General features: G+C 58.3%; 66 protein-coding genes (2 of these 66 running past the window's edge). 15 read left to right on the top strand and 51 right to left on the bottom strand.

The genetic code is table 11. The features are described from left to right. The 4 genes from NR126_RS23725 to NR126_RS23710 all read right to left on the bottom strand — a co-directional run. A protein-coding gene (locus tag NR126_RS23725) for a thioredoxin domain-containing protein (protein WP_256831770.1) crosses the window boundary here: on the bottom strand, positions 1 to 68 show its 5' portion. It extends 577 nt beyond the left edge of the window; only the first 68 of its 645 coding nucleotides appear in the window; its start codon is at positions 66 to 68; the stop codon falls past the left edge of the window. Continuing rightward, a complete protein-coding gene (locus NR126_RS23720) occupies positions 65 to 502 on the bottom strand; it encodes a disulfide bond formation protein B (protein ID WP_256831769.1) in 438 nt (145 codons plus the stop codon). The genes NR126_RS23725 and NR126_RS23720 overlap by 4 nt, the downstream gene beginning before the upstream one ends. A 63-nt stretch (positions 503 to 565) precedes the next feature. Then, positions 566 to 1,492, bottom strand: a complete 927-nt coding sequence (locus tag NR126_RS23715) for a pyridoxal-phosphate dependent enzyme (protein ID WP_256831762.1) — start codon at positions 1,490 to 1,492, stop codon at positions 566 to 568. Positions 1,493 to 1,523: 31 nt separating this feature from the next. Continuing rightward, entirely contained in the window at positions 1,524 to 2,213 is a 690-nt protein-coding gene (locus NR126_RS23710) for a transcriptional regulator (protein ID WP_105756132.1), read from the bottom strand. Positions 2,214 to 2,678: 465 nt separating this feature from the next. Here NR126_RS23710 and NR126_RS23705 point away from each other — a divergent pair, with 465 nt between their 5' ends. Together NR126_RS23705 and NR126_RS23700 are read left to right on the top strand one after the other, a co-directional pair. Next, positions 2,679 to 6,077, top strand: coding sequence for an Ig-like domain-containing protein (locus NR126_RS23705; protein ID WP_256831776.1), 3,399 nt, complete (start codon positions 2,679 to 2,681; stop codon positions 6,075 to 6,077). A gap of 77 nt (positions 6,078 to 6,154) precedes the next feature. Then, positions 6,155 to 7,198: an SCO family protein gene (locus NR126_RS23700; RefSeq protein WP_081786326.1), complete on the top strand. Its 1,044-nt coding sequence runs from the start codon at positions 6,155 to 6,157 to the stop codon at positions 7,196 to 7,198. An 86-nt stretch (positions 7,199 to 7,284) separates the two neighbouring features. Here the strand turns inward: NR126_RS23700 and NR126_RS23695 are convergent, their stop codons facing one another. The 4 genes from NR126_RS23695 to NR126_RS23680 form a co-directional block, all read right to left on the bottom strand. Beyond that, positions 7,285 to 7,614 (bottom strand): hypothetical protein, encoded by a 330-nt coding sequence (locus NR126_RS23695; RefSeq protein ID WP_027618202.1) that lies wholly within the window; start codon positions 7,612 to 7,614, stop codon positions 7,285 to 7,287. A 75-nt stretch (positions 7,615 to 7,689) separates the two neighbouring features. Then, a complete protein-coding gene (locus tag NR126_RS23690) occupies positions 7,690 to 8,535 on the bottom strand; it encodes a phytanoyl-CoA dioxygenase family protein (protein ID WP_105755521.1) in 846 nt (281 codons plus the stop codon). A gap of 1 nt (position 8,536) precedes the next feature. Then, the gene (locus tag NR126_RS23685) at positions 8,537 to 9,316 is read right to left on the bottom strand and encodes an ABC transporter substrate-binding protein (RefSeq protein WP_105755520.1); all 780 of its coding nucleotides are present in this window, start codon (positions 9,314 to 9,316) and stop codon (positions 8,537 to 8,539) included. Positions 9,317 to 9,361: 45 nt separating this feature from the next. Beyond that, complete coding sequence (locus NR126_RS23680) at positions 9,362 to 10,537, bottom strand: M20 aminoacylase family protein (protein WP_105755519.1); 1,176 nt, start codon at positions 10,535 to 10,537, stop codon at positions 9,362 to 9,364. 193 nt (positions 10,538 to 10,730) lie between these two features. Here NR126_RS23680 and NR126_RS23675 point away from each other — a divergent pair, with 193 nt between their 5' ends. From NR126_RS23675 to NR126_RS23665, 3 genes are all read left to right on the top strand, one after another. After that, positions 10,731 to 11,645: a LysR family transcriptional regulator gene (locus NR126_RS23675; protein WP_027618198.1), complete on the top strand. Its 915-nt coding sequence runs from the start codon at positions 10,731 to 10,733 to the stop codon at positions 11,643 to 11,645. A 277-nt stretch (positions 11,646 to 11,922) separates the two neighbouring features. Next, on the top strand, positions 11,923 to 12,363 hold the full coding sequence (locus NR126_RS23670; protein ID WP_027618197.1) for a hypothetical protein: 441 nt from the start codon (positions 11,923 to 11,925) through the stop codon (positions 12,361 to 12,363). Between the two features lie 60 nt (positions 12,364 to 12,423). After that, the gene (locus NR126_RS23665; RefSeq protein WP_027618196.1) at positions 12,424 to 13,065 is read left to right on the top strand and encodes a LysE family translocator; all 642 of its coding nucleotides are present in this window, start codon (positions 12,424 to 12,426) and stop codon (positions 13,063 to 13,065) included. Positions 13,066 to 13,071: 6 nt separating this feature from the next. On the opposite strand, the gene NR126_RS23660 is transcribed toward NR126_RS23665, so the two are convergent. Further along, on the bottom strand, positions 13,072 to 14,604 hold the full coding sequence (locus NR126_RS23660; RefSeq protein WP_105755518.1) for a diguanylate cyclase: 1,533 nt from the start codon (positions 14,602 to 14,604) through the stop codon (positions 13,072 to 13,074). A gap of 351 nt (positions 14,605 to 14,955) precedes the next feature. Here NR126_RS23660 and NR126_RS23655 point away from each other — a divergent pair, with 351 nt between their 5' ends. The 10 genes from NR126_RS23655 (at position 14,956) to NR126_RS23615 (ending at position 23,689) form a co-directional block, all read left to right on the top strand. Further along, positions 14,956 to 17,010 carry an acyltransferase family protein gene (locus NR126_RS23655; protein WP_027618195.1) on the top strand — a complete coding sequence of 685 codons (2,055 nt, stop codon included), beginning with the start codon at positions 14,956 to 14,958 and terminating at the stop codon, positions 17,008 to 17,010. 409 nt (positions 17,011 to 17,419) lie between these two features. Further along, entirely contained in the window at positions 17,420 to 17,629 is a 210-nt protein-coding gene (locus tag NR126_RS23650) for a hypothetical protein (RefSeq protein WP_256831759.1), read from the top strand. A 147-nt stretch (positions 17,630 to 17,776) separates the two neighbouring features. Further along, the gene (locus tag NR126_RS29075) at positions 17,777 to 18,550 is read left to right on the top strand and encodes a S1C family serine protease (protein WP_372827248.1); all 774 of its coding nucleotides are present in this window, start codon (positions 17,777 to 17,779) and stop codon (positions 18,548 to 18,550) included. Positions 18,551 to 18,744: 194 nt separating this feature from the next. Next, positions 18,745 to 18,972 carry a hypothetical protein gene (locus tag NR126_RS29070; RefSeq protein ID WP_372827246.1) on the top strand — a complete coding sequence of 76 codons (228 nt, stop codon included), beginning with the start codon at positions 18,745 to 18,747 and terminating at the stop codon, positions 18,970 to 18,972. A 348-nt stretch (positions 18,973 to 19,320) separates the two neighbouring features. Beyond that, on the top strand, positions 19,321 to 19,659 hold the full coding sequence (locus NR126_RS23640; RefSeq protein WP_256831757.1) for a hypothetical protein: 339 nt from the start codon (positions 19,321 to 19,323) through the stop codon (positions 19,657 to 19,659). 20 nt (positions 19,660 to 19,679) lie between these two features. Next, entirely contained in the window at positions 19,680 to 20,432 is a 753-nt protein-coding gene (locus NR126_RS23635) for a TonB-dependent siderophore receptor (RefSeq protein ID WP_256831756.1), read from the top strand. A 96-nt stretch (positions 20,433 to 20,528) separates the two neighbouring features. Next, positions 20,529 to 21,350 (top strand): hypothetical protein, encoded by an 822-nt coding sequence (locus NR126_RS23630; protein ID WP_256831755.1) that lies wholly within the window; start codon positions 20,529 to 20,531, stop codon positions 21,348 to 21,350. 62 nt (positions 21,351 to 21,412) lie between these two features. Continuing rightward, a complete protein-coding gene (locus NR126_RS23625) occupies positions 21,413 to 21,844 on the top strand; it encodes a DUF1036 domain-containing protein (protein WP_256831753.1) in 432 nt (143 codons plus the stop codon). A 387-nt stretch (positions 21,845 to 22,231) separates the two neighbouring features. Then, complete coding sequence (locus NR126_RS23620) at positions 22,232 to 22,438, top strand: hypothetical protein (protein WP_256831752.1); 207 nt, start codon at positions 22,232 to 22,234, stop codon at positions 22,436 to 22,438. A gap of 225 nt (positions 22,439 to 22,663) precedes the next feature. Next, on the top strand, positions 22,664 to 23,689 hold the full coding sequence (locus tag NR126_RS23615; protein WP_256831750.1) for a DUF2806 domain-containing protein: 1,026 nt from the start codon (positions 22,664 to 22,666) through the stop codon (positions 23,687 to 23,689). Between the two features lie 110 nt (positions 23,690 to 23,799). Here NR126_RS23615 and NR126_RS23610 read toward each other — a convergent pair whose 3' ends face one another. The 42 genes from NR126_RS23610 to NR126_RS23405 all read right to left on the bottom strand — a co-directional run. Continuing rightward, positions 23,800 to 24,861, bottom strand: a complete 1,062-nt coding sequence (locus NR126_RS23610; protein ID WP_256831749.1) for an MBL fold metallo-hydrolase — start codon at positions 24,859 to 24,861, stop codon at positions 23,800 to 23,802. After that, positions 24,851 to 25,417 (bottom strand): hypothetical protein, encoded by a 567-nt coding sequence (locus tag NR126_RS23605; protein ID WP_256831747.1) that lies wholly within the window; start codon positions 25,415 to 25,417, stop codon positions 24,851 to 24,853. The genes NR126_RS23610 and NR126_RS23605 overlap by 11 nt, the downstream gene beginning before the upstream one ends. Positions 25,418 to 25,438: 21 nt before the next feature. After that, positions 25,439 to 26,146 (bottom strand): hypothetical protein, encoded by a 708-nt coding sequence (locus NR126_RS23600; RefSeq protein ID WP_256831746.1) that lies wholly within the window; start codon positions 26,144 to 26,146, stop codon positions 25,439 to 25,441. A gap of 522 nt (positions 26,147 to 26,668) precedes the next feature. Then, complete coding sequence (locus tag NR126_RS23595; protein WP_256831745.1) at positions 26,669 to 26,827, bottom strand: hypothetical protein; 159 nt, start codon at positions 26,825 to 26,827, stop codon at positions 26,669 to 26,671. A gap of 84 nt (positions 26,828 to 26,911) precedes the next feature. Continuing rightward, positions 26,912 to 27,337: a cell wall hydrolase gene (locus NR126_RS23590; protein ID WP_256831743.1), complete on the bottom strand. Its 426-nt coding sequence runs from the start codon at positions 27,335 to 27,337 to the stop codon at positions 26,912 to 26,914. 80 nt (positions 27,338 to 27,417) lie between these two features. Continuing rightward, complete coding sequence (locus NR126_RS23585; RefSeq protein ID WP_256831741.1) at positions 27,418 to 28,650, bottom strand: hypothetical protein; 1,233 nt, start codon at positions 28,648 to 28,650, stop codon at positions 27,418 to 27,420. After that, complete coding sequence (locus NR126_RS23580; protein ID WP_256831740.1) at positions 28,651 to 28,899, bottom strand: hypothetical protein; 249 nt, start codon at positions 28,897 to 28,899, stop codon at positions 28,651 to 28,653. Between the two features lie 12 nt (positions 28,900 to 28,911). Beyond that, complete coding sequence (locus NR126_RS23575; RefSeq protein ID WP_256831739.1) at positions 28,912 to 29,610, bottom strand: hypothetical protein; 699 nt, start codon at positions 29,608 to 29,610, stop codon at positions 28,912 to 28,914. 64 nt (positions 29,611 to 29,674) lie between these two features. After that, the gene (locus NR126_RS23570) at positions 29,675 to 30,424 is read right to left on the bottom strand and encodes a phage tail protein (RefSeq protein WP_256831738.1); all 750 of its coding nucleotides are present in this window, start codon (positions 30,422 to 30,424) and stop codon (positions 29,675 to 29,677) included. A 2-nt stretch (positions 30,425 to 30,426) separates the two neighbouring features. After that, on the bottom strand, positions 30,427 to 31,077 hold the full coding sequence (locus tag NR126_RS23565; RefSeq protein WP_256831737.1) for a putative phage tail protein: 651 nt from the start codon (positions 31,075 to 31,077) through the stop codon (positions 30,427 to 30,429). After that, positions 31,068 to 32,111 (bottom strand): baseplate J/gp47 family protein, encoded by a 1,044-nt coding sequence (locus NR126_RS23560; protein WP_256831736.1) that lies wholly within the window; start codon positions 32,109 to 32,111, stop codon positions 31,068 to 31,070. Before NR126_RS23560 ends, NR126_RS23565 begins: the two co-directional genes overlap by 10 nt. Further along, positions 32,101 to 32,487: a phage GP46 family protein gene (locus NR126_RS23555; protein ID WP_256831732.1), complete on the bottom strand. Its 387-nt coding sequence runs from the start codon at positions 32,485 to 32,487 to the stop codon at positions 32,101 to 32,103. The genes NR126_RS23560 and NR126_RS23555 overlap by 11 nt, the downstream gene beginning before the upstream one ends. Next, positions 32,484 to 32,999 (bottom strand): phage baseplate assembly protein V, encoded by a 516-nt coding sequence (locus NR126_RS23550; RefSeq protein WP_256831731.1) that lies wholly within the window; start codon positions 32,997 to 32,999, stop codon positions 32,484 to 32,486. The genes NR126_RS23555 and NR126_RS23550 overlap by 4 nt, the downstream gene beginning before the upstream one ends. Then, positions 32,996 to 34,105 (bottom strand): phage baseplate assembly protein, encoded by a 1,110-nt coding sequence (locus NR126_RS23545; RefSeq protein WP_256831730.1) that lies wholly within the window; start codon positions 34,103 to 34,105, stop codon positions 32,996 to 32,998. The genes NR126_RS23550 and NR126_RS23545 overlap by 4 nt, the downstream gene beginning before the upstream one ends. A gap of 2 nt (positions 34,106 to 34,107) precedes the next feature. Continuing rightward, positions 34,108 to 35,367 carry a DNA circularization protein gene (locus NR126_RS23540; protein ID WP_256831729.1) on the bottom strand — a complete coding sequence of 420 codons (1,260 nt, stop codon included), beginning with the start codon at positions 35,365 to 35,367 and terminating at the stop codon, positions 34,108 to 34,110. Continuing rightward, positions 35,364 to 37,214 carry a phage tail tape measure protein gene (locus NR126_RS23535; RefSeq protein WP_256831728.1) on the bottom strand — a complete coding sequence of 617 codons (1,851 nt, stop codon included), beginning with the start codon at positions 37,212 to 37,214 and terminating at the stop codon, positions 35,364 to 35,366. Before NR126_RS23535 ends, NR126_RS23540 begins: the two co-directional genes overlap by 4 nt. A gap of 142 nt (positions 37,215 to 37,356) precedes the next feature. Beyond that, positions 37,357 to 37,662, bottom strand: coding sequence for a phage tail assembly protein (locus NR126_RS23530; RefSeq protein WP_256831726.1), 306 nt, complete (start codon positions 37,660 to 37,662; stop codon positions 37,357 to 37,359). Then, entirely contained in the window at positions 37,655 to 38,005 is a 351-nt protein-coding gene (locus NR126_RS23525; RefSeq protein WP_256831725.1) for a phage tail tube protein, read from the bottom strand. Before NR126_RS23525 ends, NR126_RS23530 begins: the two co-directional genes overlap by 8 nt. A gap of 53 nt (positions 38,006 to 38,058) precedes the next feature. Next, positions 38,059 to 39,537, bottom strand: coding sequence for a phage tail sheath subtilisin-like domain-containing protein (locus NR126_RS23520; RefSeq protein ID WP_256831724.1), 1,479 nt, complete (start codon positions 39,535 to 39,537; stop codon positions 38,059 to 38,061). Then, positions 39,534 to 39,782 (bottom strand): DUF2635 domain-containing protein, encoded by a 249-nt coding sequence (locus NR126_RS23515; RefSeq protein ID WP_256831723.1) that lies wholly within the window; start codon positions 39,780 to 39,782, stop codon positions 39,534 to 39,536. The genes NR126_RS23520 and NR126_RS23515 overlap by 4 nt, the downstream gene beginning before the upstream one ends. Continuing rightward, positions 39,779 to 40,351: a hypothetical protein gene (locus NR126_RS23510; protein WP_256831722.1), complete on the bottom strand. Its 573-nt coding sequence runs from the start codon at positions 40,349 to 40,351 to the stop codon at positions 39,779 to 39,781. The genes NR126_RS23515 and NR126_RS23510 overlap by 4 nt, the downstream gene beginning before the upstream one ends. Positions 40,352 to 40,375: 24 nt before the next feature. Further along, positions 40,376 to 40,897 carry a hypothetical protein gene (locus NR126_RS23505; protein WP_256831720.1) on the bottom strand — a complete coding sequence of 174 codons (522 nt, stop codon included), beginning with the start codon at positions 40,895 to 40,897 and terminating at the stop codon, positions 40,376 to 40,378. Beyond that, the gene (locus NR126_RS23500) at positions 40,890 to 41,267 is read right to left on the bottom strand and encodes a phage head closure protein (protein ID WP_256831719.1); all 378 of its coding nucleotides are present in this window, start codon (positions 41,265 to 41,267) and stop codon (positions 40,890 to 40,892) included. The genes NR126_RS23505 and NR126_RS23500 overlap by 8 nt, the downstream gene beginning before the upstream one ends. Then, positions 41,267 to 41,608, bottom strand: coding sequence for a head-tail connector protein (locus NR126_RS23495; protein ID WP_256831718.1), 342 nt, complete (start codon positions 41,606 to 41,608; stop codon positions 41,267 to 41,269). The genes NR126_RS23500 and NR126_RS23495 overlap by 1 nt, the downstream gene beginning before the upstream one ends. Before the next feature lies 1 nt (position 41,609). Next, entirely contained in the window at positions 41,610 to 41,981 is a 372-nt protein-coding gene (locus tag NR126_RS23490; protein WP_256831717.1) for a hypothetical protein, read from the bottom strand. Between the two features lie 58 nt (positions 41,982 to 42,039). Next, complete coding sequence (locus tag NR126_RS23485) at positions 42,040 to 43,233, bottom strand: phage major capsid protein (RefSeq protein WP_256831716.1); 1,194 nt, start codon at positions 43,231 to 43,233, stop codon at positions 42,040 to 42,042. A 68-nt stretch (positions 43,234 to 43,301) separates the two neighbouring features. Further along, positions 43,302 to 44,165, bottom strand: a complete 864-nt coding sequence (locus tag NR126_RS23480; RefSeq protein WP_256831715.1) for a head maturation protease, ClpP-related — start codon at positions 44,163 to 44,165, stop codon at positions 43,302 to 43,304. A gap of 2 nt (positions 44,166 to 44,167) precedes the next feature. After that, the gene (locus NR126_RS23475) at positions 44,168 to 45,469 is read right to left on the bottom strand and encodes a phage portal protein (RefSeq protein ID WP_256831714.1); all 1,302 of its coding nucleotides are present in this window, start codon (positions 45,467 to 45,469) and stop codon (positions 44,168 to 44,170) included. Positions 45,470 to 45,619: 150 nt separating this feature from the next. Continuing rightward, positions 45,620 to 47,296, bottom strand: a complete 1,677-nt coding sequence (locus NR126_RS23470; RefSeq protein WP_256831712.1) for a terminase large subunit — start codon at positions 47,294 to 47,296, stop codon at positions 45,620 to 45,622. Positions 47,297 to 47,298: 2 nt separating this feature from the next. Then, on the bottom strand, positions 47,299 to 47,706 hold the full coding sequence (locus NR126_RS23465; RefSeq protein ID WP_256831710.1) for a hypothetical protein: 408 nt from the start codon (positions 47,704 to 47,706) through the stop codon (positions 47,299 to 47,301). A 221-nt stretch (positions 47,707 to 47,927) separates the two neighbouring features. Next, complete coding sequence (locus NR126_RS23460; protein WP_256831708.1) at positions 47,928 to 48,197, bottom strand: HNH endonuclease; 270 nt, start codon at positions 48,195 to 48,197, stop codon at positions 47,928 to 47,930. A gap of 128 nt (positions 48,198 to 48,325) precedes the next feature. Continuing rightward, positions 48,326 to 48,658, bottom strand: coding sequence for a phage holin, lambda family (locus NR126_RS23455; RefSeq protein ID WP_256831707.1), 333 nt, complete (start codon positions 48,656 to 48,658; stop codon positions 48,326 to 48,328). A gap of 74 nt (positions 48,659 to 48,732) precedes the next feature. Beyond that, entirely contained in the window at positions 48,733 to 49,359 is a 627-nt protein-coding gene (locus tag NR126_RS23450) for a hypothetical protein (RefSeq protein ID WP_256831706.1), read from the bottom strand. Positions 49,360 to 49,473: 114 nt separating this feature from the next. Continuing rightward, positions 49,474 to 50,037, bottom strand: a complete 564-nt coding sequence (locus NR126_RS23445; protein ID WP_256831705.1) for a hypothetical protein — start codon at positions 50,035 to 50,037, stop codon at positions 49,474 to 49,476. Positions 50,038 to 50,040: 3 nt separating this feature from the next. Next, complete coding sequence (locus NR126_RS23440; protein ID WP_256831704.1) at positions 50,041 to 50,358, bottom strand: hypothetical protein; 318 nt, start codon at positions 50,356 to 50,358, stop codon at positions 50,041 to 50,043. Between the two features lie 217 nt (positions 50,359 to 50,575). Then, on the bottom strand, positions 50,576 to 51,868 hold the full coding sequence (locus NR126_RS23435; protein WP_256831703.1) for a site-specific integrase: 1,293 nt from the start codon (positions 51,866 to 51,868) through the stop codon (positions 50,576 to 50,578). Then, entirely contained in the window at positions 51,865 to 52,296 is a 432-nt protein-coding gene (locus NR126_RS23430) for a VRR-NUC domain-containing protein (protein WP_256831701.1), read from the bottom strand. Before NR126_RS23430 ends, NR126_RS23435 begins: the two co-directional genes overlap by 4 nt. Positions 52,297 to 52,402: 106 nt before the next feature. Further along, complete coding sequence (locus tag NR126_RS23425; protein WP_256831700.1) at positions 52,403 to 52,705, bottom strand: nuclease domain-containing protein; 303 nt, start codon at positions 52,703 to 52,705, stop codon at positions 52,403 to 52,405. After that, positions 52,696 to 52,905 (bottom strand): hypothetical protein, encoded by a 210-nt coding sequence (locus NR126_RS23420; RefSeq protein WP_256831699.1) that lies wholly within the window; start codon positions 52,903 to 52,905, stop codon positions 52,696 to 52,698. Before NR126_RS23420 ends, NR126_RS23425 begins: the two co-directional genes overlap by 10 nt. Next, the gene (locus NR126_RS23415) at positions 52,898 to 53,581 is read right to left on the bottom strand and encodes a replication protein P (RefSeq protein WP_256831694.1); all 684 of its coding nucleotides are present in this window, start codon (positions 53,579 to 53,581) and stop codon (positions 52,898 to 52,900) included. Before NR126_RS23415 ends, NR126_RS23420 begins: the two co-directional genes overlap by 8 nt. Beyond that, positions 53,578 to 54,330 (bottom strand): DnaT-like ssDNA-binding domain-containing protein, encoded by a 753-nt coding sequence (locus tag NR126_RS23410; RefSeq protein ID WP_256831692.1) that lies wholly within the window; start codon positions 54,328 to 54,330, stop codon positions 53,578 to 53,580. Before NR126_RS23410 ends, NR126_RS23415 begins: the two co-directional genes overlap by 4 nt. Beyond that, positions 54,330 to 54,627, bottom strand: the end of a protein-coding gene (locus NR126_RS23405) for a phage antirepressor KilAC domain-containing protein (protein WP_372827227.1). It continues 407 nt past the right edge of the window; 298 of the gene's 705 nt are visible here — the last part of the coding sequence; its start codon lies beyond the right edge, outside the window — the gene reads right to left on this strand; its stop codon occupies positions 54,330 to 54,332. The genes NR126_RS23410 and NR126_RS23405 overlap by 1 nt, the downstream gene beginning before the upstream one ends.

The raw sequence follows: 54,627 nt of genomic DNA, 5'->3' as shown, positions 1-54,627 counted from the left end.
AACGCGGCGGCGCTGAAGCCGATCACCGCGACGGCGGTGATGGCGATGACGAGGGTGCGACGACTCATGGGGTGACTCTCCGGCGGAGGATTTCGAGAAGGATGAGCAACAGGCTGAAGACGCCCAGTGACAGCAACGGCAATGGCAGGCCGCTGATGGTCATGTCGGCGCCCGAACAGGACGGACCGGCGCCGCAGGGTTGCAGGCTTTCGGTGACAAAGCCGAAATACAGCAGGTTGTGAAACAAGGCGAGCAACCAGCCGGCGGCGGCCAGGGGCAGGCCGTAGCGCCAGACGCTGGTGTCGGAGACCCAGCAGGCGACGCCCAGCACCACCACCAGCGGGAACATGAATGCCCGCTGGAACCAGCACAATACGCAGGGCGCCTGGCCCATGACTTCGCCAACGAACAACACGACCAGGCTGGACACCAGGGCCAGCAGCCAGGCAATCAGCAGCAGCGACCAGCCCTTGGGGAGAGGCTGTGAAGGGGACGGGGGCATCCGGTGAAATCCTTTTTCAAGAGGTAGGCGGACGCCATTCAACAGCCTGAAGCCACTACAGGGTCAAGGGTTGTTGGCGGTTTTTTGCGCCCACAAGCGGATCTGCTCCAGCGACGCCGTCGCCCCGCCGCAGACCACCACCAACACATTGCTGAAGGACTTGAGCGCCGCCCCCTTGTAGACCACCGCCAATGCCGCGCCGCAAGCAGGTTCCACCAGGATCCGGTGATCGAACAGGAAGCGCTCGCAAGCGTCCAGCGCCTGCTGATCGCTGACCAATTCGCTGTGGATGCTATGGCTGGCGAGGTAGTTCACCGCCTGATCGCACACGCGTTTGGCGCCCAGTGAGGTGGCGATCGAAGTGATCTGATCCAACTGCACCGGCTTGCCCACCAGGGTCGCCGCGTGGAACGAGGCCGCACCTTGGGTTTCGACGGCGATCACCGGCACGTCGTGCCAGCCATTACGCTGCAAGCCCTCGACGACACCGCAGAGCAAACCACCGCCGCCGACCGAGAGCACCACCGCATCGGGTTTTTGTCCGCTGGCGGCGACTTCATCGATCAGGCTGGCGTGGCCGGTCCACAGCAGCGGGTCGTCGAACGGATGGATAAAGGCGTCGTTGCCCTTGATCAGCCCTTGCGCCAGTTGGTTGGCTTCCTGCCAGGAGCTGCCGTGGACGATCACTTCGGCGCCTTCCAGCGCCAGCAGTTCCTTGGCCCGTTCGGTGGTGGTTTCCGGGACGACCACCACCACCGGCACGCCCATTTTGCGCCCGGCGTAGGCCACCGCCAGCCCGGCGTTGCCGCCCGACGACGAGATAAACCGCTGAGCACCGTTGGCCCGATGGATTTCGCAGGCGTGGCCGACACCGCGCAGTTTGAATGAGCCGCAGGGTTGCAGCGCGTCGAGCTTGAGGTTGACCGTGCAATGGGCGGCGATGCTTAAGGGGCGAGATTCGATCAGCGGGGTGTTGATGTGCAGGGGCATGAGGGTCGGGTCCAAAATAATGAAAAAGGATTCAGCGCTGCGCTGCGTTATCGCCGCGCAACTGATCGAGGTAGTTGTAAATGGTGAAGCGGGTCACCCCGAGGGCGGTGGCAGCTTTTTCCACGCCGCCCTTGACGATGAACAGGCCGCGCTCCTGCATCACTCGCACGGCTTCGACCTTGGCTTTTTTGTTCATCTTGCCCAGGCCGAGGGTGGCCAGTGAGTCCTGGATGATCTGCGCCATCAGCACTTCCATATCCCCCGGTTCCGCAGCCGGTTCACCGGTGGGTTGGAGCATCGGTTGCAGCTGTTCGAGGAAGGCTTGGGCGACGCTCAGGCCGGTGAGGTCGGCGTTGATGCAGAGGCTGGCGAAGGGGGTTGCGTTGCGGTCGCGAAAAACCACGGTGGCGCTGCGCAGATGGCGGCCGTTGACCAGGGTCGGGTAGTCGGGAATGACCACCGGGTCGCAGCCGTCGCTGGCGGCAGTGGCTGCGGTGACGGCGGCAAAGCCCTTGTCCTGCTCCGGCCCGCCGAGGATCGGGCTGCCGACCTTGCGCCCGGAAATATGCCCGTTGGCAATCGCCAGCACGGACTGCTGCGGGCGCTCAAGGTCGTGCAGGAGGATTTCGGTGTTGCGCCCGATCACACTGGACAAGGCGCTGATGGCGGCGCGCAACACTTGCAGGGTGGTGTGGCGTTCTTGGGTGGTATCAAGCAGCATGTGAAGGCGACCAATAATTCAACAGTATGTTGAAATATAGTCGCGCCGTTGATTTTCCGCAACCCTGGCCAGCCCCCAATTCCCCCCCATATCCCCCCCAATACCCGGCTTATGGCCAGTATTGATTGGATCCACTTTAGGGGGCTGCAACCCACGGACGTAAGGGCTCCGCAGTGCCGCAGAACAGGCCGAAAACCACGCTGGCACGGACTTTGCCCCATGCCCATTTAAAGGGCAAAGTGCCATCGACCCGGTAATGCCCTGTAGGAGCGAGCCTGCTCGCGAAGAACGTCAACGATTACGCGGACATTCAGAATGAACGCGGTGTCCGGAAGTTTTTCGCGAGCAGGCTCGCTCCTACAGGAAGTCATGCATTGCCATCGACACGAAGTATGCCCGGTACACACCCACGCAGGCAGTGAGGCGAACCGGATGAAAAGCAAACCCACCCCAACGTCCCCGTTCATGGAGCGTTCGCGCATTGCGTCAGCCATGTTCTATGCGCTGTACCTGATGGACGCCGGCGCATCGCCGATGGACGACGAGAGCCAGCCCTCTCCCACCGATCCGTCCTACTATCGGCCGCAGCCCGCCGACCCGGCCGCCGCGCTGCTGGAAATCAGGACCATGCCCGAGGCCAACCACGGCTCGCTGTCCCTACCCAATGGCGGCCAGGGCGACCGCAACACGCCGCGCACCGACAACGTCTTGCCGCCGGCGCTGCAGACTTCGTTCAACTTCCCCACCAACGGCAAGCCCAGCCCGTTGTTCGGCGCCGAGCCGTTCACCCAGCAGATTCTGTTGTTCGAGGAATTCGGTCCGGAAAAACTCGACCCGCAAACCCCGCCGGCAACTATGACCTTCCCGGTGCCAACCCTGGGGCCAATGCCGGGCCAAGACCCCAACAGCATCGCCCGCAGCGGGCCGGCGGGCACTGCGCTGGAAGCCTTCCTGCGGCAACCGGGGCTGACCCCCTACCCCACCCAGTATTCCAACGTGCTGGATCGCAACCCGTGGAAGGCGCAGATCGAAGCCTTCCTCAACCGCGCCCCGGTCGGCTCGCCTGCCGAAGGCCGGCCCGGCGGCAAGGGCTGGTCGCACCAGCGCTGGAACGAGTTCTACCCGCAGGCCGCGTTCAAGACTGTGCAAGCCGGTGCGCGGCAGAACCTCGGCCTGCGCGACAACAAACAGATGCATGGCTATGCCAAGGGTGAGTTCGGCCCGGGCGGGCTCTACTACCAGACCTCGGACATCCCCACCACCAAGGGCACGACCAAGGGCATCGACATTCGTATCCATCCGAAGATGCCGATCCAGAACCACAACTCGGTGTGGACCTTCGACGGCACCCTGCCGCCGAAACTGTTGATGGTGCGCTACGGCCAGCCGCTGCTGATGCGGCACTACAATGCCCTGCCGATCGACCCAGCCGCCAACAACGGCTTCGGCCTGCACACCATCAGCACCCACGAACACAACGGCCATAACCCGGCGGAAAGCGACGGCTATGCCAACGCCTTCTTCTTCCCCGGCCAGTACTACGACTACCGCTGGCCGGTGCAGCTGGCCGGCTACGACACCATCAACACCAAGGCCGAAGACCCGCGCGCGGCGTTCCCCTGCTCGCCCGGCGAGACCCTGTGGGTCAACGACATGGCGCCGTCGAAGAAGACCTGCGAGAACGGCAGCATCAAGATCCGCGGCGACTGGCGCGAAACCATGAGCACCCACTGGTTCCACGACCACATGCTCGATTTCACCGCGCAGAACGTCTACAAGGGCAATGCGGTAATGATGAACTACTACAGCGCCATCGATCGCGGCAACGAGACCTTCGAAGACGGCGTCAACCTGCGCTTTCCCAGCGGCAGCGCCATGCCCTGGGGCAACCGCGACTACGACGTCAACCTGGTTCTCGGCGACAAGGCCTGGGATGCCAACGGCCAGTTGTGGTTCAACCCGTTCAACACCGATGGCTTCCTCGGCGACCAGATGCTGGTCAACTGGCAGTACCAGCCATTTCTCAACGTGCGCGCGCGCAGCTACCGCTTCCGGATTCTCAACGGCTCGGTGTCGCGCTACTTCAAGCTGGCGGTGGTCCGCGAAATCAAGGGCACCAGCGGTGAATTCCAGGGGCCGTCCGGCTCGGGCGTGTCCTATGCGCGGGTGCCGTTCCACATGATCGGCAACGACGGCAACATCATGGAGCACGCGGTGCCGTTCGACGGCACCCTGGACCTCGATGGCGACGGCGACCTGAAGAACAACAACGCGATCCTGCCGACCCAGGCCATCGCCGAGCGCTATGACATCATCATCAATTTCGCCAAACACGGGATCAAGACTGGCGACAAGCTGTACTTCGTCAACGTGATGGAGCACAAGACCGGCAAGGGTCCGGAGAAAGACGCGGTGCCCTTGGGCGACGTGCTGTCCGGCAAGTACAAAGCCGAACTCAAGGACAGCAGCAAGGGCCCGAAATGGGACAAGGGTGACCCGGTGGTGGGCAAGTTCCTGCAACTGATCGTTAACGCCTACTCCGGCCAGGACCAGAGTATGGACCCGGTCGCCTACGAGCCCGCCAAACCCGGCAAGCCCGAAGGCAAGAAAATGATCCCGCTGACCATCAACCGCGACGATGCGGCCGACAAGGCCAAGCTCGAACTGGCGCGCCATCGCAGCTTCACCTTCGGCCGCTCCGACGGCACCGACCTGGCGCCCTGGACCATCAAGACCGATGACGGTTTCGGCTACAGCATGGACCCACGCCAACTCACCGCAGCACCGGCGCTGTCCACCGGGCCGACCGACGCCGGCTTCAGCGGCGACGGCACCTTGGAGGTGTGGAAGATCAAGAACGGTGGCAACGGCTGGAGCCATCCGGTGCACGTGCACTTCGAGGAAGGGGTGATTCTCGACCGTGACGGCAAGGCGCCGCCGGACTGGGAAAAATGGGCGCGCAAGGACGTGTTCCGCATCGGCCCGGAAGTCGACAGCTCGGTGGAAGTGACCATGGCCATTCGTTTCCGCGAGTTTGCCGGGACCTACATGGAGCACTGCCATAACACCCAGCACGAGGATTCGTCGATGTTGCTGCGCTGGGACATCGAGCACCCTGGCCAGTTCGAGCTGATGCCGACTCCGCTGCCCAGTTGGGACGGTGTCGAGTACGTCGCCACCGCTGCGCTGCCGACTTTCCGCACCGGCGGCAAGGGCAGCGGCAACCCTGACGATGAAGAAGAAGGCGAAGGGGGCGATGACGGCAGCGAGAACAAAAAACCGATTGCCGGCGCCGACAGTGCCAGCACTGCAGCGGGCGCACCGGTGACCCTCAACGTCCTGGCCAACGACAGCGATCCGGACAACAACCTGCCGCTGTCGGTGGTCGGTTTGAGTCAGCCGGACTCCGGCAAGGGCGTCGTCACCACCAATGGCACGACCATCACCTACACCCCACCGGCCACAGTGACCGAGGGCTTCACGGCAGTGTTCACCTATGACCTGCGCGATGCCAAGGGCGGTATTTCGGCAACGCCGGGCACGGTCACCGTCAACGTGCCGGCCACCGTCACCAGCAACGAGGACCTGCAGGTGACCAGCGCCAGCGTCACGGCGCGCAGCAACAGCCGCTACACCTGGGACCTGGCCGGTACGACGTCGAAGACCGACTCGGTGTTGACGGTGACTGCCGCGACCACCGGTGGGCCGGTCAGCCTCGGCACCGCGACCCTGTCGTCAGCCCCGACCGGCGCGCGCTGGCGGGTTTCGATCACCACCACCGGCAATGCCCCGGCGGCAGGTGCGAGCGTGACGATCAAGTCGTCTTCCGGCAAGACCATCACCGCCCCGGTCTCGGTGCGCTGAACGCGACGCTCTTGCACCCCGGCCCGGACGGTCGGGGTGCAAGGTTTTTTATCCGTAACCTGCACAGGACGCCCATCATGAGCACGTTATCCTGGACTGCACCGAACCCACTGATCCGCCTGCTGCTGTTGTTCCTGCTCGGCCTTGCGCGCTGGGTCAGCGCCGCCGAGGACGGCGACCCGGGCACGCCCTGGGGCAAGGATTATTTCCCCAACACCGCGCTGATCAACCAGGACGGCCAGACCCTGCACTTCTTCGATGACATGATCAAAGACAAGGTGGTCGCGATCAATTTCATCTTTACCTCCTGCACCGACTCCTGTCCGCTGGAAACCGCGCGCCTGCTGCAGGTGCAGAAGATCCTCGGTGACCGGGTCGGCAAAGACGTGTTCCTCTACTCCATCAGCATCGACCCGGAAACCGACACCCCGGAAGTATTGAAAAAATACGCCGAGAAATTCCGCATCGGCCCGGGCTGGCAGTTCCTTACTGGCAACAAGGACGACATCACCGCCCTGCGCAAAAACCTCGGGCTGTTCATCGACGGCATCGACAACGGCCGCAACAAGGACCACAACCTGAGCCTGATCATCGGCAACCAGAGCACCGGCCGCTGGATGAAATCCTCACCGATGGAGAACCCCTACATCCTCGCCGACCGCTTGAGCAAGACCCTGCAGAACTGGAAGCAACCGAGCACCAATACCCAGGATTACGCCAGCGCGCCGACCCTGCGTCCACCGAGTGCCGGCGAGCAGATCTACCGCACCCGCTGCTCGTCCTGCCACACCCTGGGCGACACGGCCAACGCCGGCCTGCGCGGCATCGGCCCGGACCTGATCGGCGTCACCCGCCAGCGCGACCCGCAATGGCTCAAGCGCTGGATCCGCGAACCGGACCAGATGCTCAGTGAAAAAGACCCGTTGGCGATGCAGCTGTACGCGCAATACAACAACCTGGCGATGCCCAACCTGCGCCTTGGCGACATCGAGATCAACGCCCTGCTGACCTTCCTCGCCGAAGAAACCGAACGCGTGCAGCCGGAGCCGCCGGTGGCGGTGGAGAACCACGAGGACCACATGCAACACGCCGGGCACAAGATGGCGCCGCAAGGCGGTTGAGGTCCATCCCACGCCAGGCACGATCAATCAGTAGACGCTCCCCCTCGCCGATGGGGGGGGGCAATGGTTTGGCAAGCGCCCCGCTCTCACCTGCGCGCCACCTTATACCTCACACAATCCCCATAAAAAATCTCACGCACTGAGGCCGGTTTCATACGCGATTTACTGTCATAGGTCTGCTCGGTAATCCCCAACGCCATCATGCGCATCCAAGGCTTGCTGAACTTGTAGGCCTGAATTTTCTGCCGCGCGGCATACAGCGACACTCCCGACAATTTCAGCTCCTGCGCCCGGGCCGCCGTGCCTGCGCCCCAACTGCAGACATAGCGGTCATTGGCCGCAAGCTCCTTGGCCTGGGCAGAAACCGCAACGCCGGCCAAGGCAAACGGGATCAATGCACTCATTACATTTCGCATTACCAGTTCCGTCTAACCGCCTGAATTTCGGCGATTTTGGCGAAATGTTTCAAGGACAGGGGCCAGCAATTTGCCTTATCGCTGGTTTTCCTGCTGCCACAAGGTCGGGAACAGCGGATGCTCCATCGGCACGTCTGCAGCCAGGGCTTCACGCAGCCCAGGAAACTCCGGCGAGGTGCTCCAGGGGCGTGGCGCGTGACGTACGTCATCACCCATCACCCGCACCGAAAACGCCCGACGACGGTTCTGCCCGCCGACCCCGGACGAAGCATGCAAGGTCAGCATGTTGAAGCACACCATGTCCCCGGGTGCCAATTCCCAGCCGAGAATCGGAAAATCCTCACGGTGATTTTCGATGTCCGGCAACTCTCCCAGCGAACCTTCGGCAAACCACTTGGCCTGGCTGTCGAGGAAGGAGCGCGGCATCAGCCATGGGCCTTTGTGCGAGCCGCCGATAAATTCCAGGGTCGAGGCCCGGGGCACCGGGTCCACCGGGATCCAGAAGCTGACCGTGTCCGAGCCGCTGATGTTGTAGTACGGCTGGTCCTGGTGCCAGGGCGTGCGCTGTCGGGTGTTGGGCTCCTTGACCAGCAGATGGTCGTGATACAGGCGCACCTGGCGGCTGCCGAGCAAGGCTGCGGCGATGGGGGCCAAGGCTGAGTTGAAGATGAAATCCCGATAGTCGGCGTTTTCCTGCCAGTTGCAGAAGTCCTCGAAGAACCAGCCCGGATCGCTGGCGCTGCTCGCCACTTTCGCCCGCGGACTGGGACTGGCCAGGTTGCTTTCGATGCCACGGGTCAACAGGCTGATCTGCTCGGGGCTGAAGGCATTGCGGATGCACACTGCGCCGTGGGTCTGGAAGGCACGCACCGCCTCGTCATCGATCGGGCAGGCGAAGCCAAGGTCATCGAGTCGGCTCATGTCACTCTCCATAGATGTCAAAGTTGAAGTATTTCTTCGCAATCTGGTCGTACTCGCCGGACTGACGAATGCTCGCCAGCGCCGTGTTCAGTTGCTCCTTCAACTGCGGTTCGTTCTTGCGAATGCCGATGGCCACGCCGTCGCCAATGATGCTCTTGTCGGTAATCGGCTCGCCGGCAAAGGCGAAGCCCTGGCCCTGGGGTGTTTGCAGCAAGCCGGCATCGGCCTGCACGGAAGCCTGGAAGCTGGCATCGAGACGGCCATTGATCAGGTCGGAGAACACCTGGTCCTGGGTCTGGTAGGTGTGAATGTTCACGCCTTTATTGCCCCACTGCGCCCGGGCGAAGCTCTCATGCAGGGTGCCCTGCACCACACCCACCGATTTCCCGGCCAGCGATTCGGCCGTCGGCAGCAGGCCGCTGTCCTTTTTCGCCACGAGGGACGACGGCGCGGTGTAGATCTTGTCGCTGAAATCCACCTGTTGACGGCGCACCGCAGTGGCGCTGAAGGCCGAGAGGATGGCGTCGAACTTGCGCGCCTTGAGGGCCGGAACCATGCCATCGAAATTCTGCTCGACCCAGATGCACTTGACCTGCAACTCGGCGCACAGCGCATTGCCCAGGTCGATGTCGAAACCGCTCAGCGATCCGTCCGGCTGTTTCTGCTCGAACGGTGGGTAGCTGGGGTCGACACCGAACTTGATCACCGGTTGTGCCTGGGCCAGCGGAGTGATGATCAGCCCCAGCAACAGGGCGCGAAAGGAGAGTCTGGATAGCTGCATGATGACCTCATTGTTATTGGTTTTTCGCGGTTTTCGGGTCGTTATTCAAGGGTTCAGCGGCAGGAAGGCTTCGGTCAACTTGACCCAGAAACCGGCGCCGCGCATCAGGATGTCGTCGTTGAAGTCGTAGCGCGGATCGTGGGCCATGCAGCTCTTCTCGCCGTCGCCATTGCCGATGATCAAGTAGCAGCCGGGACACTTCTGCAGGAAATAGGCGAAATCCTCACTGCCGTTGAACGGCACGATATCGTTCAACACTTCGCCCTCACCCAGCCAATCGGTGGCGACCTGGCTGGCGAATCGGGTCATCTCGGCGTCATTGATCAACAGCGGGTAGTCGGCACTGTAGTGGATCTCGGCGGTCGCCCCGAATGCCTGGGCCTGAGCATGGATCAACTGCTTGATCTGGCTTTCCAGCCGGTCGCGCACCGTGTTATTCAGGGCGCGCACCGAGATCAGCATCTGCGCACTGTCCGGAATCACGTTGGAGGCTTTGCCGGCGTTGATCGAGCCGACGGTGATCACGCTCATGTCCTGGGGCGAGACGTTGCGCGAGACGATGGTCTGCAAGGCCATGATGATGCTGGCGCAGACCACTACCGGGTCGACCGTCAGGTGCGGCATGGCGCCATGGCCGCCGACACCCTGAATGGTCACCGTGACCTGGTCGGCGGAGGCCATGAACGGTCCGGCGCGAAAGCCCAGTTTGCCGACCGGGTAACCCGGCATATTGTGCGCGGCGAACACCGCGTCGCAGGGAAACTGCTGCAATACGCCCTCCTCGATCATCCGCCGGGCACCGGCCAGGCCTTCTTCGGCCGGTTGGAAAATCAGGTGCACGGTGCCATCGAACGGGTGGTCGTGGGCCAGGGCATAGGCCGCCGCCAGCAGCATCGTGGTGTGGCCGTCATGCCCGCAGGCATGCATTTTTCCAGGGATCTTGCTGGCATAGGGCAAGCCGGTCTTCTCGAGGATCGGCAGCGCGTCCATGTCGGCGCGAATACCGATCACCCGTGAGCTGGTGCCTTTCTTCAAGGTGCCGATCACGCCGGTCTCGGCCAGCCCACGGGTCACCTGATAACCCCAGCGGGTCAGGCGTTCAGCTACCAGGGCGCTGGTCTCGACTTCCTGATACCCCAACTCGGGGTGGGCGTGGATCTGCTGGCGCAGTTCACGCATTTCCTGCTCGATCTCTTGCAACAACGGGAGGGTCTGGGACATGGCTGGCTCGATCCTTGTTGAACGCCAGGCAACTTTTGCGCAAAGTGCCCGGGCGTTTTCTGCTACGGTCTGGCAGCCCCTGGTCGATCTCGCGGGCTTGCTCGGTGTGGGTTCGAGCTTAAAGCGAGCGCGCAGCGGCCAACAGGCAATCGAAAGTCAACAGGGCAACCCAGGGTTAACAGCGGGGGCAAGCATGAAGTTCTACCAACTCAATGCACTGGTGGCCGTGGCGGATGCCGGCAGTATCCGTGGCGCGGCGAAACGCCTGGACACCTCGCCGGCCGCCGTGACCAAGGCCTTGCAGAAGCTGGAGGCCGATACCGCGACCCAGTTGTTGATTCGCAATACCTCCGGAATCGCCTTCACCGAGCTGGGCAAGAAGCTGCTGATCCAGGCGCGCCTGCTGGTGGCGCAGATGGTCAGCGCGCGCCAGGTGCTGGCCGACAGCAGCGGCGAGTTGGTGGGGCGCTTGTCGGTGTCCGTGACGCCCTGGCTGGCAATGACCCTGATGCCCAAGGCGATCGTGCGCTTTCGCCAGTTGTTCCCGCAGGTCCAGCTTGAGCTGTATGAAGGCCTGTCATCGGTGGCCTGCCCGATGGTCCGCGATGCCAGTGTCGACCTGTTCATCGGCCGCCTGGATACGCGCTTTTCCAGCAGCGACCTGACCTACCTGCCGCTGTTCACTGCCGACTGTGCGGTGGTTGCCCGCCAGCAACATCCGCTGGCCGACAGCCGGAGCATGGCGCAACTGGCGGCAGCGGACTGGATCATGACCTCGCAGCAGGACAGCACGATTTCTACTCAGGGCCATGTGCATTTCGCCCATTCGCTGTCGATCACCCTGAGTCTGCTGCGCGACACCGACATGCTCAGCGTCTTTCCCTGGCCGCTGGTGGAGTTTTGCGCCCAACGCGAAGGCCTCACCACGCTGCCCTTGCGCGAGCCGATCGGCAGCGCCGCGGTCGGCGCCATCAGCCGCAGCGGCCAGCCGTTGCGCCCGGCGGCGGAGCGCTTCCTCGAGTGCCTGGTCGAGACTATTCAATTCGAAATGGGCCACGCCCAGTCGCCGTATCGACGCATGTTGCAGACGGTCGATTTGCTGATTTGACAGCAAATGCCGGGTTAATCCGCCAAACACCGGACTCGGCACCTTGTCCCAAAGCAGCCAGCGTCTGCCGCCCATCGCCACGCGCCTGGACGCGCTGGGCCGCACCTTTCATCCTTGATTGACGCTGCATCGTCGGGCGCTCAACCAATACCGCAGCCTGCCGCTGACAGGAGGCGAGCATAGCCGAGCTGTTCCGATGCTACGCTTGGACTTCGGTAAACAGAGTCCACGCAATGCCATTTGAATCCTCAGTCCCCGGCTATTCGAGGGCGCGACCATGACGCGCAGGTTGATCGTGGGCGTCAGCTTGCTGGCGGTTGGCGTGGTGAGTTTTGCCCTGCTGCAGTGGATCGTGGTGGTTCCGCCCAGGCACGATGCGCTGTGTTCCGATGCCCGGCAGGCGCTCAAAGGGGTGGAAATTCGCGCGCGGGCGATGGCGGCAGGCTTGTCGCTGGATGATTACACCCAGGAGGAGGAAGCCAAGGTCGCGGCGCTGATCCGCGCGCTCGACAGCGCTCACAGCGAAGCGGAGGTCAATGCGGTGATCGACGCTCACGCGGCCGCCATCGAATCCCAGGTCGCGGCCCTGGATGCCGAGGTGGATACCCGTGGCGATCAAGTGTTTCTCGAGCAACGCCTGGTCAAGCAACGGATTCCGGTCGACGTCAAGCTTGAGCTGCAGCGTGCAGCCAAAGCAGTGAATCTGGCGTGTAATTAGCCGTTGCCCCACAGGTATTTACACGTAGAATTGGCGCCTTCATGACTACGAGTTCAGAAAATGGAAGTTCACTCGATCCTCGCGTATACCCTGGTCGCCGCGGTCTCCGTCGCCAGCCCTGGCCCCGCCACCCTGATGGCACTGCATAACAGCCTGGCCTACGGCACAAAATCCACCCTGTGGTCGACGCTGGGCAATATCAGCGGACTGTTCTGCATGTCCGCCGCCGCGATGCTGGGCCTGGGCGCCCTGATCGCCAGTTCCGAGTTGATCTTCAATGCAGTGAAAATCGCCGGCGCGGGCTATCTGTTCTATCTCGGCGCCAAACAGTTGCTGAAAAAGACCCCGCTGATCACTGAGCCGATCGAAGGCCAACCCGGCACCCAGGCACCCTCGCGCCTCAAGCTGTTCAAGTCGGCCTTTCTCACGGCGGCGACCAACCCCAAGGCGACGATTTTTTTCACCGCGCTGTTTCCTCAGTTCATCGACCAGAGCGCCGCACTGGTGCCTCAGTTCCTGGTGCTGACCCTGATTTTCATGGCGCTGTCATTGCTTTCCCTGAGCCTCTACGCCCAACTCGCCTCCCGCGCCAAAGGCGTGCTGACCCGCCCGCTGTTTTCCCGCTGGCTGAATCGGATTGTGGGTTCGACCTTCATCTTTTTCGGCACGGCCATCATGACCATGCGTCGACAAACGGCCTGACACCGCTCAGTTGGCCAGCGCCTCGGGAAAAACGCTGGCGCCCTGCTCCGCCAGCCGATTGCGCCCGCTCATCTTGGCGTCGTACAACGCCTGGTCCGCAGCCTCGATCAAACCTTGCAGTTGGGCCAAATGCGCGCCTTCGGCGGTGGCAATGCCGATACTGACGGTGACGTGGCCAAACGGGCTGGTAGTGTGGGGAATGTTGGCCTGCTGCATGCGATCGAGGATCAATTGCGCCACCACCCGCGCACCCTCACGGTCAGTGTTGGGCATGATCACTGCCATTTCCTCCCCGCCGTAGCGCGCCACCAGGTCAGAGGGACGGCGTACGCTCCCCTCGAGAACGCGGCTGACCGCCTGCAGGCAAGCGTCGCCGGCCACGTGTCCAAGGCTGTCGTTGAAGCCTTTGAAAAAGTCGATATCAATCATCAACAACCCCAGCGAGCTGCCATCACGCTGCGCTCGACGCGTCTCCATGAGCAAGGCTTCGTCGAAACAGCGGCGATTCGCCAGGCCGGTCAGGGCATCTTTCATCGCCAGCATTTCCAATTGCCGATTGGAGTCGAGCAACTGTTGCTGAGTGCTCAATAACTCGGACTCGACCTTGATTCGCCGGCGGATATGCAGAATCAGCAGCCAGCCAATGATGCCGGTGAGCGTCAGCAAACTGCCCGCCAGTCCAGCGGACATCAGGGATTCCCGGCGCCACGCGGTCAAGGCTTCGCGTTTGCCCAGCGCCACGGTGGTGACCAGCCCGAGACTGTCGCTCTTGCGAAACGCGTAGAGTCGATCCACGCCATCCAGAGTGGAAGTGAGGGACGCGGTCCCCATCGAGTGATCCACCAGGTACATGGCAAAGATCGGCGACTGCGAGAAGTTGCGGCCCATGTCCTGCTCACGGAAGGGATAGCGCACCAGCAGCGTGCCGTCAGCGTCTGTCAGGCTGATGGCGCCCTCCTGTCCGACATCGATCTGGCCGAATAGCCGCAGGAAGTTTTCCACGCCCAGGGTCACTGCCACCACCCCGGCGAAGGTTCCATCAGCGTCATTGAAACGCCGGCTGACGGTAATCACCCATTCGTTGCTGGAGCGGCTGCGAATGGGTGGACCGATAAAGGGCTCACGCGAGGGGTCGCTGCGGTGATGAATGAAATAAGCGCGATCGCTGCTGTTGGCACCGACCGGGATCGGTCGATTGGAGGACATCAACCAATGCCCATGCCTGTCATAGATGGTCACGCCGCTCAACTGCGGCATCAAGGGTTGCTGGCGTCCGACCAGCACGTTCAGCCGCTGGATGTGTGCGGGGTCGCTGCCTTCGGTTTCAAGACGTTCGACAAGCCCGAGCAACAGCAAGGAGCTCTGGCGGACGATGCCATCGCTGTAAGTGGACAGCGCCTGGGTGAGGTTCAAGCCATGGATATTCGCCTCATCCAGCACTCGCTCTCGGGAGTCCATGACTTTCCACAGAGTCAGCGACGCCAATGAACAGCCGACAATCAGTAGCAGCAGCACAACAAGATGAAGGTCACGTCTCACATCAGTACCCAATGGAAAATCCGGTTCCAGGCATAAACAGGCGTATGTCCTCGCCGTGCGTAAGGATACAAGCAGACCAGCGGGGAAGCAGCAACAGATTTGCGCCCGTGGAGCGGCACCGCATCAACTGATTGGCAAACCCAGTGCCACCGTTCAAAGCGCTCTGGAACGGCCATTTCAAGGAAAATGGAAATATGTGCCGCGCATCCTTCAGCACTTTAAACAACAATTAAACGACGAGCATTTTGCCAGGCGGTCCCTTTTAACTCTAGGTCTGAGATTATCTTTACGTCTATCATGGGAAAATTTTAATAATAATGAGTTCTTTAAACAGGGAGCGGGATGTCAACAATGACTTCACTCATGGAGCCGAAGACCTCTGCTGCCCAACCCCAGTTTGCACATCCTGAATATCGGCCGGACATTGACGGGCTTCGTGCAGTCGCGGTCCTGGCTGTCGTGTTTTATCACGCGTTCCCGGTCTGGCTCAAAGGTGGGTTCATCGGCGTTGATGTATTTTTTGTCATCTCCGGATATTTGATATCGATTATCATTTTCAAAAATCTGGAAAGCGGCTCATTCAGGTTTTCCGAGTTCTACGGACGTCGTATAAAGCGAATTTTTCCGGCACTGATTCTGGTTCTTGGGTCCTGTTGTTTGTTTGGCTGGTTCGTGTTGTTTCCTGACGAGTATTCTCAGTTGGGCAAGCATTTGGCCGGTGGTTCTGCATTCATTTCCAACATCGTATTGTGGGATGAAAGCGGCTACTTCGACACTTCCGCTGAAATAAAACCCTTCCTGCACTTATGGTCGCTCGGCATCGAAGAGCAGTTTTATATTCTCTGGCCGTTAGTATTGTGGTTGGCCTGGAAGAAACGAGCCAACGCTCTGTCTTTGATAGTCGTCGGCTGCTTGCTGTCGTTTGGTCTCAACATAAACAACATTCACAGCGACCCGTCCTCAACATTCTATCTACCGCAGACCCGGGCTTGGGAACTGCTTGCCGGATCGCTGCTTGCCTACTTGTCAATCTATCGAAGCCCATCGATAGACAAAATAGCGCACATCACAGACTCGGCTTTATGCAGAATCTTCTTCAACCCTGCGCCAAGTCCAAACGGCAATACACTCAAAAATACGCTCTCCATTACCGGTATTGCCCTTATCGGCAGTGGCTTGCTGTATATCACCAAAGAAGACGCCTTCCCAGGTTGGTGGGCGAGTCTTCCGGTGGCAGGAGCATTTCTGATTATTGCGGCGGGGCCAGATGCCTGGATCAATAAGAACATCCTCGCCAGCAGACCATTCGTCTGGTTTGGCCTGATCAGCTTCCCGCTTTATCTCTGGCACTGGCCGCTTCTGGCATTCGCGCGGATCATTCAAGGCGAAGTACCCGCCAGAGAAATCAGAATCGCGGCTGTCGTCATTGCGATCGTTTTAGCCTGGATGACCTACCGGTTTCTTGAGCGTCCACTACGCAACAATAAAAGCCGATTCAAGACGCCGACTCTGATTATCCTGATGGCAAGCATCGGAGTGGCCGGCCTTATCATTTTCAATCTGGATGGACTTCCGCGACGCGAGGCGGTTAAAAGCGCAGAGGCGTTCAATAGCCAATTTGTCGGACCGCTATGGAAGTTCACCAAAAACGACACCTGCATTAACCGCTACCCATTCAAAGAGGCGGAGTCTTACGGCTGGTGGTTTTGCATGACCAATCGAGATGAAAAGCCGACGATCCTGTTACTGGGCAACAGCTATGCAAACCATTTATTTCCAGGTCTTGCGGCGAACAAAAAGACAAGCCATCAAACAATTCTTTCAATCGGCGCCTGCGCTCCCAATGCGGGCGAGCCTTCTGATGAAAATACAGAGCCGACGACAACGCCGTGTTCTGGCAATCGGGCCTACCATCAAAAACTCCTGATTAACAGCATCATTGAAAAAGACAAAACAATAAAATATGCCATCCTCGACGGCCTCGACAAGAAGCCCGATGAACGCGCCAAGGCTAGCGTTGAAGAACGGGTAGCCTACCTTGAAAAAAATGGTATCCAAGTCATACTTTTCGTCCCGCACATTACGACAACGCACGACCTGAAAAGCTGTTTTTCTCGCCCACTCAAGCGTGGCCCGAGTGCTTGCGACGTTAGTCAACACGCTCGAGAAACGGCGATGAATGACTTCAAACCAATGATCGACAGTATCCTGAGCAAACACCCGAACGTACGAGTATTTGATCAGAATGAGCTGTTCTGCAACTTCCTCGGTTGCTCTCTTGTAAAAAACGGGATGCCTCTGTTCAGAGATGAATACAGTCATTACTCCGAGTACGCGAGCACCGAAGTGGCAAAGTTGTTTGTCATCTGGGCGGAGAAAAACTTACCGGGAATTCTGGAAAAATAATCAGCGACCAGGTGTCCGGGCAGGCTCGTAAAAGGGTGGTCTGCGCATTTTCGGCAACCCATCGTCAATGACTTGAATTGCGAGATGAGCAGTCTGCCCTCCACGGATGTTGCAGCCGGAGGGCAAACCGATTCAGTTTTAGCCGCTAAGGGTTATTGCACGCCTCCTCTAACTGCCGTTGGTCACGTCGAAACGATCCAGATTCATCATCTTGAAGGGCAACCCTGAGGGCCGCGCAGGCTGCGGCTTTCAGGCCTTAAAAAATCCCCCTTTGGGGTTTGTATGGCTCAGTTTGGCTACGCAATGACAGCTTTATGTCAGTATTGCATTCCCCTCTCCGGCGTCCTGCCGAACGAACACCCCACCCCCAATCCCCCTGCTACGCTGAAAACTCCACGGAGGATTCGCGATGCCAAATTCTGACCTGCTCCCTTCCCTGCTATACAAGATCAACGAAAACCAACTCGCCCTTGAGGCCGCCATCATGGAGCTTTCAAACTGGGTGGAGGCTCGCGGCTCGGCTGACGTCGCCGAAAACGTGCGCGGCGCCCTAGTCACGATCGACCGCAATGAGGAGTTCATCAAGCTCTCGCTGGCAGTGCTGATGGCGCCAGAGTGAGACGGCGCCCCCTAGCGCTTGCCCAAAGAGACTCTTTCGGCGAGAACTTTACCTTGACCGTTCAGCGGGAGGGATAACGCGGCAAGTAGTCTTACGGCATTAATTACTGGCATTATGCCGCCAAACTAAACATGGACTGGTTAAGTCATGAAGCCGTCGTTTCCGCTGCTCTTTCTTCTCATCGCCCCCCTGAGTGGTTGCATACTGGACCCCATCACGATGGTTGGGGACACCATGACGACCGCTATGATGGCGGCTGGTCCCAGTGATGAGGAGAGGAAGGCCGAAGACGACGCCAGGCTGTTGCCAATACTGGTAGCGGAGGATCGTAAAAGCTCGTGTGACATTCTCACGTCAGTTTGGCCGGAGACCAGAGCATATCTACTAGAGAACTCACCTGTAGGAGCTGTTGCCGTCCAAGCTCGCGAACAAGTGATCGCTGAAAAAGGCTGCGTCGTTCCTAGCCCGCGCGCACAAGCCACTGCCCAAGCCCAGCCGGGCGATGTTGTAGGCGTGAATAAGCAAGCAGCCGCAGCCCCATCATCGGCAGTGTCGGTCACTACCGGTTCAGCGTTAAGCACAAACACCCTACCGCTACCCTCAGCTACCCCTCCCTCAACTGGAAGCCTTGGTGTTCACGTCACTCCAATAACCCCGCGAATTATTAGCGCGTTCGGCCTACCTACGTCCTCCGGTGCGTTAGTGCTAGGCACTATATCGGGCGGAAGCGCCGAAAAAGCTGGATTTCAAGCAGGGGATGTAATTATTGGAATCTCAGGGATGCAAGTGGAAAATCCAAATGAGCTTGCGAGCATTACCGCGAAACTAACGCCCGGATCGACCACCAGTGTGCGGATTTGGCGATATCGAGAGGCAATGGATGTAGCCGTAACAATCTCAGCATCTCCAAATTCTCAATGACCCCATGCTTCCATTTTGACGCTCACGGTGATGATGACGCCTGAGTGACGATGCATATCATGGATTGTTGTGCGGATTAGCTGGCTATTCTAAATGCGGTAAACAAGGGGTTTCAGCGCTCCCTGCAACCCCTAAATACCCCTGCTGGGAACATCGATTGGTACAAAAAGTGGTACGAGATTCACTCCCTCCTCATGCGTCCTGCCTACCGCTCATCACCTAAAAACCCTGAGTCACGACAACGCGCCACCAGCAAGGCGGAACTGTTTGAGCAAGTCCTCGAGCCGGTGTTCGCGCTGGCCATAGCCGGCATCTGGCAGGCTGGCCCAGATGTTCCGGCACTTCTTGATAGCGGTTTCAATCCGTCCGGCATGCACGTCCGGCAGCGCCCGGCATTCGCGAACGTGCTGCAGGACCAGTAGGTCCTGGCTGATCGTGCTGAAGTCCGCAGTTTGAGCAGCGCCCGGTAATGCGGCCAGTCCTTGAGCATCTGCTGGTACCGTCCGGAGGCGTTCGAGGTTAGGCCCTTGCTGTTGATGACCTTGGACTTGCGGCCCCGGGCAAAGGGGTGGTCGGTAAAATCCTTGAATACCTCGAGCTTTCCGTCGATGCCGGTGACGATCAAGTCGTAGCCATCCAAGGCGGTGGTAGGGGAAGTTCCAGCACCTTCCGCCCAAGCCAGCATATCGAGGAAGGCCAGTGCATTGCGACATTCAAAATTTCGTGTAGATTCCTGGGGGAATGATGGCAAATAGCCTGGAGCCGCTCACATGAAAGAATCATTTGACCTGACAACCAAGGAAGGTCTTGACCAAGCGACATCAATCCTCAAAAAAGTTGGACCGTTAGCTGTGCTGCTCAATCCAGCATTAGCCCTGGTGTACGCAGGGCAAAAGCTGATGAAAGAAACCTCTAAAAGCAACTCTATTGATGCTCAAGCTCAAGCAGCCGTGGATATAATCAAGGCAGGGAAAGCAAGCGGAGCTAAACGAGTCAAAGTCACGCTCGACCAGAAGGCAGGGGCGAATCTGAGCGTACCTATTGACGGTGTAAATGTCTCAGCGATGGTCGGTAGCAACGGCAAGATGACACTGGACGTTGAGTACTAGGGGCTCCACCTGCCCGTCTATTGCGCTATTGGCACACGATAGACGCAGCCAAGAGCAACCAACTCGATCCCACCACCTCGAAAAACTACGAAATCGGGCTCAAGGGGCAATCATTCGATGGCCGCATGAACACGTCATTCGCGATCTACCGCATCGAACAGGACAACACCGCCGTCTACGACGAGAACGGCATCAACAATGGCCCGCCCGGCACCGACGCCACCTGCTGCTACGTCAATGCCGGCGGGGTAGTAAGCCAGGGCTTCGATGCCGAAATCAGCGGTGAAGTTGCCAGCGGTCTGCAACTGATGGCCGGCTGCACCTACAACCACCTGGCGGCCAAGGATGCCGAGGAAAGCCGCAGCACCTTCGAAGGCGTCACTCCCAAGCATCTGCTCAAGGTCTGGGGCACCTATCAACTGCCAGGCACGCTGCAAGACTGGAAAGTCGGCCTCGGCGCCATCAGCCAGAGCGCCACCTCCAAACGCGGCTCGGTCACGCCGTTCAACCCGACCTCCGGCCAGTTCGACGGCGACCCGGTCGACTACAAATTCCGTCAGTCCGGCTACACCCTCTGGAGCGCGAGCATGGATTACCAGATCGACAAGAACTGGTCCGCCACACTCAACGCCAACAACCTGTTCGACAAAAAGTATTACTCGACGGTGGGGACTTCCGCCTACAACAACTTCTATGGCGATCCGCGCAACTTTATGTTGAGTGAGCGGGTGTGCCAATGGCGATACCTGACGGGGTGTTGCACACTCGATTAAACATCCCGGCTGCTATGCTCTTCTACTGACAAACGAAACGCCCTGCCACCGTCAGATTTGTCACATACCCCGTATGCAAATAGGGAGGTCAAGAGCATGACGCATGCTACCCAGTCATCAGGCACCTTAGCGGGGCTGCAGGCGATGTTGCGTACAGCTATCATGGTCGGCGTCTTGACCCTGTTGTCTGGCTGCCTGGTGTCTTACAAACCGCTCTTTGAGTCATCGGTTTACCCCTTCCCAAGTGGTACCCAACTCCTCGTTAAATCAAGCGTTTTGCCCAAGGGCTCCCAGGAAGTGTTCGAGCTGACCGCGGAAAATGACGGTTATACCGCCAAGTCCAAAGAACGATCGCTTCGTTTCAAGCTACACCCCTTGGACGACAGCACCTGGTTAATGATGATCGAATTCAGCGAGGTGGAAAAACCGTCCATTTACCAATACCTGCTTCTCAAGTCACAGGGCACCAGCGCAGCAATCGGCCATGTATCCAAGAAAGATTTTCTGGCGTGGGCGAAGGCCAACAACATCGTGACTGGCTGGGTAGAGGAGGAGGACAGTATCGACGCAGGCTCTATCGAACTGGTCGTGAGAGCCTTGGGCGATCTGGTCGACTGGTCAAGCACGTCGCAGTCCCTTGCCCTAGAGGTTTTCACTCCCGAAAGACGGCGTGTGGAGCAGTTAATCGCCGACAACAAAAAATTTCAGGAAGAAGTTTTCGCTGAAATTGAGGCCAATATCACGGCGGCCAGGAATGAAACCGTCCATCATGAACAAGTACTTAGAGACCTCTGCGGCGGCCGAATTTGTCACCCCCTGGAAGGTGGCCGTACCTTATACCGCACTGAAACTTACTCCCCCCCGGTTTGGTATTACCAAGACGGCCGGCTGGCACCCGAAGCAGAGTGGCCAGAATGAAAAGATCCTCACTGACGTTTACCGTGCTGACACTGTGCTTCTGGATCAGAAGTGAACCGACAATGGCCAATGATGCACAACTGGAAATCTGCAGCGCCAAGGACAAAAACACTGCCCTTCTTATAGCTGTCGTTCATCGCAACTATGCGCTGTATCCGCTGGGGGATTCCTGGATCGCCAGAGGTTGGTGGACGATCCAGCCCGGCGTGTGTCAAACAGTGGGAGCACTGGCCATCGGTATGCCGGTGTATCTAAGTGTCAGGCGCTCAACGAACATTGGCCCACTTGTGAACCACTACGACCTGCACAACGGTCCAGTCCCCAATAACACCTCGGTGGGCATCGAGCGATTTTTCTGTGTTCAACCCCAACCATTCGACCGCGTTCGACCCAGTCTAATCGAACACGGCACATGCCCTTCTGGCTGGCACAAACAACTTTTCAATCTGTACATCTTCGTCGAGCGGAATACACAATTTAAATTGACGTTGTGATGCTCGTTACGCATGTTGAAGAGATTGGACAATACTCAGGTGAATTCGCGCAGCTTGCCGAAAACTATGTGACGCCCACTTTTCGGCACGCACAAAAAACCCCGTAAATCATCGATCTACGGGGTTTTCAATAGTGGAGGCCGAGGTCGGAATCGAACCGGCGTAGGTGGATTTGTAATCCAGCTTAATATTCATATATTTCAATAGGTTAGCTCAAGAATCGTTCCGTAATCTGTTGATTTAGAACAAGCTACAGCCCACGAAATTCAAAGGTCGCATATTGGGTTACGGAACGGATTTCTGCGCCTTAGCGCATTTTACGCTTGCACGTTACCATCTCCTTGAAGCCACCTACTGCTACGATGAGACGATCATCGAGGAATACCAATGCCGAATTCAGACCTGCTCCCTTCCCTGCTGTTCAAACTCAACGAGAACCAGCTTGCCCTTGAAGCCGCCATCATGGAGCTTACTAATTGGGTCGAGCTACGAGGCTCAACTGAAGTCGCCGAAAACGTTCGTGGAGCTATGGATACGATCGACCGAAACGAAGAGTTCATAAAATTAACGCTCGCAATGCTGATGGCGCCCTAAATGACAGGATTTGATAGGTTACAGGCACTTGGTTTGGGATATGTCGACTGATTACAATGCCTGAAACCTTCCAAATATCACGCATTCAGCACCAGCTAAACATCCACCACCTGAGCGGCCGGAGAAGCTTTTTTGCACATCGAACTTAGCACCGGCTGCTCCATCCACCTAAACTTTTGCTAATCTAAGGACCTTACACCTCTACTACGGGCACAGGAGTACCCAATGAACGCGCCTGGTGAAAAGCTCATAGCTCTAATGTGGAAAACTCTTGTTAAAGACGGAGCTGGATCTTTACTCAAGCCTCTACAAATTCGCAGAGAGAGCCGCGCAAACGCAGAGGCCCGCCGACACGAACTCTTGATGCTTGCGCAAATCGAAATGGACGTGGCAGATGTGCGTGCCGGACGTGCGCAATATCTTCCGGATGGCTCATTAAAAAAAACCGGTAACGAATATAAAGAACTATCCTCTCCAAATGGCGCTTTACGAATAGAGCCATCCTTAAGCCTTCATCCCGATCTCATTACATCGAAAAACCATGCAGAATTTATTCGCGAAGAAATAAATCAATGCAAAGCGATTATTTATGCCGAAATGCAACTTAGCGACGATACCCAGCCACCCTCATCTGAAGAGATAGATAATGACTGGCTGCACGCTTGGCGAGACCATGCCGGGAAAACATCGAATGAAAATATACAAAAGCTCTGGGGAAGCGTACTCGCAGGAGAATTAAAATGCCCAGGCTCTTACTCATTGAGAACTCTTGAATTCTTAAGATGCCTATCTAAACAAGAGGCAGAGCTAATTCAGAGAATTGCTCCATTTGCGTTATACTCGCAAATTATATGGAGAAACATTAAAACACTAGAACAAGCTGGGATCTCATACGGAGCCTTGCTGAAACTTCAAGAACTCGGGATCATTTTTGGAGTCGAAACAGACTCCACAACCATGGATTTCAAAAGCACCGTTCCTGATAAATTTGTTAAGACTTTCACCCTTCATGGGCGGGTAGCAATTGCAACGCACCAAGATAAATACAAAATCGTAGATTTACCTGTAATCAATATCACGACGATCGGACGAGAAGTTATTAGATTGGGGCAATACCAACCGAACGCCCCCTACTTCTCATCACTTTGCAAAACCATAGCAGATAAAGGGTTTAGCGTCGAAATCGGCGACTATATCGAACATTCAAATGAACAGATAGGCGTGATGAATGTGGAGGTTTTCAAACCCTGAAAGGCAATAGGTCGAAAATGACAAAAACGAATACAAAACAAAATACAAAACAAAAAGACTGTATGCAGATACATCCGAGTTAAGAAAACTCGGATGACTGATTAACCATCTTAAGCAGCAGCGCTCGCATGTGGATTTAGCTTAACTTCGCATTCACCACCCGACATTCTCACTTGGATATGCCCCATAGTCTTAGTCACGACACGCCGAGCTTTTGCGACCAATAATAAATTCTCTTCAACTGCGCGACTACGAGCCGGAGCTTTCACTTTTGGCTGAGTAGTAAAAAAAAGACTCTCAGAAAAATCCTTTATTCTCTGAATGTCCTCCTCTCGGGGCAGCGACGACTTATCGAAGGTTGTCAAAATTGAGATTGGTTTAACGCGAAGCATTTTTTTCACAACATCATCAGAGTGTCCATTTTGAGAGCCGTGATGAGGCACCTTAAATACCGCAGCTACAGTCTGAGGCTTTTTCTTATCGAGAATTACCGCCCCCCAACCTAACGCCGGATCGCTAGAAACCTCTAAATCCGAGCCCAGCAAGACAGTATCCGTTCCATTACAGATATGTAACGCTATCGCACACAAATTTGGGTGAAGTTTATTTGCTAACTTCCTAAACTGCGTCTGCGACTCTAGAAAAAACTCACTAAACAATAATCTCGATTGAGCGACAGCACGACTCGACGGTGACAATGAATGAACGATAACCCCATTCTTTCGGTACAAAACTTGATTTGCACCGACAAATTCTACATGCCGATGCCCTACTGATCTTATTATTTTGGCAATTTCATACGTACTAGGCTTAGCCCTATCAACTATAACATCGCCCAAAGCATGAGCCAGCGTATAGGAAATGGACTCCTCATATGTCAACGCACCCGAAATGAAAACCTCCGCATCCTGGCAAGTTTCAATGAGGGTATTTGCGCCTGCAATATGGTCATCGTGAAAATGTGTAATTACAATTACTTTAACTCTATCTGGCGTGACACCAATTTTCCCTAAGTAGTCGAGAGCTACAGGTACTTTGTTTTCAACAGTGCATGAGTCTACAACCATCCACTCATTTTCGCCCAGGTGGGCAACGATACATTCACCTGTACCTGGTCCAAAGAGGGATACTTCGAGTTCAGCGACTGCAGGCGGCTGAAAATTAATGTCCATGAATTATTTTAGACAATCCTTTGCTCAAATGCTTAATTTCTTCAATCGTCTCTGCGGAGATTGGAGGAAGCCTTCTAAAACGAAGTTCGTACTTATTAACCGCCGGACCAATTTTGCCGTTCTTCTCTGAATACTTACGATACTTACCAACATTCCAGAAAAAAACCGCACCCTCAGTTATTAAGCCAAGATCAGAATTAATAACACTTTCGTAGCCGATCACAACTTCTTCATCTGGGTTTGAGCGACAGGTACGATCAGATATTATCGCGACAAACTCTCTTTGCTCTGGAGAGTTCTCAACCACCCGCCCCTCCCAAGTCTGATATATCTCTGACCATACTGAAGCTTTCTTAACTACAGACTCTGGAGCTCGGACGGCACGCATTTCACCCACCTCACTAGCTGAAGCAGCAACAGGGGCTTGATCAGCAGAGGAATATCCAGAACGCGAGCGTTTAACAATATTAAACTCCTGACGCCTCGATACACCCTCACTACTTCGCAAAGAAGCAAAGCTTTCGACAGACTCGTCAAGTGCGGTATCAAAATTCAATCTCGCGAGCGCCATAAGTAGCTATTCCTTCCAGGCTTGGGACAAAATAGAGTCGACCAAATGAGCTTGATACTCAAGTGACTGCTGCCAATATGCCGAAACAATGGCTATTGGATCGAAAGCGTGAATATCTGAACCTTTGTTTTTTGACGGAGGTCGTCGATTATTTTCAATTGGCTTTGAATCGAAATGATTATTTAGTGAAAAGCGAGTAGTTTGTGGCTGATCCAACCATCCGACGGTAAAGTTATAAACACCAACTTCTCCGGAGGGTTTGTTTAACTGCATTTGAACAGACGCCATACCTGCATTACCCGATTCAGGCATAGCTTCATGCCAAACACTTTTTGGAGTAATCAGATCACCAATTTTATGCCAAGCATCTAAACTCTTGAAATAAATATCGCTGTATAAATTCAACCCCAACGCCGTAACACCAGCCCCTTTCAAGGCCGCTAATATTCCAAGAGCGATATCTTGTATTTTATAATCAAACGATTCGTGATTAGATCGAAGAACCAAAGTCCCAGGTTGAATCTCGACAAATATATTAGCTAAAGAAAACTTGGTAAGCTCTTTATATACCAATTCAATCGCTAAGCTTTCGTCGATATCCTCCTGTGGAATCATTCCCTGTTTGACAAACCAGTGAGGAGACATCAATAGCGGGTCGAACTGCCCCACCAAGACGATACTCGACTCTCTTTGTTTGACTTCCAACTGCTCCATTTCACGCATCCAATTAGGTTTGATGATCAGGCCACGATGACTAAAAAAGTCCGGTATCCACCCCTGACGCGTGGTACCCCTTTGAGCATCACCTCGGGTACAACCAAAGGCAGTGTAGACGCACGCTCGCAAACACAGACAGGTCGACACCTCCCCGCTGGTTTCATGCAAACCTCGCGACTTTAGACGCCCCGAGCAATATCAGGGGGCCACTATAGTAACCCCCCCCTTTAAGATCAAGGCAAATCACTGCACACATTTGAGCTTGGAGCTCACTCTAGCTCGGCATTTGGCTAGGGCAACCCTTCATCGCAAAAATTCCACTCCATTACCTACCGCTCGCTCTCCTTCTCGAAAATCTGCTGAGACCTCCCCTATACCAGCGTTGGGGAGGACCAAGCAAATCAGCGCGAAACCGTTTGCGCACGCGCAGATGATAAAAACTGTCCACTCAACTCGATCGCATGCTCATCACTGCTCTGCACCCCCGAATACCGATATTTCTGGCTTCTGGTACCAGCCTTACTTACTCAACTTAGGCTGCAGGATCACCCGAGCCAGCATTACCAGAACTCCAAGAACGCCGTAGGCTACCGGCGGCAGCACCGCCTGTAACTGAGGCAGCAATTGCTCAGCCATGCCCAGTGCGGCAATCGCGCCGCCGGCTTGAACGCTGGACATCTTCAACGCATCTTTCCAATTGTTAATCAGTTGCATAGTTTGTTGCCTCGGGTATTGAGAGAGATTCAGATCCGCGCCAGGGGTTCATGGCACATGCTTGAAGAAAAGGTGACGCCCGAGCTTCAGCGTCTGCTTGGCCCCCTTAGCCCACACGGGCGGATTGGGCATGGTCGTCGCGTAGTAGTGGGTTGCCCCGCCGGTCGGATCTGGAACGTTGTCCGTCATCACCTGATCAGCGACGATCTGCGCCTGAGCCAGTTCGCGGAACGGGATCCGCTTCGCACCACTTAGGTAGGCGTAGTTCGGATCGTTCCTGTTCCAACAACTGAACTGGTAGGGCTTCTGGCATACGCCTACGTAACCCTCCCCCCACCACGATTTGGCCTTGCCGTCGTTTACGCGGTTGCGAATCGTCCAGGCCACGGCGATCTGGCCGGCCAGGCCTTCGCCTCGGGCCTCCCCCCATAACGTCCTAGCAAGGATGTCGCGCTCCTTTTCTGTCGCAGTCATAGCTTTTCTCCAGACGAAAAAAACCCGCCGTAGCGGGTCAGAGGGTGTGATGTAAGTTGAATCGTGGAGCGAACAGGCCGTTAGGCTGCAATCACGTCAGGCAGCGCGTTGCCAAGGGAACTGATCAGGCCAACCCCCTCAACCAACGCCGTCGCACGGACACCAACGCCTTGCCCGTTCGATACAGTGACATCGCCCGTAACAGTTCCGGTGCTGGCGTCCAGCCAGGCACAAGAAGCCTGAGTGGCAACCGGGCCAGGCGTGTTACCCAGGCGCATGTTGCGATCCATCAGTACGGGGCCAAACTCGGTATCCCCGTGGATATCACAGCGCGAGCTTTCGATAGCGACCATGCCCCCTGAGACGCACCAGCTGTAGTCCCCACCATTGAGGACCATGTGCGAATTCTCATGACAGGAGGCGCCCTGCGCGGACTGGCCGGCTCTGTCGCCGCTGTATTTGCCCTTGCACGCATTCAACTCCATGTATCCGGCACCGGTCAGCACGTGCACGTTGAACGCGTCATTCGCAATCCGGTAGGACTCAACACGGGTGCAGACGGTCGACTCATTTTGTCCGGCCGCCCCCACCCCGCCGTTCACTGCGTACTCCACCAGGGAATCGACAACGGCCAGGTGGCCCGTGCCCCTCGGTTGCCCGAACAAACCGTTATGCAGGCAGTTCACCAGCGCATGCCGGGCCACGACGTTTTTCACGGTTAACAGCCCGAACCCGGTGGTTCCCACACACGTGTTGCGCCGCGCTATTTCAAAGGTGTGCAGGGAGGCCGCCGAATCGTCCCACAGCCGCACGTACAGCACGCCACCCGCATAACCAAACTCGCCCCGGCCCGGGGTCATCGGGGTCAAGGTGTTGATCAACAGCTTGGGATGGAAAGCTTTTCCGTCGATGATTTCCGTTAGCGACGTGACCACCACTTGCGACAACAGGGTGTAGCCCAACGACCGCGAATAGATTGGCCCGGCACCCGACCAGCTGGCCGACAACAGATCAGAGCCGTAGATGTGCCAGGGCGCATCGTCGACGCCTTCAACAACCAGATCCATGGTGGACTGGTAGACAATTTCCTGCCGCAGCGGGTTGGAGGAAGGCGCCCGAACCTTGATCACCCAGTCTGGTAAACCCGCACAAAGCGCCTGAGCCACTGCCAGCGAATTGACTGGAGATAAGGCGCTGCCAGTGCCCGCCGCCGTGCCCTCTACCGTATCGACAAACAAAGGGTTGGGCGGTGACACGCGCGGTACAGGCGGTAAGGGAACCCCCGTTCGCCAGGTTGGCATGATGAGCATCATTCACCCCACTGCTACGTCATCAAGTCCGCCTCGGGCTTGGCGCGCGGCCGCCTCGGCGATATCAGCGGCGCCCATCGCCTGAATGGCTTCCTCGGTCAATCCAGCGATGGCGCGCGCATCAAACAGGCAGCGATGCTCAAACGTCGATCCGTCTGAGAGCGTGATGTGCCCCAGCATTTGCAATTGATTGTCAGCGTCGCGCGCGGGCGGCTCGATCACGATGCTGGTGACCTCAATAAAATTGGACATAACACGCCTCACCTATTTCTTTTGGATACGGACGGAAACAATCGCCAGGGAGTTGGGCAGCGTGTCGTTGGACGAGCCCCCCTGACGCGCAAGTCGCAACGTGGTCGAGCGAGCAGGATCGATTACCAAATTGGCCGCGACCTTGGATTCAGTCACCAACCACGGACCGGGATTGGCGGCGATGATGCTGGACCCACCGGCCGGAACCGCGTTGATCGTCTCCCCAACGGCCCACCGATGAATCTCCCCACCCAGCACAACATTGCCGGCGTTCGCGGCGACGTTGACCCACTTCACGTACACATCCACTAAGGTCCAATGCGATGGCAAGGCCAACGGCATGGAAATATAGGAAGCGCTGCCCGCCGGAAAACTCCAGGCACCCAGCCGACTTGTGATAACCCCATATGTTGCCCCGCCCTGCACCAGGTCGAACCCTTTGGCCTGTAACTCCCAGGATGTGACCGCGTTGGCCGGATCCGCTGTGACCGCGTCGATAATGGCGCGCAACTCGGCGAAGGCCTCTTGATTGGGCAGCATGTTTTCGTAAAGCCACTTTGCCAACGTCGGCAGCGGTCCAGACTCAGTAGGTAACGATTCGTCCATACGACCATGAACAAAATGATGCTGCAGGTCCGCCGCCGCCTGCGAGCGCTGCGCCGCTTCCGACAACTTGCCCGCATAGGCCTCCAGTGCGGAAATGTCAGTCATTCAGGTTTCTCCAGGCGAAAAAAATCCGCCGTAGCGGGTTAGTTGGATTTGACGAATCAGACGATCAATAGCCGGGCGCCCTGCCAAGGGCACGCCAATGCACAGTGACCCCCATCAGATTGGTGTCATTGAACAACTTAAACTGCGTTTCGTTGACGGCAAACGCGCCGGCAGCATTGCCATCCCCGTCCACCGAGTTGGTATTGATCTTGTTGCCAAAGCAGTTGTAAACCTCAGCAAATGGCGTGGGAAAGTCGATTGGCGCGGTGGTGGTGTCCGGTGGGCAATAACCATTGCCCCATTGTTCCAGCAGCCCAGTGGCCTTATCGAGTCGCCAGCCATTGGCCGCCATGAGCGCGGTATTTTTGTCCTGCTTGGTCGAGGCCAGATTGTCGATGGCCGCTTGTTTGGCTGCCAACGAGTCATTGACCGCCACCAACAAAGCGTCAACGGCCGCTTTCGTGTAGGCATCACCAATGCCATACGCCGCCAGGGTAATACCCCAATTTGCCTTGGCAGACAGCATGCTGTCTGTTTGCGGCTTGGTGTAGGCATCAAGGATGCCGTAGCCAGCCAGGGTCGTTGCCTTCACGGCATAGGCCGCGCCGAACGTCTGGATAGCCTTGAGCAATTGCGTGCTGTCGTTCTTGTCCAGCGCCGGCAAGTAGTTCAGAACGACATGCGCCAGTTCCTCCTGCAGCATATTCAACCACTCGGCCGCCAGCGGCGTTGGCGGAACCCCAAGGGCCAGCGAGCCATAGCGAAACAGGCCGCCCGGTGCAACCAGATCAGACCAGGCTGAAATTCTCTGCATGTTTAAAGCTCCTCATTCCCCGCGATGGTCGCCGGGAGGGTGTAATGAATGGCGGTAAACAGTTCGTCCACCTTGAGCGCAATGCTGTCGACCTGTGACCGCCCGTAGGCCATCACCACGTCCGTGTACTGCGGCGCATCACGCTGCAGACGGCAATCCAACGCCGCCGCCTCGTCCGACCCATAAGCCTCCAGCGGTACCGAGGCGAACCAGCCCCAGGGCCAACCATCGCCATAAAGAAAATCGCCGGCATTGGTCGACCCCACCCGCGCCGGGCGAAATTCCTCGATCACCAGGGGAACCCCGCTTTGCCGGCCAAGCTTGCGGTAGTAGCCCAGTTGCGGCGCGCCGGTGCCCGTGAGCTTGTCGATCACCGCCGCGCGGCGCTCTTCAAGGGGCTGCGTGCCTGGCACCACGCAAAGGTCCGGCAACCCTAAATAGCCTTCCCACACCGGTAGCAGGACCGTTGCCGTAGCCGGGTTCAGCTCCAACAACAAGGCCTCACCGTTGCCATCTACCCTTGCCAGCTCAGGGGCCAGCGCGGCCAACAGTTGCGCGATATCCGGTTGTTGCTCCAGATCGAACGCCGGCCCAGGGGGCAACAACTGGCGCATCTGCTGGAAGTAGTCCGCCTCTGTCTCGGTCAAGACCATGTGAACACCCCCGCGACCGCCACTTCATTGGCCCCCATCACCACATCCCCGGCCGGGGCAATCAGCGTGTGATCGTTCTCCCCGGCGGTGTTGCTGATTGCTGAATGAATATGAGTCGCAAGCAAGGTTTGCCCTGGACCGCCTTCGTCATCGATCAGCACCCGCAACGACCTCTCGATAGCGGCGCGCAGTGCGGTGCTGTCAGGGTGAACCCGCAGATTGAAGTTCAGCGCGCGCGGCACTGCGCCCAGGGCATACACCTCAGCCGTCACCGGGCGCTTTTGTTCCAGGTAGGCTTGAACCTCGGTGACCTGTTCAGGCGTGGGGATAATGTCGGGGTCGCCATCACGCACGAACGCCAGGCCAAATGTGCCCGGCCCCATCCAGCGCGGCAGCGCCCAGGCCCGCGTGACGCCTGGAACCTCCAACGCCCACTCTACAAAGTCCTCACCATTGCCGACCTTGCTGGGGTTCTTGAACGCCGCCTGCACCCGTAGGCGTAGCGCTTCGATACTTTCCAGATCCGTGCCGCCCACGATCCCATCGGAACCAATGGCGGCCGTTGCGCTGACCCCTATCACCGGCGTGACCGCCGTCAAGGTGCCGCCCTGAACGTTACCCGTAACGCCGGCGGTTTCGGCCCGTAGCTTCAACGTCGCCGAACCATCGACCAGCCGCGCGGTTTCCATGACCACGTAACGGCGCCCATCGGGCAGCTGATAAACCTGATCAGCGTCCACCAGCGCGCCAACAGCGCCCACCACTACCGCACCGCCCTTTGCCGCCACAGCCAGGTTGCGACCGCCTTCCAGGCGCCACGCCGCCCAACGCAACAGCATGTCCTCATCACAGGTGGCCGGGTTGGACTGGCGGGCAATCCAGTCCTGATAGCCATAGATCCCGTAGGCCGCACCACCCAGCGCCCGCGAAGTCACCTTGGCATCACCCCGGCGCAGTGCGTCCGGGGCGTTTCGTTCAAAGTCAGCCTCAATGCGCTTGATCAGCGCCGGCAGCGTTGGCGTCTCATACTGCATTGATCAAGCTCCAAGCGTCTTCAAAAGCCAGCTGCAGCGTCTCGCCGTTTTGCTCTACCAGCTCGACCCGCAAATTCATTCGGTCAACACCCTGGCGCTCGGCCGTTACCGTAACGGCCGTGACAACCTGATCATCGACCAGCCAGGCCAACGCTTCCTCCGCGAAGGCCTTGGCATCCTTGAGCGTGTCCGCCACCAGCGTGCGCCGGCGCAACAACCACAGCCGAGAGCCGAGCTTGTCCCCCGCTACCGACGGCACACTGTCGCCCCACCAGCCTTGTCGATCGGCATCGTCCAGCACGTCGTCAGGGCCAGCACGGCGCCAGGTGAACAGGCTGATCGTCACGGCGCGGCGCAACAGTTCTTCGCGATTCATTCGTCACCTCCGATTGGCGGGCCGCTCTGATCATCGCCACGCTGAACATCCGAATGCGGGTGATTGATTTGGCTCACCCCACCGGCGACCTGATCACCAGTCGATTCAATGCGACCGGTGGTGCTGATCAGCGGCGTATCGAAGTTCACCGACCCCAGGGCCGAGACGTTCAGCGTCATCGTTTCAATGTCGATCACCCGACCGCGCTTCATATGGATTCGGTCGCCTTCGTCGGTGTAGATGGCGACCTCTCCCGGCTTCAACCCAACAAGGCGGTGCCGGCGGTCTGAAACAACGATCACGACCCCATGGCTACGATCCCCGCCAAAGAACCCGGCAAGCGCCTCAGCGCCCGCCAGGGGGCTTGCCGTGAAACCGTAAGGCTCAAGGTGTTCCATGTTGTCTTTGACTTCGCCGGCCGTTAGCCGCACCTGCAGGCTCTGCAGCTTGCTGGCCGAGTTACCCAAGGCAACCACCCCACGCGCCAACAGGTTCGCTATGCGGTTTTTCATGGCTTGTAGTCCGCTGGAATGAGGTATTCAAAGTTGTCCGTGGCTTTGCCCTTCTGCAGCTTGCGCTTTTCATAGGCATCGTTCGGTTCAGGTAGGAAGGCTTCCGGCGGCGCCACGGTGATTTTTGCCGTGGTCCCTGTTTCGCTCAGCTCATAGCTGATTTCACTGATCAGCATGTCGCGATCCAGTCCAATCAGCGGATCGATCAGCCGCGCAATCATGTTGTGGCGCCACAGCGCGCCGTTGCTTTGTCGCCAGCCCTGCAGGATGTAGCGGACCTCAAGGGCTTTGCCGACCGCGTTCGCCCGCTCCCACTCGACCCGCTGCCGCGCGATGGCCTCGGTCATCTGCCCGGATTGCTGAATGACCTTCACGCGCCGGCGGGTGATGCGTTCATCAACAATCGAGGCTTGCACCTCGCTGGCTTCGATACCAAAGCTGTCATCCGTGCCGCTGCGCTGGCCCTTGCTTATGTACTCGGAAAACACGTTGGAAAAGTCCAAATTGGTTTCCCCTTCTTTCAGGTTCTCGCCCAGCTGCAGCGTATCCACCGCGCGCCCTGCACTGCCCGGCTTAGCGATCACCAAACGGCCCTGAGCGTCGTCCGTGCTGAACAGCCTGGAAAGGGTCAACAACCTGTCGATGCTTTCAAATGCCGTTTCCCCTGGCTCAATGGTGTGATCCTCAAGGCCCAAGGTTAAGCCGGCGTCATTCACGACCTTGATGCCGTATTCAGCAGCAATCGCGGCGATGATGGTTTGCACGTTTTGCCCGCGCCACTGCCCTGGCGTATTGACTGCCGCGCAGTCCACCAGATCCGCCGTGCGCGAACGCCCGGCAATGCTCAGGGTGATTGACTCACTGTCATAGCGAATCGGCGTACTGAATACATACCCGGTCAACAGCAGATCCTGACCGATCCTCAGTTCAACCAGTTCGCCCTGACGGATCCTGACCGGCACCGGACCACCACCCGGCCAGCGCCAGGTGATGCCCAGGGTAAAGTCACGCGCCTGCCGCTCAAGGCCGGCGCTGATGCTGACGCTTTTCCAACCGGCGTAATCGTGCCCACCCACGCTAAGAGTGACCTTGTTCAGCTCGCTCATGGTTAGGTTTTCGCTACTTGAAGTTCAGTGGCCGGAACAAAGCCCGGATGCCTTACGCCGTTACGCGTAACGATTTCGCCGCTGCGCTGCGCGTCGCCATACAACGCGTAGGCCAATACCAGCGCCGGCACGGTTTCAACGGGCGCGTACGTGCGCAGGCTCACTCCGCTACGCGCCACTTCGGTCAAGTGCTGATCAAGGGCCGTACGCGCCTCGCTCAGCACGCCGAAGTGTTCCGGCGGGCTTTCCCCGGCAACCGCCCATAACGCCTCACTGATCGCATCACGGACAGCCAGCACATCGTCAGCGACTGGAACTGTCGCCGCCGCCGAACTACCCGCTGCAACGGTTGCCCCCTGCTGGGCCAGCTGTACGTCCAGATCCGCCGGCTCACTGACCCCTGGCACGATGGCTATCGGGATTTGCGCCATGTCCAGTAGCAAGTCCAACAGCGCCGCGTCCTGAATCAGCCCAATCACCGCAGCTTGAATCACCGCCAGGTCAGGGTCATCGGGAACCGCGGCTGATGCCAGCAGCGAAGCCACCCCCGACGCTTTGGCGCTACTGCCGGAAAACGATCCATCAGCCCCGTAGCCGCTAAACGTGCGCTCCAGGCTGGCAATGTCACTGGTTAGGCTGGCCGCAAAGGCGTCCGGCGCGTTAACGAGCGAGTACACCAATGCATCCAGATCCGAGGCCAGCGACGTGACAGGCTTGAGGAAGTTGATTGCAAAGGCATACGCCCCCGACACCGCCGCGCGCACTGCGTTGACCCGTTGCCGGGCCAAGTCCACCGTTGCCATGGCCTCACGGAATCGGCTCTTGATCGAATCCAGCAAGGTCGGTGCCTGGGCCAGCAACAGCCGGCGGGTGTTCGGCGCCTGGACCGGAAACACCAACATGCCGTCAATGAACACCAGGCTAAAGCGCACCATGCCCATTTCATTGCGCGCGTGGGACACCTCACAATCACCGGCCGTGACCGTCAAGCGACCAAACCACGGGTGAACCAACTCACCTGGGCCGGGCGTATCCAGCGCCGTCAGCAGCTTGTCACGCTGCGAAAGGCAGTCATCCCCCACCACAAAACCAGTGAATTTGTACTGCCGTGTCCGCCGGCCCAGATCTTCAACAAAAGGCTGATCCCGCTGGGGGAATTCATGCAACTGCGTCCGCCGACCTACGTTGACGCTATCGGCATCGAGCCAGAACGGCACCCCTCGAAAGGAGGCGCCTTGCTTGCGGTCGCGCCATTCACTCATTGCTCATTACCCCCGCCCAAGCTTCGATAACCCACGCGCGGCGTGATGGACATGCCTGGCTGATTACTTCGGCCAGGATCAGCACGCAGGCCAGGCGGCGCATTTTCAAAGCGCACCACCAGCGAACCGTCCAGATTGGCCCGGCTACTGGCGGCCGCCTGGGCCAGCAGCGACGATCCCGGCGATTGCCCGGCCGGCGTTGCCAGTGACCTCGGCAAGCCCGAGGACACCAACGGACTGGGCGCAGCGGTGATACCACCACCCGCTACAGCTGCGCCGTCAGTAGTCACAATCCCGAGCTTCCCACCAATCCACTCGCCCATTTCCATCAGCGGTTCAAGGTACGGCCTGATCCGTTCGTACATGCCTTTGAACCAGGCCACGATGGGTTCCCAGTTCGCGACAATCATGCCCATCGGCGTAAAGGCAAACACCGCTTTGATCAGCTCCCACAACGTCGACAGCGACGCGCGGATCTTCTCCCACACCGCCTCGAAGTACGGCGCCACCGTCGACCAGTTGGCAATCAACAGGCCGGCAGCCAGGGCGATGCCGCGCACGATCAGCCCAATAGGACTCATGCCGACAACCGCGCTAAACACTTTCATTGCCATCATGGAAGCCATCACCGCCACCCGCAGCACGGTGAAACCGATAGCCGCGCCCAACAGTCCTTTGACTAGCCACGGGTTGGCTGCAGCCAGATCACCCACTTGACTGATCATCGGCCCCAGCGTGGTCAGCGCCTCATTGAGCGGCGGTAAAAAGATCGTGCCGAGCGTGATGCCGGCGCTGGCAATCCGGTTGCGCAGCAACTGAATCCCGTTCGCCGTGGTGGCCGAGCGGGAGGCATATTCCTGCTGCATCGAGCCGGCGTATGCCGTTTCGTCGCCGACATTGGTGAAGTTCTTTTTCAACAGATCCAGGTTCGTCAACATCGGCGCAATAGCCCCGACCGATTCCGTACCAAACAGCTCGGTTAACAGTCCGGCCTGCTTGGTTTTTTCGACCTTGGCGATACGGTTCAGAACGTCCAGCATCGTGCCCTGGGCGTCCTTCTGCATGCCCTCGGCCAGTTGCTTGGTGTCGACCCGGAGCGCCTTGAATGCGGCCTTCTGCGCCTTAGTGGCGGATGCGCCCTTTGTCAGGGCAAGCATGAAATTTTTCATGCCTGTCGCCGCCACTTCGCTTGGAACCCCCACCCCGGCCAGGGTGGCACCCATGGCCGCAATCTGCCCCGATGCCAGGCCGGCAATTTCACCCAGCGGACCAATGCGCGTCACGATGTCGGAAATTTGCTGCGCGTTCGCCGGACCGGTGTTGCTCAAGTAGTTGATCTTGTCGGCCAGCGCGACCACTTCCGGTTGCGTCAACTTAAATGAGGTTCGCCACTTCGCCATCATGTCGCCGGACTGCTCGGCGGTCTGGTCGAAGGCGATGCCCATTTTCACTGCGTCCGTGGCAAAGGCCTTGAGTTCCTCCCGAGGAATCGACGCCTGACCACCTGCCGCGACAATCTGCGCAATGCCCTCGGCGCTCATCGGCAGCGCCTCGGAAAGATCGAGCACGTCTTGGCTCATTTGCTTGAACTGAGCCGGCGTGTCGAAGTTAACCACCTTCTTCACGTCAGCCATGGCCGATTCAAACTTGATCGCCTCATTCACCCCAGCAATGAACGGGGCCGCCAGCGCGCCGCCCTGGACCACATCGGAAAAGCCAATGCTGCCCAGGCCGGTTTTATCGAGTTGCTTGCGAAAGCCGGCGACGTTCTTGCGAATGCCGGCGAGCGTAGGCGACAACTTGTCGACGCCTGTAATCAGCGCCTTTAGCTGAAACTTATCTGCCATAACTACCCCGGCGCCACGGCCGCACTAATGCGCTGCGCGTGCTGCAAAGACTCCTGCAGCACGTCAAGCGGCCGACTCATCATGTTTTCAGGGTCGACCTTCCAAAACCAGGCCAGGTCGTAGACGATTTCCACGACCTGGCTTAGCTCGGTTCCGTCACCGGCTTGACCTGTGAAGCCGGCGTCAAGAAAAAACCCGCCACCGCCCACGCCAGGCCGTTCAAGTCATTCAGGTCCAGTTGATTGACCGATGGCGCAGGGATCGCGCCGCAAATCACGATGTATTTGGCGGCTACATCCAGATCGATGGTCACAGATTCGTCTTTGGCGATTACATAAGGCAGCTTCCCGATGGCCCGGCACTCTGGAACGGTAGGCCGGCGCAGGGTGATGCTGGCAACCTCTTCGCCGTGTGCCTGGATCGGCTTGCTCAGTTCATGCTTAATCATTCCAAACCCCTTTATCGCCGTTCCATTCAAAATCAATCGTGCCTTCATCGCCCTTAGTGGACGGCTCGCCGACGATGTACGCGCCCGACAGGACATAAATCCGACCATTGGCAAACTCGACGGTGATGGTCGAATTGGTGGCGGTCATCAGTTGCTGAATCGGCAAGTCCGGGTCATCGATAGCGGTTAACTTCACATACGGCGCCAAGTCTTCTTCTTTGAAAAACCCCGGCGCCACGGTTTCGCGCTTTTTGTCACTCAGCGGGCATTCAACGCCCCCTGTCACAGTGACCTGACCGCCATCCACTTTGGCGTAGACGGTGCCGGCTACTTTTTTGCCCATTGCGTTCTCCCACAAAAAAGCACGCACTCGGCGGGCTTTCGACGTTCGTTAAATCAGGCTGCGTACTGCAGGCGGAATTGATACTGCAGCGCGAAAATCCGCAGTTGGTTCACCAGATCCGGTGGGAACAGGATGTTCAAGCGGTTCGGGTTTTCGTTGGAGCGCTCGACAATCAGGTACTTGGCGAACGCCTCGGCATTCTCAACAATGCCCAGGCGCTCCAGGGCGTAATAGGCGCCGATGAGCTCGCCGCGAATCACCACCGGCGTCACGATGGCCTGGCCCGCACCAAAACGCGTGCCGTCATTGGCGAGCTTGTGACGCCCATACTTGCTGGTGATCAGCCCTTTCAGGTACTTGATCACATAGGCCGACTGATGCAGCGTCTCGCTGTCCAGATACGAATCATCCGGCTGATCGAATGCGTTCACCCGATAGCTGGTTACACCGCGCTCGATGCGCATCGCGCCACCGCTGTAGCTCGCCGTGGCGACGCCATGGGTCAGCAACGATTGCCGTTCAGGCAGCGTGAAGCGCGACCCCGCCGGCGCCGGCATGCTGCCGTTCAGCTCGCCGCTTTGTGTCGGTCGCGCCGGATCGGCGGAAATAAACACCGCTGTGCGCGCGGCATAGGCCGCCGCCTCACGCCAGAACGGACCGGGGCAGCCGACCTCAAAGCCGTAAGTGGTGACGTGCTGATCGTTACGCGTAACGCCGAAGGCAACCAACTGCCCGAGCGTGCCGCGCTTGGCGGCGTACACATGCCCGTAAAGCTGCTTGGCCCAACTCCAGCGCCCGGTTGAGTCGTCCATGAACTCTTTCCAGGCGTTGAGCGTCGTGGCATCCGTCCAGGGCGAGCAAATGAACTCAAACGGCTCATCGCCCAAGCTGGCAAGCACCTCGCCCACGTCAGGCGATCCCGCGCCGGACGCCATTGCCGTCAGCGCCACCACCAGCCCGGCCGGCGTGGCCTCGCCGTTGTTGCGCCCCAAGCGGTTCATCTGCAGCGAAATATCATTGCCGCTATCACCGGCCCATTTGCAGGTCAGCGTTACTACCCCGAGCGCGGCAACGGCCGACACCGACAGCCCGGCCTCGTTGACGGCGGCTGCCAAGGCCGCTGCCGCCTGGGTCGGAGTCGCACCGCTGGGCACCACGGCGCGCACGCGGGTACCCGCGATATACAGATTCAGCAGGCCAGACTCCGTTGCGGCGCCGGTGATGGTGACTTTGCCGGTAGCCTGGGCGCCCGTGCCCTTGATCGGCAGACACCAGATTTCGCCGACCGGATCGATGCGACGCCAAACGTCATACATCTGCTCCAACATCGAGCCAACGCCGCCAATGCTCTTGGCAAGGCCCAGGGTCGATACCAGCGTCAGTTGACCAATCTCCAGGGCCGTCGAATCATCGTTGACCTGAGCGACAATCAAGCGCGGCATGCTCGATGTAGCGCTATTGGCCTGGCTGTTATCGACCTCGGCATAAAACAGCGGCACGCGGATATCGGCCGGAATGGTGTTCAGGTTCATTGGGCGGCACTCCGCTTGGCGGCCTTGGGTTCAGCAGGCGGCTGTTCCGGTTGATTCACCGGCTCAGGCACTTGCGCTTCTTCTGCAGGCGGATCCGCCGCGATCACGTCTTGATCTTTCAGCCGACGTTGCCAATAGGCAGTGTTCGGCACTGAGTGGACTTCGCCGGCCAGCAACAACTTGCCGCCGCTCTCCAGGTCGGGAACCTGGCGGCCCTCGCCCAGCGTCACAAAAAGTCGCGTCATTGGGGTAAATCCTCGCGCGTGTTGAATTCGACACGGCCGTCAGGCGCGCCGCTGTTGGTGATTAGGTCGTAATCAATATTCAGCCCCTCAAGCAGGGGTAGGCCATCCAGCTCGCGTTCTTGCCAAGTCTCCGGCGGATCCGACTTGGAGTTGCGCCCTAACTGAAACTCGGCGATGAAGTTGAACTGGTACACCACCCGAGCGCGGCTGATGTGCAGCAGCGCGCCTTTCCCATACTCGATCGAGCTGTACTCGGGGCCTGGCTCCCAGCCCACCAGTGCCCGCCAAAGCTCGGCGCGCAGGTCGTGCAACAGGTCATTGGCGTCCTGCCCGCGCTCATCGGTGGGTTCAAGGACGATGACCACGCTAAACTGATCGGTGATGTCCTGGACGGTGACGTTCTGCGCTTTGCTCGGCGTCGCAACATCTGCCGAGGCGATCACGTAGGCCGCCGGCAGTGCGAGCTTTGCGCTTTCCACAACAGCATCCCAATCGATGCCACCGGAAATTCGCTGGGCAAAGCTTGGGCATGTCGCTCGAAGGTGAGCAACGATGGGATTCAGTTTCATGGGGGTATCCAGAGAGTTAAACGATCAGCCCAGGGCAGCCGCAAACGCCGCAGACAGAATTGATTGAACTTGCGGGGCAGCATCCTGCAGGGCGTCGACCATGTAATTGTTACGCGGGGTGATGCGCCATTCGCCGGCGGCACGCTCGGCAACTAAGCGAGCTCGTTCACCCTTGGCTCGACGGTTGGACTTTCCCTTCCCTTTGCCCGGGGCAAGCTTTCCGGGCCGGCGCCCCTTCTTCACCCCGTAGTGCAGGTAAGCGGGGTAAAACTCTTTCATCGACGTAGTTTTTGTCGGGGATATCCGAACCAGAAAGCCGGAGCGCGAGACCTTGAAACTGATGGACTGAACCGTCTCGCCCGTACGGTTGATCGGGTAGCCGTCCTGATCCTTGCCCAGCACCAGGTTCATCTGCGCTCTTTGGGTAACCAGCCTGCCGACCTTACGCATTCCTGCGCGGATCTTGCGTTTATCGAAAGCATCTCGCTGGAAGCTATCGAAGCCCTCTACGTGCAGATAGGCATCAATCGAAGCAGAGTTAGACATAGATCCCTCCCCCAGATTGTTGTGGACCGAGTTCTTCCACCTCGAGGACCGTAAACCGATGCGCGCCGTTCAGATCGGCGCTGCGTTTCACCCGATACAACGTCTCACCATGAACCACTTCGTGCGCCTCGGTAATACCCGGGTGGTAGCGCAGGGTGATGCGGTGAGTGAGCTTGTTATCCGTTTGAACCCCATTGGCGTAGATCGCGGTCCCGACAGGCTCAATCTTCGCCCAGCGTTTTCTAGGCTCAGAAAACACCGGCTCCAGGCCCATATCCGCAGCCGGGACATCGGACCTGAGTCGGAGGGTAATACGTCTGTTGAGCTCGCCGGTATGCGGCTCACGAAACTGGTTTGTGCCACGAGCCATTAGATCCCCCAGCCGATTCGATACGGCGTCAGCAGTGAACGAGATCCGGCAGGCATGCTGCTGAACTCATCCCCCACAAACGAGTCTTCGCGGTTGCTGTAGAGATTTCCTAGAATCAGCAAGCACGCTGCGCGAATGGAAGGGTTGATCAAGATCGGCTTCAAACCTGCGGAGCCATTCAGGAGCGCAGCATCCAACGCAGCCGCATCAGCATAAAACCGGCGATTGAGAAATTGCGCTGCGCTATCTTCCGCGGCGGCCAGCATTTGCTCCACGTCGGCCCGATCCTCATCCTCAGCCCTGAGGTGTCGCAGTGCGTCGTCTGTCGGGATCACGTTCATGTCAGGCCTTCGGGTCTTCGTCGGACGCGAGGCCCTTGGCGATCAGCAGGCTTGCCTCGTGCTTGGGCGACTTGTAGCTCGCCCCACCGGCACGCCGGATCTCCTTTCCATCCAGGTAGCTGCGCAATGGGTAGAGAGTGACGAATGGATCTGCCGAGGGTTCAGCGTCAGCGTCAGCGTCAGCGTCAGCGTCAGCGTCAGCGTCAGCGTCAGCGTCAGCGTCAGCGATCAGTGTTTGGGTACCTTCATCCAGCGCGCCAGTACTTTCTTTGGTATCCGCCTCAACAGTTGGCTGGTTCAACGTGACTGTCGGAACGGTTTCGCTCTTATCGGAAACAACATCGCCAGTTGCTTTTACCTTGGTACGACTCATGGGTTGATCTCCCAGGAATAGAGTTCCGCCAATGGACGGAACTCTATTGAGGTGCAAATTAAGGCGCGGTCAGATCGCCGGTCACGAACGCTTCAGGGCGATACACGGCGAAGGCCAGGCGCTCTTCTGCACGGATGGTCACCATGTTGTTCTCGAAATCCTTGTCGTTCTCGGTGGAGACCAGAACCTCGATACCCATGCGGTCCAGGATCTGCGCGGCCAGGCTGAAAGCACCGACCAAGAACTGGTCCTGGACGATGGCCTGCGTTTCAACCACCGGTAGATTCCACAGTCGTGGAGCGGTACCTTCCTGAGGTTTGCCGATGATGTAGCGACCTTCACCGTCCTTCAGCAGCTCGATCGCCGCCCAGTCGATGGGATTGAGCACCACGCCAGTCGACGGAAACTCGGCGAGAGTTGCCTGCAAGAGAGCCAAGCGAATCCGGTCAATCCGTTGCAACGCCTGAACGTCGATGCCGGCTGGAGCGGCATAAACCTGCGCCTGCGGAACGATCCCGTGTAGGTTGTTGCCGGTACCATTGCCGTACAGCAGCTGAGCCTCCTCAGCCAGAAGCAGACCGTAACGCGCTCGAGCATCAATGAAACTCTGCAGCGCCGCCGCGTCATCCAGGATCTGGCGACTGCCTTTGAACAGGTGGGCAATCGTCCGTACGTTGGCATTTTCCAGTTCGAACTTGAGATCGCTGTAGGGCTTGGCCATCCCCTCCCCGACAACTGCAGCGTTGTTGGTAAAGCCCGTTTCACGCACGTACTCGTACGCATTGCTGTTGGTCGTACCCGGGGCGACCAAGTCGCGGATAGTCAGCCGACGTTGTGGCGCAAGAGTAACGCCGCCACGCTCCGGAGCCACCAGGGCACCGCCCGAACCAGGAGCAGAGGTGATGGCGGCGCGTGGCACTTCAACCCGGCGAGAACCACGGAAGGAACTGGTGAGCCCTTCCTCACTGATCTTGGCCGCCACCAGTTGACCCGCAGACTGCTGGATTTCCGGCTCATGCCGTTTGCCGGCATTGACCAGCTTCTGCTCAGCGTCCTGCATTCGGGCCTGAAGCTCGCCCTGTTTGAGCAGCAGTTCGTCCACCTTGCCACGGGTTTCAGCCTGCATCTCTCCGGAGGCTTTGATTTCCTTCTCGGTGCGCTCGGCATAGGTTTTGATCTGATCGCCTACGGCTTTCAGGTCAGCTTGGGTTTGCTTCTGAGAAGCTTCGATTTGGGAAAGATCGACGGGCATGTTTGGGTCCTTTCAGAAATGAAAAAACCGCCACGCGGGCGGTTGTTAATCGGTTGCGAAACCAGGCGCTAGAGGGCCGGAAGCAGGTTCCGGAGCGCTGACGCCTGATGAGCGGTTTCTTCAAACGCGGATGCATCAAGGGAAGCGCGAGGCATACCCGGCACGACAGCGCGGAGCGTGTCGTCGCCAGCAGCGCTAGGCATGCCGGACTTGATTTCGGAAATGAGTTTGCGGCGCTCGGAGCGAGTCATGCCGGACTTGGCCAATGCAGCGTCCATCCTGCGAGCGGCGTGGGCCTGGGCTTGCTGATCATCCGGCGCTTCCTTGACCTCGGCCGCCGAGATCAGGCCCGTTGCAAACCCCTTCTCCAGTGCATTCGCACCGTTCATGTAGGTCTCGGCATCGAGCATCTTCTCGACGGCCTTTTCGTCCTGGCCGCTGGTGTCGGCATAAAGACCGATCATTGCGCGATCAAACTCTTCCATGGTGTCTGCAAGCTCCCGGATCGCATGGCGATTGCCCGCAAAGTAGGTCCAGCAGTTGTGGATCATCAAAAAGGCGGTCTTGGCAATCTCTCGCTTGGCGCCGGCCATCGCAATAACGGAGGCTGCCGAAGCCGCCAACCCCAACACCTTGATGGTGACCTCCTGCGAGTGCTCGAGGAGACGGTTGTAGATAGCGATGCCTTCAAACATGTCGCCGCCGGGTGAGTTGATGTACACAGTGACGGGCTTGTCGCCGATGGCTCGCAACGCAGCGTCGACTCGCTTCACTGTGACCCCCTCTCCCCACCAATCCTCGCCGATGACCCCATACATGGTGATGGTCTCCGTCCCCGCTTCCAGCGCGGCGCGAATATCCGGGTTCCACATTTCAAGTGCGCGAGGGCTCAGCTCGCAGTGAAAACTGCCAGCTTTAATGTTCAGCGGCATGACTACTCCTGGGGCTGGTCAAGCCAGCTTTTTAACGCGGCCTGAGCGGTCTGCGCATCGGTTGACTGCCCCAACTTGTCGATTGGGGCCAGATTGGTTTGGACGGTCAGTACCGCGGCGTTGCCACCATGGCGAGGAAGGTTCTCTTTCACGCGGCACTCGTCGCGAGTCATGATCCCGTTCTGGGTCATCTTGCTGTACCACTCGGCCCGCCCAGCGCTATCGGCCTTCAGAAAAGCTTCCAGCGAGAACTCGACGTAATAGCTCCGACGCTCTACCGGCGTGAGCAATCGCTTATTGACGCATTGCTGAATCTGATTGGTGATCGAGCTGATACTGAAGGTCAGAAACGCGATCATTTGCTGCTCTAGACCCGTTCCCCAGTTACTACCCGAGTCCGTCTTGCCGACCATCCAGGGCGGAACACCAAACCAGCGGCATACTTCCTCAATGCTGTAAGTCCTCGACTCCAGCAGTTGAGCATCCACTGGATTGATGCCGATTGACTCCGGGGTGATGCCTTGCTCAAGGACCGGGGAACGACCGGCGTTCAACGCGCCTGAGACCTGCTTGATGTAGTCCCGGAACTCTTCACGCTGCTCTGGGCGCAACACCCGATCAACCTTGAACGCCACCGCCGGCAACAGCCCGTTTTTGAAGGTGCCATTCGCGGCATCGTCCGCCGACATCGCGGCGCCGAAGACATCCGCACCATAACGAATAGCCGAAAGCCCCACCCGTCCATCAAGACTGAACGCCGGAATGTGTAGCATGTTCTGCCGTGCGATCTGCCGCCGGGGCCCCTTCCGCGGCTTGTACCAATAGGTGATACGACCATCGTCATCCAGCTCGAGGTCGACGCGCGAAGGCAGCAGAAAATCCAGTGCCACCACCCGGTTTCCCGTACGATGAATTTCCGCATAGGCATTACCGCGCAGCAACATCGCAGCCACCATGGCCTGCCAGAACTGGAAGGCCGTCATGTCCTCGTTCGGACTGGTATGAATGACGTCATACAATCCAAAGTCCCTGGCATCCTTTCGACCACCATCGACCTCGCGCTGATAAACACCGAGCGGAAGACCCGCCACCGAAGTTGAAATGATGCGCACACAGGACCACACGGCCGACAGCTGCATGGCGCTGTCGACGGTGACCGTTTTCCCGGAGCTCGACTGTCCACCCAGGAACTGCCCCCAGAAACCGCCGTCGTTCAACTTGATGGACTTTCCGAACCAATCACCGATAGAGGCGCTGGGCTTACGCGCGGCCCGACCAATCACGGTCGCTAAGGATTTAGTCACCGGTTAGCCCCTTGCGCACAAAGCCCGCGATGAGAAATAGCGAGCCAGCGCCGGCCAGCAAGGCCCAACCCAGTCCAGCCAAGATAAATACACCCGCAACTGCCAGGCCGAACCCGCACAACGCGGTCAGAATGAATACGTGCAATGGGTTCATACGATGATTGGGTTCCGAATGGCGGCCATGAAGTCGTCATTGCCGCGCCCTTCTGGGTTTAGCGAGATCAGGGTCACGGCATTTAATAGAGCCATCAACGGGTCAATCTTGGCCGACCCGCTGGCTTGCTTGGTGATGAGGATGGAGTTGGCCCGGGGCTCGACCTTGGCGTTGCCCACACACCAGGCCATCATCGCCTGGCCACCGTGCTTCATACCGCCCTCGGCGAGCTTGCGCTCAGCGGTCTTGATTGCCCCGCCAAGCTTCCAGCCCTGGCTCACCGCCACAATCTTTTCGGGCGGGATGTCTCGCTCGATCATTGCGTCATAAATCGCGCCAATGCCGACCGGGTCACAGCCCACCTTGTCGAGCAGTCCGGATTCCTCGAGCTGCTCTACCAGGTCGGCCACATCATTCACGTCATCACCGATTCGCTCGGATAGAGTCAAATCTCCGTCCTTCTCAAAATCATAGAAACGCGGAGCTTCAGCTTTTCGCCGATCAAGCACTGACGGATGAGCCCAGGCATGAGTCCAGATCAGCCAGTCGCGAGTGCGTTTATCGCGACCCACGGCGGCGAAACCCAAGAGGTCATCGAGTCCACCACCATCAATACCTGCCGCAATTACTTCAGACATCGAAATCAGCATATCCAGGGTCAGCACCGGCACCGCCGCTGCCGCCCAGAAGTCAGCCCCAGCCCATCGGTCCGATCGCAGGTTAAGCCCAATCTCGATGTTGAGATGCTTAGCCAGAAACTGCTGAAGAGTACCGTCGGAGGCGCCCTGCTTTTTCTTGAGCTCGTCACCCAGCCATTCGGCACTCACCGATCGGCCTAGATTGGGGTTGGTGATGTAGAAGTTTTCCGCTCTCAGGTACGCCTTATCCTCAATCATCTGCAGGGGGAACTCGTACAGAACACCCAGCGTTTTGCGGTCGAGGATCTTGCCGTCCCGCACGTTCCGCCAGTAGCTCAGCCGCTCCTTGAACACGCCGGCAGGAGGGTCGTCACTTTGCGTCGTCAGGAATATCACCCACCCCTCTTCACGAGAGATTTGACCACCGAGCGCTTCCATAAACATGGACTCGGCGTTGGAGCGTTTACCAAAGACCCAAAGCTCATCGACCAGAACCTTGCCCGACTTTTTGCCTGAGACGGTATCGGTGTCGGCTGCAACGACCTTCAACGAGTTGCGTGTGGTGCGATCTGTGATGGTCCTAATGTGATCCTGGATATGGAACATCGCTGACAACTCTTCGTCAGCCCGGACCATTGCCGCGGCGGGCTTGAAGGCGTTGTCTGCGACCTCTCGGGTTGGCGCCAGAATCAGATGTTCTTCTTCCTCCCGCCAACAGAGGATCAATGCGGTGAGCATGATGCCGGCGGCGATGGTGCTTTTTGTGTTCTTTTTACTGATTAGCAGGCCGAATTCTCGGATCAGCTGCTTGCCGGTTTCGGCGTCGTAGGCTCCGAAAATGCAACGTACGAAGTTGAACACCCACTCATCACAGCAGTCAGCCATCCTTGGCTTGCCCGGCAGATCAGGTACGCGAAGCTCTTTGAAAATCTGCAGGGCGCGTTCGGCCTCCTCGACGAAGATCGGTGGCGGGATAATCGATTCGCGGGCGATCAAACGCCGCTCCCAATCGGGGCACGCTGTCGACCACTCCATAATTAAACCTGCTTACCGTTCGCTGTGGCTAATTTGGGTGGGGCCTGCCTCGAGAATTTTCCAGCAGCCTGCTCAGCCGCCTTTTGCTGCTCGTCCTTCTTGCCACCATCCCCCTTTTTGACGTGGGTGTATTGAACTGCAGCAATGGCCGCCCTGACCTGTATCGGACTTGCATCAAGCTGGCCCAGGGCAATCCTTGTCAGCAAGGACAGCATGTCCATCTCAGGCGCCTCGACCGGAACCGCCCTTTCGCGCTTCAGTGCGCCTCCGTGGGGCTGCGCCTCCAACTCAACGGATACCGCTGAGCCATTTGCTGATTCAACTGTCGCCTTCTTTTTTCGCCCAGCACCCGGCCGGGCGCCGCCAGAGTTGGGGCGAGCGCCCCCGCTCTTGCCTTTAACGCCTGCCATTTGCTGAATTCCTTTTTTCAAAAAGGGGAAAAAATCTCTACGTGAGAGGGCAAGTGGTGTCCGAGGTAAAAGGTCGTACGGTTTCGACCCGCCCCACCCCTCCCAGCCCCCAAATGACAATGGTTGTCATTTTCGATCGAATCGAGGGAAAACCCAGAAAAGGGCTCGACCAGACGTCAACGCGACTCTGCAGGTCGCACCATGCAGCGCAGGCGTCTGGCTCAGGCTCGGCCAGCCCCCTTTGCCGACTCAATGGCAGTCTTGGTTTTGTGGCAAGGAACACACAACGCCTGGAGATTCGACTCATCATCGGTACCTCCTGCCGCCACGTTGATGATGTGGTCAACCTCTAGATCCAGAGTGACCAAACCGCAGTGGCAGCAGGTGTACTGGTCGCGCTCGAGAATGACATTGCGAATGCGCCGCCAGGGGCGACCACCGCGACCAGAGCCCCAACCATCTGCCCCCTCCGCCGCAACCGGCTTGGCCATCTCACGCTGCGGAGCAGCCTGCATCCTTGGCTTGATCGTGCAAAGCCTAGACATTGCGTACTCGACACATACATCTTCTCCGGACAATCTCGCGCCACGATTTGGCGCACTCGAAAACGTGGCGCGGATTACTCGACCTTCCGACTCGGTAGCTTGAAGTCCGCGAACCGATCGGCAAGGTCGGCGATCTTCTTCACACCCAGGAAGCCGATGAACACACCAGCAGCCGTGGCGAAGTTCTGAGGTAAACCGAAGTACTCAAGCAGCGGGATCAGGCCAATAGTAATCAGCGTGCAAAGCGAAGCTTCAAGCAGCGCCTGGCGTCTGGTGCCACCGCCATAGATGATCCGCAATGCACCCACCACGAAGGACAGTGCGCCGGCATAAATCGTCGGCGCATGTTGGCTCAGCCACGCGAGTACGAGCAGCCAGGTGTCTGGTTTGTCGGGCATGTTTGGCATCTCAGATCCTCCCGATTGGGAGTCAGAAAACAAAAAGCCCAGTTCAGTGACTGGGCTTCGAAATTTGCTAGCGATCAATCTTGATCTGTTTGGCGTGGCCAAGATCGCTTAATTACTTCCTTCTTCGTTTCTTCCCACGCAAGCAGGAGGTCCGGGAATTCGTCACTGACTCCCCATCTCTGACCGAAAGAAGGAAGCCCGTGCTTGCCTCTCAACTTACACGCCAAAAGGTACGACTCATAACCGAAATACCCGACGACCTCTGCCTGGTGTGCATGCACCTCTGTTGGGTCGAAAGAAGCGTCATGAATTGCATAAAGATGTTCGTTCGCCAATGCCTTTTCGGTAGTCAACCAAGCCAAATCACTTGCGTACTCAGCATCTAGATGTTTCAACTCGTCGTTGGTGATATCTAGCTCAGGATAAGGGCAGTTCGGCCAGTTTTGATAGTGGGTGTGCGGGTCTAACCCAGCGGAGTACTCATAGTAATCCCTCCTGTTAAACCGCGATTGGAGCGCATAGAGGTCGAGCTTCGCGATCACGCCAATGGCTACAAACTTTGCATCTCGTGCCCGGTCCCGACTTTTAAACAACCAATCTTTCAGCCAGCCAATGACCGAAGCAACGACGCCACTTGCCAAAACGATCTTGAGGATGTCCCCCCAGCCAAGAACAGTGGCCGTCACTTGAACTGGTTCCACCTAAGGTTACTCCATTAAAAAAGCCCGACTCTTTGGCCGGGCTTTGTGTGTCGCCTCTCATAACGCGCAAGATCGACATGATGGGGTTAATTTACGGCCAATTGGCCACTATGGTCAAGCGGCATCTACGAAGATTTGTTCTTGGTCGAAAATCTCTGTCGCATGGATCACGGCGGCCTCTTCCAGCTGCTCTAGCCGCTTGTGAACACCACCACGCCAGTTGCGGCGTGTGCGCTCCGGGGAGCCGGCGAGGTCCCATGTGTTCATATCGTAGAACTCGGCCGGCAGCACGATCATGTCGGTGGAGCGCTTGCCAGATTGGATGCCCTTCAGCTTCGGGATGGCCCACGCAGTGAGCGCCTTGTAAACGAACAGCTCCGGTGCTGGGGAAACCATGCGCGCCACCAGGCGGCCAATAGCGCCGACCTTGTTGGCCTTGTGCGTTGAGTACTTGGCCACAAGCACATCCCATTGAGCGGGCTCAAGCTGGCGATGCAAGAGTGCATAAAGGCAGCAGTCGTAGTCGAACTTATCGCGCACAGATAGCGTGCTGCCCGTCCCGCCTTGGCGCGCATCGGCATCGATCAGCTTCTGCCATGATTGCTTGGCACTGTTGTCGATATTGTCGGCGGCCAGTACGCGTACCAGGGTGCCCATCACGTCTTTATAGATGCCCATCACTCAATCCCCTGTGAAGTTGGTGCCGCCGGCTCCGATACGATTACTGCTCTGATACAGCTCCTCGGGACCAGTGACCTGAGGGTTCCTCAATTGCTCGATCTGGCTCGTCGCGACCCGCAGATTCATGCCCAACTGGGTTACTAGTTCGTCCAGGGGTAGAGCCTGGCGGGTCCAGCCATCAATCCAGCCGGAAGCGTTGCAAGCCTCGCATGCCAGCTCATGAAATACGCCCTGCACCACCGCCCGACCTTGGCAGGCAGGACACTCAGCCAGCTTGATCACCTGCTTCTTGAAGGATTGCCCGTGTGACTTCCTCATGCTTACTCGATCCATTCGCCACACCCCCAACTTAAAGGATTGAACCAGCGCCAAGCCGGCACCCACACCACCACCGTATCCCTCCAGCCCTGCCTCGAGCCGCAGTGACCACAGAGTTTCAGGTTCTCAAACGAGTTGTAGAACTTGGCGACGTGACGGTCGATGCGGCTGATCGCTCTGCAGGATTTGCAGGCAAGAGCGTGATGAAATGCCATTTTTAAACCTCGCCACTCACAATGTTGGAAACTACCGCGCATCCCTTGCCGTTCGTGGCCTGCACAGGGTTTTGCGAATCTTCATATTGGGCGTCTGTCAGGTTGTGAACGGCCTTGAAGCCGCGCTCATCTAACCAGTTGTGCCACTTCACCAAAGCGGCCAAACGCTGCTGGCGGGCCTGGGTGTTGATGTAGGTGCTGGCGATCTTGCCCAGCGAGTGATTCAGCAGCATCTCGCCGATGTGCCCGTCGATATCGAGGTCGGTCCAGGCGGTGCGGGCCACCTTGCGCAGGTCGTGGCTGGTCCATTCGCCCTGCCCGATCCTGGTGAACACGGCGCTGGCCTGCCCTTCACTCAGCACCCGACCACGGCGTGACGGAAACAGGTAAATGCCCTCGTAGCCCTGGGCGATCTGGACGGCGCGGTACCGGGCCAGCATGGCCTTGGTCTGGGCGGTCAGCGGCAGTCTGTGCTCGGTGCGCGTCTTCGTGTTCTCGGCCGGGATGTACCACTCAGCATCCGGGATAGAGATGTCCGCCCAGCGAGCTTGCCGGGTCTCACCCACTCGGGTGCCATGGCACAGCATCATCAGCGCAAGCATGGCCTCGCCCGGGTGCTGGTCGAACAGGTTGGCGAGCATCGGCACCACATCAACCAGGTGCACGCCACGCAGCCTGGCAGCCTTGGGCATGATCCTGGCCTTGGTGAAGTCGACGAACTTGATTCCCGACATCGGGTTGTCCTCGATTAGCCCCAGCTTGTGCGCCTGGCGGAAGGCGACCACTAGCAGGCCGAACAACTGCCGCACGTAGGACAGGGACAGTTCCTGCTGGGCTGGCCACATCAGTTCCTTGTCCAGCACGGCCGCCGTCAGCCCACGAATCAGCACCTCGTCGAGCCGTGGCTTCAGGTGGCACTTGATCGCCGATAGCGCGCCGGTCTTGCGCTTGGCGGAAAGCGAGCGGTCGCGGCCCATGCGGTCGCCGTACCAGTCCAGCAACTGACCACAGGTAGCCATGACGCCGGCGGCGACGGCAGCCTCTGGGTCGTGCAGCAGCCGCTGGCGAAGCGCGGGCAGCTCGGCCATCACCGCAGCAGCGCCCAGCTCAGGCCAGCGAGCAATGTGCTTCCAAGCCTTGCCCTTCACCAGGTACCACGACCCGCGCTGACGATCTTGGCCGAAGCGCAAATACAGGCCCGGGTGCCTCGGGTCACGCAGGTCATGCACGGCCAGGTCAGCGGACTGACGGCGGATCTCGGCGTCGGAGAGTTTCACAGCGCGGGTCCTGCTCATGCAGCCACCACTGTCGGTTCCAAGCGCAGATAGGCGCGGAGCTGCTCCATCGCGTCGAAGTGGCCTCGGCACACAATAGCCAGATAGCCCTGATCGCTGAGCTTGCGGATCCGCTCGTGCTGACTTTCCGAAATCGCAGCGTCGTTCGGCGGCGTCGCCTTGAACTCAAGGTACAGGCCGAAGTAACCACCCCGGGCCATCGGCAGCACCAGATCAGGAATTCCGGCCTTAACGCCCTGAGCCTTCAGCTTCGCGGCCACGGCCTTAACCCGGTGCCCACCGTTGGGCACGTGATAGATCAGGTCGGAAACCTCGGGCATACGCAGGCGGAGCTCGGCCATCAGCGCGGCCTGCTCCAACCCTTCACGATCGACGGGCTTGGCCCGGGGGCTGCGCGGCTTGAACACCTTCATGGTCACCGTCTTCATTTGCGCGAACTCCGCACCTGGCCGTCCCGACGGATCAGGTAAAAGCACGCCTCCCAGATGACCACGGTCACGGCGAGCATCAGGACGAGCAAGGTTTGTAGGTCCATCATGCAGCCCCCTTCACTGTGAGTACTCCGGCCCGAATCAAGGCCTCATGTGTTTCGGCGATCGCGCGGAGCATGTCTGGCCAGTCCACTTCGCCGGCGGCGCGGCCGTCGATCACGTCGTGACAGGCGCTGCAGGCGTAGACCGCCACGGTGTCGAAGCCCTTCATGCCCATGCCCTTCTGCCCACACGGCAGATGCGCCAGCACCGTGGTGGCCGGGTCGAAGTTGCAGATGCCCGGCATGCGCACGGCGCAGTCCTGGCCATTGGCCGAGGCGCGGAGTTTCTTCGAGGTCACGCGCATACCTGCTCCCCCGTCGTGCGATCGATCACTTCGTAGGTGGATGGCCACATCAATTGGCCAAAGCGCAGAGCCATCGCTGGATCCGCAAACAGCGCCACAGCGAGATCCGGTTGATAGTCCAGTTCCCACTTGTACCCGCAGCAGTGCACTGCATAGCGGTAATTGGCCGGGTTGATCGGAGCGAGATATGGGTTAGGCACGAGCACCTCCCAGCCGGACGCGCATCTGGGCCAAGGCATCGTTTCCGACCTCTGGCGTGACCTTCGCGGCAACACGAGCAGGAAGCGCCTTGGGCATCGGCTGGAGCGGCAGACCGGCGAGCAACCGGCGAATGGTGATGGTGTAGTTACGCTCGAACAGCTTCAGGCTCAGCGATGTGTCGAGCTTGTTCAGGCTTTCGAAACCACATTCCTTGGCCGTGTGCCATATCGCGTCATGCGACCACTGGCCCTGACCGGCCATGCTTGGGTGAGCATTGCGGCATGCTTCACGGTGTGCAGCGGCAAGCGTCGGCAGACCCAGCATTTCAGGAGTGGGTTTGCACCATTCGATAAACTGCCCAGGGCTTGGAATGAAATCACCGGGGTGCTTGCGCACCTGGGCCATGCCGTAATCGATCTGGCCTTGGGTGCAGACTCCCTCTTCAAGAAACGCCTGGAACCACTGTCGCTTCGAAGCCTGATAGGTCTCTTTGTCCGGCCATGCTTGGCGCCAGGCCGAACGAATCGAGCGGAGCTCTTTGAACAGTTCGTTGATGGCTGACACCAGCGTGGTGTTGGTCTCAGTGACAGCCGGAGCCGCCTGCTCGGCAGCGAGAAGTTCACCCGACTGAGCTTTATCCCACAGGCCGTGGGCGATCATGGAGACGGCTTTCATGACTTCACCCCGTTTTGCCATTCGGTATCGTCGTCGTCGAAATCAGAAGCAGGCGCTTGCCTCGGCTTGAGCGGAGTGACATTGGAGGCCGTTGCATTGCGCGCCCTGTCGTTGGCAACCCACTTGACCAACATGCCAACCCACTCAGCCTGGGTGTTGCACTGTTGCGCCGGCTCGTAATGGGCGGTGAACGCTACGCGCACTTGTTCAGTGAACAGGTCCAGAGACAGTCCGCGGTGCAGGGCGTAGGTTTTTAGAAGCGTGTCATCCGGTACCCAGTCGAGAGTCATCTCGCTTGGCATGCGAGGGTCGACTGGCTCACGCGCAGAGAGAGGTTCTTTATTCTTCTCTACATCTTCTTTAGGTAACGCACCGCTAACGATCGCAGCGTTACCTTTGCCGTTACCGGCTTTGTGGTTCGCCACACGTTTTGCCGTGAGAAGCCTGTTTTTAGCGGTCTTGCCGTTGTGGCGCTCGAAGTGCGGGAGACTGATAACCCCTTCCGCCTCGATCATCCATGACACCGATTTCATGTGTTCGCAGAAACCGGTAACGCCAACAAGACGGTCTAGTAACTTTTTGCTAACGCTCGGAGCGTTACCTTTTTCTGTTTGCTGGTCGAACCAGCCCCACACACGCATCAACTTGCCGACGACCGCATCAGGGTCGATATCAGCCAGGTCAGCGATCTGGCAAACCTCCGGCTTATCCAGGGTGGTGAGTTCGAATTTGATCCAATCGCCGGCCATTACACGGCCTCCTGCAGAAGTTCAGCGAGGCGCGTCAGGCCTTTGGGGGTAATCATTGGGTCGAATGCGGCCCGCTCGATCCCGGTTTCAGGGTCAGGCTTGAGAGCGGTGACCTTGTGGGTCATGTAACCGGCGGTGATGCGTGGTTGGTATGCGACCCAGCGCTTGCAACCATGCCGCCGGAAGATCCACCGGTGCTGCTCAAGCCAAGCGAACAGTCGTGTGGGGGCCATACCAAGTTGCTTGGCGGCATCGGTAATGCAGATCGCTCCGCCGGCAGCTGCGAGCCGATTGATA

Origin of the sequence: Pseudomonas sp. Pse1, from assembly GCF_024519635.1 — a bacterium.
Classification (GTDB): Bacteria; Pseudomonadota; Gammaproteobacteria; order Pseudomonadales; family Pseudomonadaceae; genus Aquipseudomonas.
The sequence above is the reverse complement of the archived record's forward strand: the minus strand, read 5'-3'. Positions and strand labels throughout refer to the sequence as shown.

Excerpts from the sequence above, each read along its gene's own strand:
- NR126_RS23685 (WP_105755520.1), bottom strand. The coding sequence starts at position 9,316 with ATGCAGCTATCCAGACTCTCCTTTCGCGCCCTGTTGCTGGGGCTGATC.
- NR126_RS23670 (WP_027618197.1), top strand. The coding sequence starts at position 11,923 with ATGACGCGCAGGTTGATCGTGGGCGTCAGCTTGCTGGCGGTTGGCGTG.
- NR126_RS23705 (WP_256831776.1), top strand. The coding sequence starts at position 2,679 with ATGGAGCGTTCGCGCATTGCGTCAGCCATGTTCTATGCGCTGTACCTG.
- NR126_RS23620 (WP_256831752.1), top strand. The coding sequence starts at position 22,232 with ATGCCGAATTCAGACCTGCTCCCTTCCCTGCTGTTCAAACTCAACGAG.
- NR126_RS23495 (WP_256831718.1), bottom strand. The coding sequence starts at position 41,608 with ATGAACGTGATCCCGACAGACGACGCACTGCGACACCTCAGGGCTGAG.
- NR126_RS23485 (WP_256831716.1), bottom strand. The coding sequence starts at position 43,233 with ATGCCCGTCGATCTTTCCCAAATCGAAGCTTCTCAGAAGCAAACCCAA.
- NR126_RS23435 (WP_256831703.1), bottom strand. The coding sequence starts at position 51,868 with ATGAGCAGGACCCGCGCTGTGAAACTCTCCGACGCCGAGATCCGCCGT.
- NR126_RS23720 (WP_256831769.1), bottom strand. The coding sequence starts at position 502 with ATGCCCCCGTCCCCTTCACAGCCTCTCCCCAAGGGCTGGTCGCTGCTG.
- NR126_RS23540 (WP_256831729.1), bottom strand. The coding sequence starts at position 35,367 with ATGAGTGAATGGCGCGACCGCAAGCAAGGCGCCTCCTTTCGAGGGGTG.
- NR126_RS23550 (WP_256831731.1), bottom strand. The coding sequence starts at position 32,999 with ATGAAAAACCGCATAGCGAACCTGTTGGCGCGTGGGGTGGTTGCCTTG.
- NR126_RS23455 (WP_256831707.1), bottom strand. The coding sequence starts at position 48,658 with ATGCCAAACATGCCCGACAAACCAGACACCTGGCTGCTCGTACTCGCG.
- NR126_RS23490 (WP_256831717.1), bottom strand. The coding sequence starts at position 41,981 with ATGAGTCGTACCAAGGTAAAAGCAACTGGCGATGTTGTTTCCGATAAG.
- NR126_RS23445 (WP_256831705.1), bottom strand. The coding sequence starts at position 50,037 with ATGGGCATCTATAAAGACGTGATGGGCACCCTGGTACGCGTACTGGCC.
- NR126_RS23570 (WP_256831738.1), bottom strand. The coding sequence starts at position 30,424 with ATGCAGAGAATTTCAGCCTGGTCTGATCTGGTTGCACCGGGCGGCCTG.
- NR126_RS23460 (WP_256831708.1), bottom strand. The coding sequence starts at position 48,197 with ATGGCCAAGCCGGTTGCGGCGGAGGGGGCAGATGGTTGGGGCTCTGGT.
- NR126_RS23535 (WP_256831728.1), bottom strand. The coding sequence starts at position 37,214 with ATGGCAGATAAGTTTCAGCTAAAGGCGCTGATTACAGGCGTCGACAAG.
- NR126_RS29070 (WP_372827246.1), top strand. The coding sequence starts at position 18,745 with ATGCGTCCTGCCTACCGCTCATCACCTAAAAACCCTGAGTCACGACAA.
- NR126_RS23565 (WP_256831737.1), bottom strand. The coding sequence starts at position 31,077 with ATGGTCTTGACCGAGACAGAGGCGGACTACTTCCAGCAGATGCGCCAG.
- NR126_RS23590 (WP_256831743.1), bottom strand. The coding sequence starts at position 27,337 with ATGACTGCGACAGAAAAGGAGCGCGACATCCTTGCTAGGACGTTATGG.
- NR126_RS23430 (WP_256831701.1), bottom strand. The coding sequence starts at position 52,296 with ATGAAGACGGTGACCATGAAGGTGTTCAAGCCGCGCAGCCCCCGGGCC.
- NR126_RS23665 (WP_027618196.1), top strand. The coding sequence starts at position 12,424 with ATGGAAGTTCACTCGATCCTCGCGTATACCCTGGTCGCCGCGGTCTCC.
- NR126_RS23580 (WP_256831740.1), bottom strand. The coding sequence starts at position 28,899 with ATGTCCAATTTTATTGAGGTCACCAGCATCGTGATCGAGCCGCCCGCG.
- NR126_RS23560 (WP_256831736.1), bottom strand. The coding sequence starts at position 32,111 with ATGCAGTATGAGACGCCAACGCTGCCGGCGCTGATCAAGCGCATTGAG.
- NR126_RS23410 (WP_256831692.1), bottom strand. The coding sequence starts at position 54,330 with ATGGCCGGCGATTGGATCAAATTCGAACTCACCACCCTGGATAAGCCG.
- NR126_RS23600 (WP_256831746.1), bottom strand. The coding sequence starts at position 26,146 with ATGGAGCAGTTGGAAGTCAAACAAAGAGAGTCGAGTATCGTCTTGGTG.
- NR126_RS23480 (WP_256831715.1), bottom strand. The coding sequence starts at position 44,165 with ATGCCGCTGAACATTAAAGCTGGCAGTTTTCACTGCGAGCTGAGCCCT.
- NR126_RS23595 (WP_256831745.1), bottom strand. The coding sequence starts at position 26,827 with ATGTCCAGCGTTCAAGCCGGCGGCGCGATTGCCGCACTGGGCATGGCT.
- NR126_RS23555 (WP_256831732.1), bottom strand. The coding sequence starts at position 32,487 with ATGAATCGCGAAGAACTGTTGCGCCGCGCCGTGACGATCAGCCTGTTC.
- NR126_RS23440 (WP_256831704.1), bottom strand. The coding sequence starts at position 50,358 with ATGAGGAAGTCACACGGGCAATCCTTCAAGAAGCAGGTGATCAAGCTG.
- NR126_RS23700 (WP_081786326.1), top strand. The coding sequence starts at position 6,155 with ATGAGCACGTTATCCTGGACTGCACCGAACCCACTGATCCGCCTGCTG.
- NR126_RS23610 (WP_256831749.1), bottom strand. The coding sequence starts at position 24,861 with ATGGACATTAATTTTCAGCCGCCTGCAGTCGCTGAACTCGAAGTATCC.
- NR126_RS29075 (WP_372827248.1), top strand. The coding sequence starts at position 17,777 with ATGAAGCCGTCGTTTCCGCTGCTCTTTCTTCTCATCGCCCCCCTGAGT.
- NR126_RS23675 (WP_027618198.1), top strand. The coding sequence starts at position 10,731 with ATGAAGTTCTACCAACTCAATGCACTGGTGGCCGTGGCGGATGCCGGC.
- NR126_RS23530 (WP_256831726.1), bottom strand. The coding sequence starts at position 37,662 with ATGATTAAGCATGAACTGAGCAAGCCGATCCAGGCACACGGCGAAGAG.
- NR126_RS23680 (WP_105755519.1), bottom strand. The coding sequence starts at position 10,537 with ATGTCCCAGACCCTCCCGTTGTTGCAAGAGATCGAGCAGGAAATGCGT.
- NR126_RS23510 (WP_256831722.1), bottom strand. The coding sequence starts at position 40,351 with ATGAAACTGAATCCCATCGTTGCTCACCTTCGAGCGACATGCCCAAGC.
- NR126_RS23520 (WP_256831724.1), bottom strand. The coding sequence starts at position 39,537 with ATGAACCTGAACACCATTCCGGCCGATATCCGCGTGCCGCTGTTTTAT.
- NR126_RS23625 (WP_256831753.1), top strand. The coding sequence starts at position 21,413 with ATGGCCAATGATGCACAACTGGAAATCTGCAGCGCCAAGGACAAAAAC.
- NR126_RS23695 (WP_027618202.1), bottom strand. The coding sequence starts at position 7,614 with ATGCGAAATGTAATGAGTGCATTGATCCCGTTTGCCTTGGCCGGCGTT.
- NR126_RS23585 (WP_256831741.1), bottom strand. The coding sequence starts at position 28,650 with ATGATGCTCATCATGCCAACCTGGCGAACGGGGGTTCCCTTACCGCCT.
- NR126_RS23465 (WP_256831710.1), bottom strand. The coding sequence starts at position 47,706 with ATGGCAGGCGTTAAAGGCAAGAGCGGGGGCGCTCGCCCCAACTCTGGC.
- NR126_RS23525 (WP_256831725.1), bottom strand. The coding sequence starts at position 38,005 with ATGGGCAAAAAAGTAGCCGGCACCGTCTACGCCAAAGTGGATGGCGGT.
- NR126_RS23655 (WP_027618195.1), top strand. The coding sequence starts at position 14,956 with ATGACTTCACTCATGGAGCCGAAGACCTCTGCTGCCCAACCCCAGTTT.
- NR126_RS23545 (WP_256831730.1), bottom strand. The coding sequence starts at position 34,105 with ATGAGCGAGCTGAACAAGGTCACTCTTAGCGTGGGTGGGCACGATTAC.
- NR126_RS23615 (WP_256831750.1), top strand. The coding sequence starts at position 22,664 with ATGAACGCGCCTGGTGAAAAGCTCATAGCTCTAATGTGGAAAACTCTT.
- NR126_RS23710 (WP_105756132.1), bottom strand. The coding sequence starts at position 2,213 with ATGCTGCTTGATACCACCCAAGAACGCCACACCACCCTGCAAGTGTTG.
- NR126_RS23515 (WP_256831723.1), bottom strand. The coding sequence starts at position 39,782 with ATGACGCGACTTTTTGTGACGCTGGGCGAGGGCCGCCAGGTTCCCGAC.
- NR126_RS23415 (WP_256831694.1), bottom strand. The coding sequence starts at position 53,581 with ATGAAAGCCGTCTCCATGATCGCCCACGGCCTGTGGGATAAAGCTCAG.
- NR126_RS23425 (WP_256831700.1), bottom strand. The coding sequence starts at position 52,705 with ATGCGCGTGACCTCGAAGAAACTCCGCGCCTCGGCCAATGGCCAGGAC.
- NR126_RS23470 (WP_256831712.1), bottom strand. The coding sequence starts at position 47,296 with ATGGAGTGGTCGACAGCGTGCCCCGATTGGGAGCGGCGTTTGATCGCC.
- NR126_RS23505 (WP_256831720.1), bottom strand. The coding sequence starts at position 40,897 with ATGTCTAACTCTGCTTCGATTGATGCCTATCTGCACGTAGAGGGCTTC.
- NR126_RS23500 (WP_256831719.1), bottom strand. The coding sequence starts at position 41,267 with ATGGCTCGTGGCACAAACCAGTTTCGTGAGCCGCATACCGGCGAGCTC.
- NR126_RS23630 (WP_256831755.1), top strand. The coding sequence starts at position 20,529 with ATGACGCATGCTACCCAGTCATCAGGCACCTTAGCGGGGCTGCAGGCG.
- NR126_RS23650 (WP_256831759.1), top strand. The coding sequence starts at position 17,420 with ATGCCAAATTCTGACCTGCTCCCTTCCCTGCTATACAAGATCAACGAA.
- NR126_RS23575 (WP_256831739.1), bottom strand. The coding sequence starts at position 29,610 with ATGACTGACATTTCCGCACTGGAGGCCTATGCGGGCAAGTTGTCGGAA.
- NR126_RS23640 (WP_256831757.1), top strand. The coding sequence starts at position 19,321 with ATGAAAGAATCATTTGACCTGACAACCAAGGAAGGTCTTGACCAAGCG.
- NR126_RS23715 (WP_256831762.1), bottom strand. The coding sequence starts at position 1,492 with ATGCCCCTGCACATCAACACCCCGCTGATCGAATCTCGCCCCTTAAGC.
- NR126_RS23690 (WP_105755521.1), bottom strand. The coding sequence starts at position 8,535 with ATGAGCCGACTCGATGACCTTGGCTTCGCCTGCCCGATCGATGACGAG.